Genomic DNA, 57,671 nt, shown 5'->3' with positions numbered 1-57,671 from the left:
ATATTGCTAGCGGTTCTCGCCTTCCGAGAAACCGCCGCTGGTGTGTACAATCCGCGCCCTCATATCGTATTTCGGCGCCACTCGTGCGCCTGTCGAATAATCGCCTGGCGCTTCACAGGAGATCCGCCTTGCCACGCATCGCCGCTGTTGCCGTTGCGCTTTCGTTGGTGGCGCTTTCCGGCTGCGCGGATATCAGCCGGCCCGATTGGTTGACGCCCGGCACGGCTCGTCAGCAGCGCACACGTGCCCAGAGGTTCGATCCTTATCCGGATCCAAATGTCGTGCATGACGACGGAAGTGCTCGGCCGCGTGATTATCTACAGCCTCCGCCCGAGGCGGATCGCAACGCACGCTCGGCTCGCGGTGAAGCGTTGCCCGATCGTTGGCAAGCCAACGGACCGTAACGCATTCCTGTCCGATCACAAGATCGCACTGACGGCAAGATGCGAACGGCGCCGCTGCGTCACGTCGTGGCCTCGGCTCGCACGACGAATCAGAAATCGGCCGGGTTATTGCGCGGCGCCGTTTTTCGGTTGCCTGATTGCTTCGCAGGCCGCGCCGGTACGACTTCGTCGGTGTTGGCGCCCTCTCGCGCCGGGGCACTATTGCTAGGCGCTTCGAAGACAGGACCTTCCTCATCGGCGGGAATTCCCTGCGGCGGCGCGGTGCGCCGCGACGACATCAGGCGCTTCCTGATATTGGGATAGTCCACAGGCGCTTGCGAACGCAGCCACGGTTGCGCGCGAGGGAATGTTCCGGGGGCTCCCTGCCACACGCGTCCACGGGTCGCTTCGGGGGGCGGGTATTGAAAATCGCGTGGACGCGCACTGTCCGCCGGGCCCATGCCGATGTCAGGCACCGGATACGGATCCCAAATTTGCGCGTCCGCGATTTGTGCCCGCGGCGGCGGCGGATCGAAGAAACGCGGCAGTTGGATACCACCTGCCGCTTGGATTTGCCCCACCGACCCGCCGGCCACAATCATTACCGCCATGAGAATTGCCAGACGCATCAGCACTTTCCCTTCCGCCGTCAGAGGATACCTGATCGGCACCGTCGCGCCCTCGCTGCGCCGTTCGGCCCCCGCCACGTACGCTGCTCGAGCCGCCCCCCGAAAAAAACAACCTCACCAACGCTCAAGTATTTTCGTCTACCTTCAGCATCGACGCGCCGTGGATGCTAGCTTGAAGCCGCGGCGCGGCGAATTACCGGCATATCCCTTGAGTGCGGCAACTACGGCAAATAGGCGTCCAGAATAATCGCGCTCGCCCGGGGAATCATTGAGGTCGCAGGGCGCTGGGCGGGCACGAGCAACGTCTCGCCGAATTTCAAAGGCACCTCGGCCGCGTCGCCGGTCACGGTCACCGCGCCCTCGACGACCGTGAGAATGTGACAGCGATCGTCATCCGGCAAATCTTGCGACGTCGTTAGGCGCCAGCGATCGAGCACAAACTTATCGCACGACACCAACCGTTCGCGCTGTGGATTCTCTGTTGCGCTGGGTCGCGCCGGTGTTATCGGTCCCGCCTGATAATCGATCGCCTCGAGCGCCTCGGCCAGGTGCAGCGTGCGCGGCTGACCGTCCGGGCCCACGCGATTCCAGTCGAACAGCCGCCACGTCGTGTCGCTCGCTTGTTGAATCTCGGCCACCAGCAAGCCATTGCCAATCGCGTGAACGACGCCGGCCGGCAAAAACACGCAATCGCCTACTTGAGGCGCGAAACTGTGCAGACACAGCTCGCAAGTCCCGCGCGAGATCTCCCGTTCCAGCGCCGCGCGATCGAATCCACGCTTCAGGCCGGCATAGATCAAACTCCCCGGTTCGGCGTGCATCACGACCCACGCCTCGTTCTTGCCAAGATCCGGTGGCAAGAGTCGCGCCGCGCGTGCATCATCCGGATGAACCTGCACGGACAGCTTCTGCTGCGCATCGAGAAACTTCCATAGCAACGGAAAACGCGGCTGCGGCGCATGCCGGCCCAACAGCGCGCCGCCGTGCGTCGCAACTAGCTCGCCCAATGACTTCCCGGTGAGCGGCCCGACGGCAACCCGGCTCTGATCCGCGCCACGATCACAGATCTCCCAGCTTTCGGCGCACGTCGATTGCTCGTCGCACGATTTGCCCAACAGTGTGCGCAGCTTGTCGCCTCCCCATAGGTAATGCCGAAACAAGGGCTGAAATCGCAGCGGATAAAGCGAGGTCATGGCGAAGATTCAATTCCTGGGAAACAAGTTTCGAAGGGCAGGGCAGGGGGGCCAAAGTTGCCCCTCGCCCCCACGAGTGTTATGATCCGCTCAGGCCGTTCCTGCCGAATCATTCCCTCCCGCCGCGCCCCTGTGGATTCTTCCGCATTTCGTGGCGCAAGACGTACAATAGACCGCTCGCTTTGCGGGGCAACCTGATCGACCACGCCGTCTGAAACCGTCCACCGATGACGCCCAAACCCAACGAAGATCTGTTTCAAGATACCACGATGACCTTCGGGGAACACCTCGAAGAGTTGCGCTCCGCGCTCTTCAAGGCGCTCTTGGGTTTACTCGCGGGCTGCTTGATCGGGCTGTTCGTGGGCGACTACATGGTCGAGCTGATTCTCAAGCCGCTCGAAGGCGCGCTCGAGACCTATTACGCCGCCACGTCGGTTGTGAAATACAACGAATGGGCCGAGCTGCGCCGCGAGAAAAATCTACCGGTGCCCTACTCGCCGGAACAAATCAAGCAGTTGGTCAATCGCGACCACATGCTGTTCGACATCGTCTATGTCGATCCGCGCCAAGCCTGGCAGGAAGCCACGCGCATCAATCCGCAATGGATCGGCAAGCTCCCCGCGGCCGCTGAACCGGACCTAGCCGCCGTAGCGGCGCCGCCCGAGAAACAGGACACGCCACAGGAAGCCCCCGAGATCATCGCCGGGCTGGCCCCCGTCCTGATGTTTCACCCCGGCGCCGAGGACGACCGCGTTCACGCGAAGAGCTTCAGCTTTCCCGAGATGTTCACCATCTGGTTGAAGGCCTGTTTGGTCGTCGGCACGATTATCTCGAGTCCGTGGGTCTTTTATCAGATATGGAACTTCGTCGCGTCCGGGCTCTACCCGCACGAGAAGAAATACGTCCACATGTTCTTGCCGTTCAGCCTGGGCCTGTTCCTGCTCGGCGCGGCCACGGCCTATATCTTCGTCTTCAAGCCGGTGCTGGGCTTTCTGTTGACCTTCAACAGCAGCCTGGGCGTCGATCCCGATCCGCGCATCAGCGAATGGCTGGGCTTTGTGCTGCTATTGCCGCTAGGCTTCGGCATCAGCTTTCAATTGCCGCTGGTGATGCTGTTCCTCGACCGGATCGGCATCTTCAACGTCCGCTCGTACATGGAAAAGTGGCGCATCGCGGTCCTGGTGATCTTCATCATCTCGGCCATCCTCACGCCAGCCGACCCGTACAGCATCCTGTTCATGGCGGTGCCGCTGACGTTCCTCTACTTCGGCGGCGTGCTACTGTGCCACTTTCTGCCGAAGCACACGAGCGCGACCTAAACGCCCGCGGAACGGAAATTCCCAGTGCCCGACGCGCCGGTCTTTAAGCGTCGAGCCGTCGAACGCCCTTCGAGTAAAGGCAATTCGTCATTGGATGACAGCTCTGTAGGCAAACTGTAAGCCTTTCGGCAGAATGGTTTTGTGGCTAAAAGGCTCTGACAAAACCTTGGTTTTATAAAACACAATCGTGATGAGCGATTCGGAAACAGATGACAGAGGCAGCCAGAGTGTTCCAGGCGGCCTGGATGATTTCCAATCGATCATACCGCACTCGCATTCGACGCAATCCTTTCAGCCAACTGATCGTTCGCTCGACGACCCAACGAATCTTGCCGAGGCCGCTGCCGTGAGCTGTTTTGCGTCGAGCGATGAACGGTTCGATGCCCAGCCAGCGCAGCAGGTGGCGGGTGTCGTCGCTGTCGTACCCTCGGTCGGCGAAGACTTCGTCCGGAAGTTGCTTCGGTCGGCCCGGTTTGCCGCCCACGGCCGGAAAGTCCAGCACGATCGGCAGGATCTGAGTCTGGTCACTGGTGTTGGGCGAAGCGGTACGAATCGCCATCGGTATGCCATGTCGGTCGACGAGCAACGTGTGTTTTGTGCCCAGTTTTCGTCGGTCGACCGGACTCGGACCTGTGTCATCACCGCCCCCCATCGCACGCACGATCACACTATCGACGATTGTTACGTGCGGATCGAGCTGGCCATGCTTGCGCAACAACTTGAGCAAGTGCATATGCAGCCGATCCCAGATTCCCAGCGCTTCCCACTGCCGCAAGCGACGATGAGCAGTGCGGCCCGAGCAGTCCATCTCGGCCGGCACGTCCTCCCAGCGGCAGCCGCTACACAGCACAAACCAGATGACCCGCATCACCACGGCGTGTGCGATCGGTGGGCGACCACCACGAGGGCCGACCGATTGTTCCGGCGGCAGATGAGCTTCCAGTTCCTCCATAAATTCGTCCGGCATCTGAGCGCTGGCCATGATCGTCTCCTCCTGAGGTGAAAAACACTCAGGCAAGCCATGCGCAAATGTCGTGCCAATAGGTTTTGTCAGAGCTTCTAAGAGCAGAACTCTCTATCTGTCGAGATCATTGCCATGTCTGTGGCGCATCAATGGCCGTGTCGGACTCGGTTTGTGACCGCGCTGACCATCGTCGCGAACATTCTTGCGGCGACGGTCAGGCTCGCCGCAGACGAACAGCCCACCCCCGTGAGCCAGCTCATCTCGCCTGATCGCCAGCATGTCGCCTATGGGCAGACGGCCGTCGGGCCGATGGGTGATCAGAAGGTGCGTATCATCGTGGGCCATGCCGACGGTTCGCAGCGGCGAGCCTTGCCGATCGACGCGAACTTCGTGGACAAAGTGCAGTGGTACGGCAACGACCGCATCGCTTATGTCACAGCACACGGTGAAGATGGATATCAACTAATCGACCTGCAGGGCCAACCGGCAGGCAAGTTGCAATTGCCGCCAGGCTGCGATTCATTCTTCCATCAATGCCTGTCCCCCGATGGTAAAACGATCGCCTTTTGCGGCAACTATTGCGCCGAGATCAACGAACGGTTCCCGAACGATAAGGAGCGCCGGCGGTATCTCAAGGCGCATCCAGAGATCAAGCAAGCGCACGGATTATTCTTGTTGGACCTGGCGACGCAGTCTGTGAGCCAAGTTCTTGAAGAGACCGTGGCGAACCTGCCGTGCTGGTCGCCGGATTCCAACTATCTGGCCTTCGGTATCGGCCATTATGTGAAGGACTATCCCCTAACAATTGTCGAACGAAAAACCGGCAAATTGCATCGGCTCACCGCCAAGGGGACCGCTTCCGGCTGGTCACCAGACTCGAAGCGCCTGGCAATCGTTACCGAGATCGTGCAAGGGGGCGGTTGGCTCGGTGGTATTCCGTTGGACGGAGCCATCGGCGTCCTCAACGTGGCAAAGGCGTTGGAAACCGGCGCGACGCAGGTCGATCGAATTTCCGACGCGCCGGCGAATGTTTCAATCAAAGAACCGTATTCACGGTCGATGAGCGGATTCTACGGCGCCGCCTGGTCGCCGGATGGAAAGAGACTCGCCTATCGTCATCGTGAGTCGTTGCGAAACGCGGCGAAAGCGACGACGATCCGCGACGAAGTGTGGGTTGCGCAGCCTGATCGCCGAGAAGCCCAAAAGGTCCTCAATCACGGGGCAGCCGAATTGGCTTGGGCGGACGAACACACCCTGCTGTGGGTGAACGACGGTCAGTTCGGTACCGTTGACATCGAACTGGACGGCCAAGCCGCGCTGGGGCCAACGCCTGAAACCACGGAAAACCAATTCGCCGTCATCGGCCGCATCACCGATGACAAAGGCCGTCCGATGGAAGGCGTTGAAGTCCGCGCGGCAACCGGCAGTGGTACGTTGCGGATGAACGCACCGGTCAAGACAGACACTGCGGGAAGCTACGAAATTCATTTCGGTCCAGGAGTAGCGAACGTCGACGACGGGTCGAATCTTCAAGCTGTGACGATTACCGCACGTAAAACTGGGTTCTATGAAAAAGATGCATGTCAGCAAGGCTACCTAGGCATGGCGAATTACCGGACCAAGGAAATTCGCAACGCAGGGGCGCGCTTCCATACAATCGTTTATCGCGGCCAGCCGCGCAAATTGAACTTCGTGATGTTGCCGGCCGCGAAGGCCGTTGTCGAGCTAGTCGATCTCAACGGCAAGCCACTGCCTGATTACTTGCTGGAACTTCGCGGCGAAGAGATTCCGCTGGCAATCGGCCTACTGCAGTCGACAAAGACCAATGGCGAAGGAAAAGCCGAATTCGCCGACGTGCCGTTGACACTGTTGTGGTTTTCCCTTGGCGGGCGAGATAAGGTTCGGACCGAACCTATCGACTTTCGCAAGCCCGGCGAAGTGCGCTATCGACTAACGTACGACGATATTGCAGGCACACTGGCCGTGGAAAGTCCCTAGAGCCGGATGCAAGCCTGCGATGGCAGACGCTGGCCGCAGCACGAGTAGGGACTGCCGAAGCTCGAGATGACAAGATCCCCGGTGAGACCAAAACAAAAAGCCCCGGGGACGTCGCCAAACGTCACCGGGGCGATCTCGTTTGCTTGTTCGGTCGTATCGCTAACAGCAGTCGGGCCGCTGTCGAAACATCACTGTCGAAACATCAATTGCGTAAGAGCACTCTTAGCTGCGGCGACGGCGCCACTGGTGCAGTGCCATGCCGACCATGGCCGTGCCGAGCATGATCACGGTCGATGGCTCGGGAATGTTGTTTCCCTGATGGAACGTCTGCGTGATGAACGTCAGTCCCGGAGTGCCGCTGCCATTGGGATCGGCATTGAACGAGAGAACGTCCTTCTGCACGAACACCAGGCTATGCCCGGTGGCGAAGGAACCACTGTCGCTCGACTGCGTCGGTCCGGCAACGCCGTTTTGGGCGCTAGCAAAAATCGTGAGGGTCAGGCTGGGATCAGTCGGCAGAAAGGTTTCGGTGACGCTGACCACGCCATTGGCCGTTGCGCCGAGCGGGGTGACGGAAGGGTCGCCCGCCAACGTGGCCCCCGTGACCAAATGTGTGTTGTCGTTTTCCGCGACTTGAAAATCGATCAAGGCATCCGATCCACCGCTGGTGGGCGAGTCGAAGAACGAGCCTTCGAACTTCAAGCCAACATCCATCGTGACCGGATCGGTGTAGGCGCTGACGGTGACGTTCGCCGAGTTTGGCATATCACCCGTGCCGAGATAGGAAAAGCCGCTGAAGGTCAGCGTACCGACCGAGATCGACCCGCTGCTATTGATCAGGTCGAACAGCGTCGTGGCTGATGCGGTGCTCGGGTTCATGCCGCCGAGGACCAAGGCCACGCACGCGCAGCCGCCGAAAAGAGTTCTCATGCTCATTTGCGCCTCAAAAGGTTTTTCCGGGTGTCGAGTCGTTAGCTTTCCAAGTCAAAAATGCGAAATCATCGTCGTACGCACGTCAGTACCTACACGTCAGATCCAAAAGGAGCTTTCGAGGGCGCTGCGGCGAGGTCTCAACGATCAGGCGTTCGTAGACGTGATGCGCCGAAGCGCAAAAACCCACAAAGGGCTGATCACAGGGACGTCACCGGAGGAGAACCCACGAGGAACCAGAAGGCTCGACTCGCTAAAGGAAAAAATTGTGGGGGTTCTCAGTTCAGATCATTAGCGTTGCCAGAATACCCGCGACTATGGGGATTAGCTTGATCCTGCTTAGGTTAGATACCGACCGCGTTTCCGGGCGCCTGTGTCCGACGACACGCGCACGAATAACCGCGACTCTGCGATAATCCCCAGCATCGTTAATCTCTCCTTTTATGCAACTACTTTTCACGGATTTTTCGGAAATTTGTGAAGAAAAGCCGAAAAACTCGGGTTTTCGCCGCATTTTGTTTCCGCTCCTTATGAATCCAGGCCCCCCACCTGGCTTTCTCAACAGGCTAAAAAATTGGCACAATCTTATTGCTTTTGCCAAATGCAAGTGGCTAAATTATTAGCCTGATGGCGCAGATTCTCGACGCGCCACAACCGCCCAGGGGAAGGGACCTCCGAATGGTCAAACGCGGCGAACCACCTCTCAGCCGGCGCGAGCGGCAGATCATGGACGTGATCTACGCCAAGGGGCAGGCGACGGCGCTCGAAGTCACGGACTCGTTGGTCGACGGCCCCGGCAAGACGGCCATTCGCACCCTGCTCCGCATTCTGGAAGAGAAGGGGCACCTCACGCACGAACAGGTCGGCCAGACTTACGTCTATCGCCCCACGCATGCGCGCGAGGTCGCCGGCCCCTCGGCGCTCAAGCGCATTCTCGAAATTTTCTTCGGCGGCTCGTTAGAACAAGCCGTCGCGGCCCACCTCAGCGAGACGGAAAACGACCTCGACGATCAAGAACTGAAGCGACTCATCGACCTGGTACAAAGCGCAAGAAAATCGCGCAAGGGTGACAAAACATGATGCGACTGTTGCCGGATCTGGGCGGCTTTTTCGAATCCGGTTTTCACGTGACGTGTCGCGCAACGGTCGTGCTGCTGCTGGCAGCGCTCGTCACGCGCGCGTTGCGCCGCTCTTCGGCCGCCCTGCGGCATCTGATTTGGTCCGCCGCCATCGTGGGCATACTCGTCATGCCGTGCCTGGTCGGAATCGCGCCGCTCCGTTTTCATCTTCCCGAGGCGCTTGCGCCAGCGACTGTCGAACGATCAGCGATGAGCATTTCCGATGAAACTGCTTCCTTGCCAATCACGGCCGTCGATGCGCGCGAGTCCGCACTTCGCTCTAACGCTCCTGTTAAAAACGCCCCGGACGACGCACATCCTCGGGCCATCACATCCGAATCCGCGCCGACGCATCCCGACATAAGAATGAATTGGGGCGCCGTGACTGTCATGACCTGGTTCGTAGGAGCCTTGGTCGGCCTGTTTCCTCTGCTATTGGGAACAATCAGCCTGCGTCGTCTGCGCCGCAATTCGCAGCCGCTATCGGGCGTCGCGGCGGACGAACTCGCACAACTCGCGAAGTCTTTGGTCGGAAATCGGTTCGTCGCGGGGCTCCTGTCGCCCGAGCGGCGGATGCCGATGACCTGGGGCACGCTGCAACCCGTGATCGTTTTTCCCGCCGACTTCAATGACTGGTCCCCCGAGCGGCGCCGACTGGTGATGCTTCACGAGCTGGCCCACGTGCGTCGCTGCGATTGCCTGTTTCAGATTCTGGCGCAGGTCATGCGAGCCTGGCATTGGTTCAATCCGCTTGCGTGGTGGGCGTTGCGGCAGCTCCGTCTCGAGCAAGAACAGGCATGCGATGATTTCGTGCTGAACCACGGCGCGAACGCCGCGGATTATGCCACCGATCTATTGTCGATCACGGCCAGCCTAGACGATTACCCGTGGGATTCGGCGGTGGCGCTGGCGATGAATCGAACCACCAGGCTCGAACGCCGGTTGCAATCGATCCTCGATCAAACTCGCAATCGCCGGCCGCTGACCAAGGCGATCGTCGTGCTCTCAACCATCGTGGTCGTCGGCGTCTTCCTGGGCGTTGCCGGAACTCGGCGTGCGGTGGTTCAGGCGGCCCCGCTCGACCCTCCGTCAGCGCTAGCCCCCGCGCAGAACGAAGCCACGTCTGGGCCGCCGCTTAAATTCACTACCACAACGCCGCAATCGAAGACGGTCACGATTACGCAGCCCTACGTTGGTCATATCAATTCGCAGCGGCACATCAACGTGCGAGCGTTGGAGAAAGGCTATCTCGAAGCGATCTCCGTCAAGGAAGGGCAGTTCGTCAAGAAAGGGGATTTGCTGTTCAAGGTCATCCCAGGCCTCCATCAGAAAAAAGTCGATGTCGAACTGGCGGAACTGAAGCGCGCCCGCATCGAGTACGACTACAACCAAAAGCTGCACAACGACAAAGTCGTGTCGCAAAACGAGGTCGATGTACACAAGCTCAAACTCGATAAGGCGCAGGCCCAAGTCGATCTGGTGACCGCCCGATTGGACTTTGCCTCGGTGAAAGCCCCCTTCGACGGCCTCATCGACCGACTACTGTTTCAGGAGGGGAGCCTGGTACTCGAAGGCGAGGTCCTCACGACCATGTCCGACAACAGCGGAGTGCGGGTGTACTTCAATGTCCCCGAGGCTCGCTACCTCGACTACATGCAAGATCCGCACAAGGAAGTTTGGAAGATCGAACTCCGGCTGGCTAATGGCACAAGATTTCCGCACGCTGGCGAGCTGGGCGCGATCGAAGCCGACTTTAACAATGCCAGCGGCAACATCCCCTTCCGCGCGGACTTCCCCAACCCAAAACGGCTGCTGCGCCACGGCCAAGCCGGCACGATCTTGATGAGCCGTGAATTGAAAGACGCACTCATCATCCCGGCGCGCGCCACGTTCGAAGTTCTCGGCAAGCGGTACGTTTACGTCATCGACGAAAACAACATCGCCCACCAGCGCGAGATCACGATCCGAAGCGAAACCGAGGACGGCTTCGTGATCGACAAGGGACTCGCCACGCACGACCGCATCCTGCTGGAAGGAATCCGCAACGTGCATGATGGTGAGAAGGTGTCCCTCTAGGCGTGCGCCGAGCGTTTCCTTGCGCTCGGTGATGGTCGTGACGGCCCACGAAAATCTACTTATGTGGCGCAAGAATCTTCTTGACTATTGCAATAGTCTCGGATAGCCTGACTATCAAGATAGTCCAAGGAGAAGTCTATGTCCCCCAAAGAAGCTCTTGGTCCGCTAGAACTCGACGTTCTGCAATACGTCGGCGACCATCACCCCATTTCCGTTCGGGAAGTCGCCGACTACTTCGCGGAGACAACCGGCCGCGCCAGGACGACCCTCCTGACGACAATGGTACGTCTGCGAGCAAAAGGTTTTCTTATTCGCAAGAAGGTGAACGGTTTGCAGATGTACAGTCCTACGTTGGGTAAGGCCGAGTTTCTGCGCGGCCTGATTGCCGACTTCGTGGACGAGTCATTGGGCGGAGCGGTCTCGCCGTTCATGGCATACCTTTCTAAATCTTCGCTGCTTACCCCTGCAGAGGCTCGCAAAATCGAGCAACTTCTGAAACGCATTGAAGCGAGGGAAAAGGAGCGAACATGATCTCGGCCTGGAACGATTTTGCAAACGTGTGGGCGACGGCTCTATGGCGAGCCTCGTCGCAGGGTGCCATCGCGGTGGCGATTGCTTGGGCAATTACTCGCTGGTTCAAATTGTCGCCTCGGGTCGTTTGCTGGATGTGGCGGTTAGTCTGTCTAAAGTTGCTCGTCACATTTGTCTGGGGTCAGCCAATCGAGCTAGAACTTCTGCCGGCGCGGGTGCAACAGACCTCAATCCGCGCCCCGATGCCGCAAACAAAAGTCGACTGGAGCCTTGAGCCGAGCTTTGAAAAACGTGATTTTGCTCCTCCACCGCTACGACACGAACCAGTCAGAATAGCGATAACATTCTGGGCGTTTCTTCTACCGATCTGGTTGCTCGGCAAGGCTTTTTGCATCTACCGAAGCATTCGACAGTGGAGCACCGCAGGTCGATTGCTAAATGCGGGAAAGGTCAAGACAACATCGTGCCTCCTACAGCTATGCGTCGAGGAAGGAGGGAGGCTGGGCGTTCATCGGGTGCCGGCCGTGCATCAATCGCCCGACGTGCGAAGTCCCGTCCTCGTCGGGATTTGGCGGCCAGCGATTATCGTCCCCGAAAATACTGAGCAGACGTTTGACGAACCTGAACAACGCATGATGTTGGCTCACGAGTTGGCGCACCTCAAACGACACGATTTAGCGTGGAACTGGCTCCCCACGGTGGTGACTTGGTTATTTTATTTTAATCCTCTCGTTTGGCTCATGGTTCGACGGTGGTCCGAAGCGCAAGAGGCGGCGTGCGACGAGATGCTGATACAGAATGGAGTTGCCCAGCCGGCAGACTACGGTCGCTTGCTCGCAAAGGTATCCGCCCTCTCTTGCTTGGGTTCTCGCCCCGGCCTTGCGGTTGCTGGAGTCGTGGGTGCCTATCGCAATCTTGAACGACGAATTTTGACGATGGCTCGCCTGAAACCGTTTTCCGCGCGACGCATGGCGGTGGCTGCGTTGTTGCTTTCAACGACTGGAATAACGACCGTCGTTCCCTGGAGACTTGTTGCTCAAGAGACGAAAACAACACAAGAACTTGTCAGCGTGGCGAAGAAAAAGGGGGGCATAAACTTCGCTCCCGCTGAAGACATTTCGAAAGTGCGGCGAGTTTCTGGTGAACACGCGATTACGCTTACGGGCCATGCAACGGATGCTCACAACAACCCGGTAGCCGGCGCACGGGTATACCTCATGCCACTGGGCGTAGATCGGGAGAAAAGTATCGCGAACACAACCACAGATAGCGAGGGAGCATTCGAATTTCGCGATGCGAAGTTGCCCTTGGATTCTCGCGAGCACCCCCGAGGGGCTTTCCAGATATATGGGACCGCGCCCAAACTAGGGCTTGCTTGGCAGGGAGATCGCTATTTTTATCCTGTAAATCGCGCTCAAGGCAATCCGGATGAGCGGCGCGCCGTCTACGCGGATGACAACCTCGTCGCCGACCTCAAATTCGACAATGAGGCGGTTTTGAACGGGAGAGTCCTGGACGAGGCGGGCAACGCGATTCCGAGCGCGGAAATCGTTCTTCAGCAATGCCATAAACTGGGAAGCGAAGTCAAACCAGCACGAGACGACCGCTACTTGATCGCACTCGATGATGCGCCAATCACGATTTCGGACGCCGAAGGCCATTTTGTCTTGCCCGGTCTGACGAAGGAAACAGCGGCGTTCATCAGGGTCACGCATCCAGACTTTGGTGATTACGGTTTTGAAGTGGGGCTTACCGACGATCCGGGGCTAGAGCGGGAAGACAACGGCCGAAAATTGATCGTTGGCGAAGCGAACCTACGATTGACCCATGCCCGCAATGTTCAATTGAAAGTGGAGTATGGGGACACGGGCGTGCCCGTGACTGGCGTAAGTATTTGGGGTGTACATCGTGATCGAGAAAATATCTTTATTACGGGAAGGACTGACGAAGCCGGTGTTCTGAATCGTGCCGTCTTGCCGGGCGAATACACGCTTGATATTCGCCCGGGCAGCGCGACGTTACGAGCAGGGTACATTGCGATGCGACTCCCGCTGGTGGTTAACGATAAACCACAAGAGCAGACAATCGTTATTCAGCTTCCAGCGGCTTGCACTTTAGATATCGAAGTTGTTGACGCGGACAGTGGCCGAGGAATCCCGAACGTCATAGTTGCAGACGCTGCGGAATTCGAAGGAGGCGCTAAATGGACTGGGCATGTTATTTATGGCGAGACAAATACCGCTGGGAAGCTTCGCAAGCTTGTACCGGCTGGCAAGCATATGTATGGCCCGTTACCGCCACGCGGCTACGAAGTCGTCGATTCGTCGAATGTCCCCACCGATCTACCCAGTGGCGGGATTGTTCCGTTACGTTTCAAACTCCGCAAGCAGGCGGATGACGCTGAGGCTGAGGCGGAGCCTATTCCGAATCAGCCCCATACGGATCAATCTAAGGGCGACACACCGGATAAGGAGTTGGTCAGTGGGGCTGGAACAGAGAAGGAGGTACCGGCAACAGTTACGGGTACGTTTACCGCCGACCCCGCTCATGAAGAGGCACAGACAGCAAAGTCCGATCCAGCCGCCCAGCGTTCTCTCAAGCGGCTAAAAGAACTTGGAGCCACACCCGCCACCTTGAAACAGATCGGCATTCAAGGCGGCTGGAAGGGAACAGACGCTGACCTGCGTCTAGTGAATGACTTGCCTGATCTCGAATGGCTTTACCTTGATCTGGAAGAGCATGTTGGAATCGAGTCTCTCGGGAAATTGGAACTAAAGCGTCCCTTGAACAATCTGGCCTTGTCACACTTGTCGGACGGAGTGCTGGAACGAGCGCCAGAATTATCCGAATGCGACCGTTTGACCCTTCTTGATTATGAGATCAGTGACGAGGGATGGCGACGGTTTGCCCAACTTGTCGATGGCGTCAAGATTCTCGAATTGAACGGCGCAGCCGGCCCCGTTGGCATCAGCGACAAGGGGCTCAAGGAAATCAGCCTGATTCGCAGTCTCACCGGTCTTCAAATCTTCAATGGCGACATTACAGACGACGGACTCCGGCATCTTACCGGCCTTGATAAACTCGCGAATCTGAATCTGAGTAATTGCGCCAAAGTTCGTGGCTCAGGGTATGCACATTTGGCAGCGGTTAAATCATTGCGGCATCTTTCAGCGTTTCCCATCCGAATCGACAACGATAATCTGCAGGTACTCGCCAAGCTCACGCAACTAGAATCGATATCTCTTCAGGTCGAATTTCCCGCGACTGAACTAGGCCCCAAGGACATTGGCCCTCTCAAAGATTTGTCAAATTTGAGATCCATGACGATCACCAACGTGGGCCCGAGGGTGAAGGAAGACCTTGGCAACGCGGTATTGGCTGCGGTCGGGCAGATGCAATCCCTCAGCAGTTTGCGGATATACGGCCTTGGGATGAGCGTTGACGGCGTTGACGCGCTCGTCAAGGCACCGAGCCTACAAGAATTGTATCTGGACTCAGTAGAACTTCATGAGCAGACTCTAACAGCGCTTAAACGACTGAAAGACTTGCGAAAACTTGGACTCGGTAGCGTAGGTGTCGTCGGAGACGCCGCATTACAAAAACTAGTGGCGTTTGAGCAGCTTACGCAGGTGTCGCTTACCGGCAGCGGATTAAGCGACGATGGCTTGGCGAAGTTTGCAAATCTCCACGCCCTTGAAATCCTGAACTTGCCCGACAGCAAAATCACTGGCACAGGCTTGGCGGGACTTGCGAATCTCAAGCAGTTGAGAACGCTAACGCTATCCGATTCACCATTCAATGACGAAGGATTTCAACTGCTACGCCGCCTGCCGACGCTCGAATGGCTCTACTTGGGCAAGACGATGATCACCGATCAGGGCCTCAATGCCATTGGAATGCTGCCTAATTTGCGAATGCTTAATTTGGACGACGCCAACATCACGGTTGACGGACTGATTAAGTTAAGCGACCTCAAGCGGTTGAGCTACATTTCTGCCGTTGGTATGAAGGTGTCCGACGCAGAAATGGCTCGTTTACGTGCTGCACTGCCCAAGACGCAGATTTCAGTTGCCGCCCCCCCCGCAGGCATCAATGGATTCGTTTATGTCGCTGACTGGGCCATAACCGAAGAAGACGGCAGCGAACCGGCCGGCGAGTTAAAGGCAGATTCGTCTAAAGAAGCCTCTCCGCAGGATCATGGAAATCGCACGGATAACAACAAAGCGTATCGCGCCCGGCCAGAACTGCTGACACCTCATAGTGATCGCACCGAAGATGAGACGAACAAGTTCTCCTCTTCCCTCAAGCCTGCAACAGCCACCATTCAAATAAAGGCGAATGATAGTAACGTCACTCGTCAGCCTTTTGCCAGCACGAGCGATCTGTCCGATGGCCACACCGTCCAATACACCGAAACACGGACGATTCGAATTCCGAGCGGCCCAAAAGTGCAGGGTCTGATTCGCCGTGTCAAGGTGATGGGCCGGTATCGCATGCGAGAGGAAATGACGCATACACCGGGCGATGAACCGGAATCTGGCGACTCCAGTTCCTACGTGCAAATCACGGATGCCAAAAAGGGCATTCACTTGAGCCTATCGCCGGATGCCAAAAGCTACGAGTACGTCCGGCAAATCTTTGGCATCAATGACAAGGGTGAGGTTGTCGAATCGAAACCGGAGCCACAGCCGCAAGTTGATTACTACGGTCGCATGCGGAACGTGCCCATCGAGACGGCAACAAAACTCAATGACCGATTCATTGACGGCAAGGTCGCAAATGGCTTTGAGGTCATTAAAAAGGTTGAGCGTGCCAAAGGCACGGATACTTGGACTCGCAAGTATTGGCTGGACCCGAAGACGAAACTGCCCGTGCAGGTCGAAATCTCATTACGCACCACCGATCCACACAGAGCCGAATCCGATTGGGTGCAAAGTGCCATCGTTTTCGACGAGCCACTGAATCCAGAGATATTTAGCACAGAGCCCCCAGATGGCTTCAAGAGGGAGCGAGAGCATTAACGCCCTATTACTTTGTCATTGCGATTGAAATCCCCCCTCATCCACCCTGCACAGCTCCCTACTCTCGACATCCATCGCCGTCAACCAACCGCGCCGGGGCACCAGACGCTAGCACGCGTGTTACCAAGTCGTCAGCAGTTTGAGGTTGCCGTAGGGCCGCCGGGCGCCGAAAATCCGCCGCGCTTAAACGATCGGTGGACGGGATCAAGCCTTCCCTTCGGAAGCTGAAACTTCGTCCTCCGGCGACAATCCCGGGCTCTTCGCACTTCACAATGGCCCGTGACGTCGGTCGACGAACACCGATCCGGCCTGCCCGATAGGCCGCGCGAGCACTGCACATCTCAAGCGGGCGATTCACCAGGGAAGGTGGCGATGGCGGACTTCATTGGCAAGATCGTCGGGTGGCGACGCGGAACAGCCGCGACGAAGCGCAAGTCGACACGCCCCCAACGCGGACGCCGGCTGGGATTCGAGTCGCTTGAAGATCGGCGCGTTCTCTCCGGATCGCCCGTGTCGGGCTCGATCGCGTCGATCCAAACGAATCAAGGAACTCAGACCGACGTCTTCGCCATCGGCACCGACCACCAGGTCTATCTCGAGACCTCGAATGGCCTCGGCGGTTGGAACGCCTGGACCTTGACACAGGCGGGCACGGTGAAAGAAATCGCCGCAGCGCACGACGGCGCCGGAAATCTGCATCTCTTCGCCATTCGCGACGACAACCAGGTCTATCAAGAGGTCTTGCAAAACGGCGTGTGGTCCGCCTGGTCGTTAACGCAAGCCGGATACGCCTCGGATATTGCCGCGCAGGCAAATGTCGCGCCCGGCAGTTCGCTGCAACTGTTCATCATTGGCTCGGACAGCCAGGTGTATAGCGAGTCGACCACTTCCAGCGGAAGCTGGTCCCCGTTGGCGCTGACGCGGGCCGGCACCGCCAAGCAAATCAGCGTGATGATGGACAGCGTCGGCGAAACGCACGTATTCGCCATCGGCGCCGACAATCAGGTGTGGACCGAACATTCGATCACAGGCGGCACCTGGAGCGTTTGGACCCTGACGCAGACCGGCATCGTCCAGGAAATTTCAGCACCAACAGCCACTACCGCCCAAAGCCCCGTGAAGGTGGTCGCCGTGGGCGAGGATGGCCAGGTCTATGTCGAAACCAGTGCCAACAACTGGAAGGGCTGGACGCTGACCCAGCCCGGCACCAGCAAGGGAATCACGTCGTTCAATAACAGCGCCGGCACCACGATTGTCTTCTCGATCAACTCTGACCAGCAAGTTTACGAAGAGCTGTCCAACAATCCCTGGAGCCCCTGGAAGCTGACGGCTGCCGGAACCTTCCTCGGTGGCGACATCGTCAACTCGCCCGCATCGTCACTATCGATCAACACCGGCGCCGCGGTCTACGATCCGGGAGGACTGCCTATCCTGGTCGCGCCCGACGCCACGCTTTCGATCGGCGACGGTGAATTTGCCAATTCGGTGCTGACCGTCACGGACAAATCGCCGTATGTGAATGATCGCCTGTCGATCTGGTCCTCTGGCGCGCTCGTCGTGTCGGGCAACGCGCTGATTTTTAACGGTACGATGGTAGGCACCTTTACCGCGGGCCGGACCGTGACCGTGACGTTCAATGGCACCGCCACGCAGAACGCGATTCAGGCCGTGGCACAACATATCACCTTCACGAACATCGTTTCCGCGCCGATGCTCGGCAATCGCACGATCAGCGTCGCGCTAAAAGTCGGCAGCCTGGGCTATCCCGCCTCGACAACGCAAACCGTCGAGCTGATTTCCTCGACCAGCACCACCGTCGGCGGACCGGCCGTGACTTACAATCCCGGCGAGGCGCCGATCGCCATTGCTCCCGCGGCCACGCTCACGACCGGCAGCGCGATGGCCAACTCATCGCTGAAGGTCACCGACACGTCACCCTACCTGAACGATCGCCTGGGGATTCAATCCTCGGGTGCGCTGGTCGTGTCGGGCACGACGCTCATCTACAACGGCACCGCGGTTGGCACGTTCACGACCGGTCGAACCGTGACCGTCACGTTTAATACCAATGCCACGCAGGGCGCCGTCCTGGCGGTGATGCAGAACATTACTTTCATCAGCATCGTACCCAGTCCGATGATCGCCAACCGACCGATCAGCTTCGAGCTGAAGGCCGGCAGCTCGGGCTTTCCGGTGACAATGACGCAAACGGTTCAACTGGTTCCCGCGACGGTGCTGAACGTCGCCGGCCCGGCTGTCACGTACGGTTCCGGCGCCGCGCCGGTTGTGGTGGCGTCTGCGGCCACGCTCTCGACGGGCGGTCTCGCCACGGCCAATTCAACGCTGACCGTGGTGGATACGTCCGCCTATGTGAATGATCGCCTGACGATCCAATCCGCCGGTCCGTTGGTCGTGTCGGGCAGTACGCTCACGTACGACGGCATCACCATCGGCAGCTTTACTGCCGGTCGTACCGTGACCGTCACGTTCAACGGCAATGCCACACAAGCCGGGATCCTGGCGGTGATCCAGAACATCGAGTTCAACAACATCGTAGCGAAACCGATGCTCGGCAACCGCACAATCAGCTTCCGGCTGAAAACCGGCAGTTCGGGATACGTCGTCACATCGAACGCCACGATCTCTGTGGTGGCGTAAGCGCGCATCATTCGAACGTCAGTGCCATACCGTGCAGCCCATGCGCCCGTGTCACCCCGTGGTGCCATGCTTTTTCGCCAAAGGCGAATGAGCGTGCTCGAACAAAAAACAAACCAGCCCGCAGCGCCAGCAAGGGATATTGAAATCCCTCGCCGGCACCACGGGCTGATTTATTAATTCTCGATAGCGATGTGCCGCGGATAAAAACGACCGCAGCTCACCAGCAAATTTGCATTTCGCCAGGCTTACATATTGCCGAACTTGGCAACCAGGTCGACCGTGCGGCTGCTGTAGCCCCACTCGTTGTCGTACCAGCTGAGGACCTTCAGCATGTTGCCGCCGATCACTTGTGTGAAGTCGGCTGCGAAGATCGAGCTGTGCGGGTTGCCGATGATGTCCGACGACACGATCGGATCCTCGGTGTATTCCAGAATGCCCTTCAGCGAGCCTTCGGCCGCGTCCTTCATGGCCGCCTTCACCTCGGCCTCGGTCACCGGCTTCGACATGATCGCCGTCAGGTCGACGATGCTGCCCGTGACGACCGGAACACGCAACGAAATACCGGTCAGCTTCCCCTTCAATTCCGGAATCACCAAGCCCACCGCGCTCGCAGCGCCCGTCGAGGTGGGAATAATGTTCTGGGCCGCGGCCCGGGCACGATACGGATCAGCGTGTGGCAGGTCCTGCACGCTTTGATCGTTCGTATAGGCGTGGACCGTGGTCATCAGTCCCTTCTCGATGCCCCACTTGTCATTCAATACCTTCGCAATGGGGGCCAGGCAGTTGGTCGTGCAACTGGCGTTCGAGACGCACTTCATCGCCGAAGTGAGTTTCTCGTCGTTCACTCCCAGCACGCACGTCAAGTCGGCGCCGTCTTTGGCCGGAGCGCTGAGGATCACTTTCTTGGCGCCGGCTTCCAGGTGCGTGTCGTAGCCAGGCTTACCATTGGCAGCGCGGCCGGTGAAGATGCCGGTGCTTTCGATCACGACGTCGATTTTTTCGGCTCCCCAGGGAAGCTTCGAGGGATCACGTTCGGCCAGGGCGTGAATCCGCTTACCGTCGACCGTCAGCGACGTATCGTCGTACTGCACCTTGCCCGGGTAACGGCGGTGCGTGCTGTCGTACTTCAGCAGCGTGGCCAACATCTTGTTATTCGTCAGGTCATTGATCGCGACGACTTCGAATTCTTTCGGACGGGCCATCAAATTGCGAAACACAAGCCGACCGATACGACCAAAACCGTTGATTGCCACGCGGATTGCCACAGCAGAATCTCCTTATCAAGAAACAAACCCACCGGCCGACGGCGGAACCGTCGGTAGCGGAACGAATGCCATCACAGGCAAGGGCGGGCGTCGATGAAGACTGGAATTATAAAGGTCCAACCGCCAGCAGACAACCGCCCGACCCCATGCCCGCAAGCCACTTAGCAGCCGAGCTGACATCTAGGTGTGATGTATGCTTGCCGGCGGGTAAATGGCGAATGTGTTAGAAAAATCGGGGACGAAATCTTTATCGCGATTGTCGCGATCAACAAAGCCAGGGCTGCCGCGTCCGCCGACTAGTTGCAGGTGCGCTTCTCTGCGTCTCGAATTCGAAGACTTAAGAGGCATCGCATGTCCGCTCGACAACGCGTGGTCATCATCGGCGGCGGGTTCGGCGGACTGAACGCCGCCCGGGCGCTAGCGCGCGAGCCGGTCGATGTGACGCTCATCGATCGGCGCAACTTTCACCTGTTTCAGCCGCTGCTGTATCAGGTGGCCACGGGTGGATTATCGCCGGCCAATATCGCGGCCCCGTTACGCGCCATTTTCAAAGCGCACGACAACGTCCAAGTGCTGTTGGCCGAGGTCACGCATATTGATGTCTCAAAGCGCGAGGTGATCTTGCGCGAAGAGACGATTCCCTACGACGTGCTGGTCGTCGCCGCCGGCTCGGCGCACCATTACTTCGGTCATCCCGAGTGGGAGCAATGGGCCCCCAGCCTGAAATCGATCGAGGACGCCACCGAGATTCGCCGCCGCGTGCTATCGGCCTTTGAAGCAGCCGAGCGCGAACCGGACTTGGTGTGCCGCCAGGCATTGCTCACGTTCGTCATCGTCGGCGGCGGGCCCACCGGCGTGGAGCTGGCGGGCGCCGTCGCCGAGTTGGCCCGCTATACGCTGCGCAACAACTTCCGCCACTTCGATCCCGCGTCGGCGCGCATCATCCTGGTCGAAGGAGCCGATCGGGTGTTGCCCACGTATCAATCGTCGCTGTCAGCGAAGGCGGCACTTTCGCTGGAACACCTGGGCGTCACGGTTCGCACCGGCGGCAAGGTGACCGACATCGCGGCGCACGAAGTGACCGTGCGGTTCAATAGCGAAGAGCGAATCTTCGACGCGCGCACCGTGCTGTGGGCCGCCGGCGTCGCTGCTTCACCCCTGGGAAAGATCGTGGCCGAGGGGACGGGCGCCAAGCTCGACCGCGCCGGCCGGCTTGTTGTCGAACCCGACCTGTCGCTCGCCGGACATCCCGAGATCTTCGTCATCGGCGACCTGGCAAATTGCAGCGACCCGACGGGCGAACCTCTACCGGGCCTCGCACCCATCGCGATGCAGCAGGGAAAATACGTCGCCAAGCTACTACGCAGTCGCCGCGAGGGGAAACCGCTCAAGCCGTTCCATTATTTCGATCGAGGCACGATGGCCACGATCGGCCGAGGCCGCGCCGTGGCTGACGTGCGAGGGATTCGCTTTTCGGGGCTACTGGCTTGGTTGATGTGGCTGTTCATCCACTTGATGTTCATCATCCAGTTTCAGAGCCGCGTGTTGATCCTGATCCAATGGGCCTGGAACTACACCACGCGCAACGCCCCGGCCCGACTGATCACGGGGCGCAATCCCTTCCGCGTCGACGAGCGAGAGAATGCCGCTGCGCGGAAATAATCCCAGAGAAAGCCCCGGAGGTTTAAATACATCCCCAAGGAACCGAACTATGCCGAATAGCGATCGAGAGTCCCAATGCGAATCACCCCAGCCCCCTGAAGATCTACTTGCAACATTGCAACAACGATCTGCGGCATATCGTTCCGGCACGACAACAGCGAAGTCCGCTGCAGAGGTGATTGCGCAGCAGCGCAGGCGTCAAGCCGATGAGTCAGGGACCTAAGCTGCGAGCAGGCACCGAGGGTGCCTAACGCTATTGCCAATACCAGCCGTAAACCGAACTATTGGCTTGGCAGGCCCGCACAAGAATAACTAGGCGGGCTAATTATTCTTCGGAATCTGTTGCGGAATTTGCGCCCCGCCGCCGATCATTCCACCGCTAACTCCCTGGGTCATGGCCTTCTGCATCGTCGCCATCTCACTCGGATCGAGTTGGCCGTTTCCATTGGCGTCAAAGCGCTGCATTTGCTGGGCCATGATGAGGTTCGGACCACCGGCCTGCATTTGGGCCATGCCCAGCCTCATGGCTTGCAGTTCATTCGGGTCGAGCTGGCCGTTGCCATTGGCATCGTACTGACGCATCAACATGAACATGCCTTGGTTGTTCGTCAGCCCACCGCCGCGACGACCACGCATGTTTTGTTGCGCCTGCTGCATTTGCTGCATCTGTTGTTGCATCAACTGCTCTTCGGCTGCCTCGTCCGCACGTTCCTTGGCAAGCTTGGCTGCTTTCTCGCCTTTCTTCTTCTGCGCCGCTTCGGCCTTCTTGGCTTTGGCTGCCGCGCGCTTGTCGGCCGCGGCCTTGGCCTTGCCCGCCTTATCGGCGGCAGCGTCGTCATCGGCCATGGCGGAGAAATCGTCTTGCCGATCGGCCCCGGCTTGCTTGGGCGCTTGCTTCGTGGTCTTGCTCGCTTTGTCCGCCGCACGCGCGCTACTGCCGCACGTCACAATCAACACAGCCGCGCACAGAGCTGCTGCTTTCGAGAATCGAGCCTGCTTGATCATGGTGACCTCTCCTCGGTGGGGGCGCCTGACAAGCGTCAGGGCAGACGGCGCGTGCCGTTGGAAAAAAGTCGGCCGGGCGGAAAGCTGCTATTAGTTTAATCGCCCCAATCACTGCGGGAAACGGGCAGGCCGGCCAAAAACCTGTCTTGCCCCGAGGCTTTCTAACCATTTCGGGCCGTTTTCCGCCCGATTCCAAGGCGACAGTCGGTCAGCCCCTACCCCTCAAAAGCAGTTCCAAATAGCTGCGCCGCTCACTTGTGCCCAGCCTCAATTGCGCGGCCAAGCTCGACAGCGCCTGACGGGCTGCCGGCAAATCGGCCTCGTCGGCCGACAGCTCGATTTCACAGAATTGCCCCACCCCCTCGACCCGATCGAGCGCGATTTCGGCCGTTCGCCCCTCCGATTCCCAATCCGCCGTGCGCCGCTCTTTGCGCACCGTGGCTACCTCGCGGAAGCCGAGCGCCGTCAACATCTCGGCGAACTGGCCCGCCCCGTTGGGGCCTGGCGGAATTGCCAGTTCGATCTCGCGTCGTGTCTTCGTCGTCGCGTCGACCTTGGCTCCCTTGTAGGTCACGCAATTCGCTTCGCCGACCGAACGGATCCGCAGCGCCTCGTCCGTCTGCGCGAAATCGCGCTCGGGATGATTGAAGTAACGATCGATTTGCGTCACGGCCTCGCCGACCTTTATGCCCAGCTCGGCAAGCCGCGCCTCGAACGCAGGCACATCCGCCAGCGGAAATTTCTGTTCGACTTCGTAGGTCATACAACACGCGGTCGATTCACAGCCGGTTTAGTTAGCTTCGTTCAGTCGCTCGACGAATTTCCTAGCGGCCGCCGCAGGATCCGTCGCGGCCAGGATGCCTCCGCTCACGGCGACTCGCGAAAAACCCGCCTCGATCACCGCGTCGAGGTTCTGCAGATTCACGCCGCCAATCGCGAAGGCCGGCAAGCGAATCTCGGCCGCCACTTCGCGTAGCAATTCGACACCGGTAAAAGCATCGAAGGTCTTAGTCGTCGAAGGAAATGTCGGGCCAACGCCGATGTAATTCGCTCCCTTGAAGACTGCCTGCCTTGCCTGTTCCAGCGAATGAGAAGAGCAGCCGACCAAGGCCTGCGAACCGACAATCGACCGGGCCGCGCGGATCGGCAAGTCATCCTGTCCCACGTGAACGCCGTCGGCGCCGCCCAGGCTGGCGATATCGGCGCGGTCATTGATGATCACCACCACATCGCTGCGTAGGGCGCGCTCGCACAGCCGTCTAGCCCGCTCCAGCAAGTCGGCGTCGGCAAGTTTTTTGTCACGCAATTGGATCATCCCCACGCCGGCGTGTACCAATTCGTCAACCAGGTGAACAAATTCGGCTTCGCTGGCCCGACCGTCCAGCAGCACGCACAACCGGGCCGCGGCCAGCCGTGCCACGCTATTGCGCACGGTCACAACGGCCCGTTCCAGCGTATAGGACCTGTAGCGCAATCGTTCAAGGGTCGCTGCCACGGCGGGCTTGATGACCTTGGTGTACTCTTCCAGGCTGCGCAGCGCCTCTTGCAGGCGTTTCCAATTGGCCGCCGCCACCGTGCCCAGATTCGCGCGTGTAAACTCCGCCTCGGTCGAGATCGTGGTACCGACATCCCCCAGCGTGTCGCGCGCCGCTAGCAGATCGGCCTTAGAAAAGGACGATAGCGCGGCCGAGAGCTCATGCCGCAGACTTTTCAGCTCGCTGGTCAAGTAACGATCGTCGAGGACCATCCGCACGTAATCCTCGACGACGCGCAACCCTTCGCGAGCCCGATTCGCCGCCGCATCGATCAAGCGCAATAGCGCCACATCAACATTTGCCGCTACCAGAGACGGCGCCTCCGCAACCGCTTTCGCTCCGAAGGAGGGCGTCTCTACAACCCCTCTCCCTCCGGAAGAGGGCAGGGCGAGGGGCGCCACCTCAGATGCGGCAAAGCCAGTTACATTAGGCGCCGCGGCATAGCCAGTCCCCGGTACCGCCGAGTCAACTCGCGGCGAGGATTCGACCGCCGCCCCGTGAACGGCGTCAAAGACCTCGGCCGGCGCCTCGAGCGTGATCGGCCCCGGCACATGTCCGTACAGGGCGTGAATCTGCACTTCGAGATCGTCAGCGCTGACGCCTTGCTCGGCCAGCCATGTCGAGACATCACCGGTCGCGGCGGCGAGCCCCAGCAGTAAATGCTCGGTCGCCAGGTGCAGCGGACGCGGATAAGCCCACAGCCGATCCACCGCGGCATCGATGGCCGATGTAACAGCCGGCGAGAAATCGCGCCGTGCCCCGTTCTCGCTGCGGTGTAGGCCCGGCCAGTGTAAGTAGACGCGTGCCTCGTCGATGCCGTGTGCCAGCAACATCTGCGCGGCCCGGCATTCTTCCTCGGCCAGCAGCCCCAGCAGCAGCTCGGGCGTCTCCAATTCGTCACGATCTGCGCGACTGCTCCAGCCGGCAGCTTCGGCAAGCGCGCGTTCCGCGGCGGCGGTAAAAGACCAGCTCATAGGCTGCCAGCTTGGCAAATCAGGGTTGGAATCGCAAATCACTTCTCCCACGGGAATTATCGCTCCTAGCGGGCGCGCGGGGAGCCGAAGAATTTCGGATTCGATCGTTCCTGCGCCACGACCCGCGCGAACCGCCTTAAAGTCAAGCGGGTCTTTTAGTTGCCTTGCTCGAATCCAGACTGCGAGATACAATTCCGCGGCGAATGCACTCGGGTAGAAAGGAGTCTTTCCCAATGCGCAGCCTGCGATGGGCTATCTATTTGTGGCCCGGGTTAGCGGACCTGTGGTGGCACGGCGCGTGGTCGGGATTGGCATTGGCTAGTTCCTATGCCGTGCTCACCGGATTGGTGTTGGCGGCGACCTTGGTGTGGGACGAGTTGTTAGGCCCGGATCTGGACCGGACGATCTGGGGTGCCTACGCCGTTGGATGGTTGGCGTTACTGTTTGTTTCGATGCGGACGTCACCGCGAGCCAAGGAAGCGCAGCTCGCCGGCGCAAGTGACTTGTTTCCCGAAGCCTTGGCGGAATACTTAAGGGGGAATTGGCTCGAAGCGGAACTGCTGGCCCGCAAACAAGTGGCAGGCTTTCCTTCCGATGTCGAGTCCACGGTCCTCCTGGCGGCAACCCTCCGGCATACGAACCGTTTCAACGAAGCTCGCGAAACGCTCGACGCCGCGGCTTTATGGGAACGGGCCACGCTCTGGAAACTCGAGATCGATACGCAATATCAGCGACTGACCGAAAAAGAGAATCGACTGGCCCTGCTGGCTCATCCAGCCCGGCAACCACCTCCGGCTCCTCCGGCTGAGGAAATGGAACACAAAGTGCTAGATAGTGAGGATGAGGGAAAAACGCTGCCAGAATGGCGTCAGGCAGCCTGAGCGATCCTGATGGACTGAGCGAGACAACTACCGGCCCCGGCTAGGCCCCACAAACGTGACGGCCGCGTGGGGGACGAAACTCGGAGAGAGCGCATGTACGAACGATTTACCGACCGCGCGCGAAAAGTGATGCAACTGGCCAACCAGGAAGCGCAGCGGTTCAATCACGAATACATTGGCACCGAACACGTGCTGCTGGGCCTCATCAAAGAGGGAAGCGGCGTCGCTGCCAACGTGCTGAAGAATCTGGACGTCGATCTCCGCAAGATCCGCCTCGAAGTCGAGAAGCTCGTCCAGAGCGGTCCGGACATGGTCACGATGGGCAAGTTGCCCCAGACCCCGCGGGCCAAGAAGGTCATCGAATACTCGATGGAAGAGGCGCGCAACCTCAACCACAACTACGTCGGCACCGAGCATATCCTGCTGGGCCTGTTGCGCGAGCAAGAGGGTGTGGCCGCGCAAGTGCTCATGAATCTCGGCCTCAAGCTCGAAGAAGTCCGCGAGGAGGTTCTGAACCTGCTCGGCCACGGCATCGAAGGGAGCGAAGGGGGCGAGCGTAATCCGGCTGGCGGCGCCAGTTCGTCCGAATCGAGCAAGAGCCCGAAGTCGAAGACTCCGGCGCTCGACAGCTTTGGCCGCGACCTCACCGAGCTGGCTCGGCAAGGCAAGCTCGATCCGGTGATCGGCCGCGAGAAGGAAATCGAACGCGCGATCCAGATTCTCAGCCGCCGCACGAAGAACAACCCCGTGCTGTTGGGTGAAGCCGGCGTCGGCAAGACCGCCATCGTCGAGGGCTTTGCTCAACGCGTCGTGGACGGCAACGTCCCCGAGCTGCTCTGCGATCGCCGCATCGTGGTGCTGGACCTGGCCATGATGGTGGCCGGCACCAAGTACCGCGGCCAGTTCGAAGAGCGCATCAAAGCGGTCATGAACGAAGTCCGCCGCGTCAAGAACACGATTCTGTTCATCGACGAGTTGCACACGCTGGTCGGAGCGGGCGGAGCCGAAGGGGCGATCGACGCCTCGAACGTGCTCAAGCCGGCCCTGGCTCGCGGCGAGATTCAATGCATCGGCGCCACGACCCTGGACGAGTACCGCAAGTACATCGAAAAAGATCAGGCGCTGGATCGCCGCTTCCAGGTCATCATGGTCGAACCTTCGACCAAATCCGAGACGGTCGAGATCCTCAAAGGTCTCCGCGATCGTTACGAGTCGCACCATCGCGTGCAGATTACTGACGACGCGCTCGGGGCCGCGGTCGAACTGTCGAGCCGTTATATCACGGCCCGCTGCTTGCCTGACAAGGCGATCGACGTCATCGACGAGGCGGGCGCCCGCGTCCGACTGAAGGCGATGACTCGTCCGCCCGACTTGAAGGAAATCGACGAAGAGGTCGAGCGTCTGAACAAGGAAAAAGAAGAGGCGGTCGCCAACCAGGACTTCGAGAAGGCCGCCGCCCTGCGCGACCAGGCCGACAAGCTGAAGAAGAAAAAGCAGTCCATCACCCGCGACTGGCGCGAGAAATCGCGCGAGACCGACGGCGTGGTCGACGAGGAAGTCATTGCCGAAGTCGTGTCGAAAATGACCGGCATCCCGCTAACACGGATGACGACCGAAGACAGCCTGCGCCTGATGGAGATGGAAAAGGACCTGCACAAGCGGGTTATCAGCCAGGACGAGGCGATCAAGTCGATCTCGAAGGCCGTGCGGCGCAGCCGTAGCGGTTTGAAGGATCCGAAGCGCCCCACCGGCTGCTTCATCTTCGCCGGCCCCACGGGCGTCGGTAAGACGTTGCTCGCCAAGGCGCTGGCCGAGTTCATGTTCGGCGACGACGAGGCGCTGATCCAGATTGACATGAGCGAGTACATGGAGAAGCACAACGTCAGCCGTTTGATCGGCGCCCCGCCGGGCTACGTCGGCTTCGAAGAAGGCGGTCAATTGACCGAGAAGATTCGCCGCCGCCCGTACGCCGTGGTCCTGCTCGACGAAATCGAGAAGGCCCACCCCGACGTGTTCAACATGCTGTTGCAAGTGATGGAAGAAGGCCGTCTGACTGACAGCTTCGGCCGCAACGTCGACTTCCGCAATACGATCCTCATCATGACGACCAATGCGGGTGCCGAGGCCATCAAGAACGAGTCATCTTTCGGCTTCCAATCGCCGGACGACGACTCGACCTACGAGAGCATGAAGAGCCGCGTCAACGAGCGGATCGAGAAGGTCTTCCGACCTGAGTTCTTGAACCGCGTCGACGACGTGATTATCTTCCGCCACCTGGATCTCAACGACCTAAAGGAGGTTGTCGAGCTCGAGGTGAGCAAGGTTCGCGAGCGGCTTGCCGAACGCGGTCTGAAGCTGATCCTCACCGACGAGTCGAAGCAGTTCTTGATCAAGAAGGGTTCGAACACCGATTTCGGTGCCCGACCGCTACGCCGCGCGATCGAGAATTACGTCGAAGATCCGTTGTCCGAAGAACTACTCAAGGGCGAGTTCCAGGGCAAGGATACGATCACCGTCGACGTGAAGAAGGTGGGCGACGTCAAGCAACTGGTCTTCGACAGCTCGGCCTCAGAGCCCGAAGCCGTCGGCGCCGGCGGCAGCCCGCCGAAGGCGTAACCACTACGACAACGTCGACAACGCGTTAAACATTTGAACCGCCGCCTCTGCAATCCAGAGGCGGCGGTTTTTTTGCGCGCTGGAAGTGCCAAAGCAGGTTGTCGGAGGAAGATTTCCAAAGAAGCATTGCTGCCCATCTGCGCAACGTTCGGTCAGAGCCCTAATGGTAAGCGTCCACGAACGGGATCATCGCTATTCATCCCTTTTTCTGGCCACCCAGACTCTTTAGCGACGAAGCTATCGATACGGATGCGCGCGAGCTTCGCGGCGTCCTTCGCCCTGGTGGCAACGCTCCCGTGGTTTTACATCGAAGCGGGTTACATTTACATCAGCGGCTTTGAAGCGTCCATTCCCTTTCCCAGTAAAATGCGCGATCTGTTGGAGACGATGTATAGAGGCGTCGTCGAAGGGCCCTTGTTTTGCTACGCTCCGAAGTATGATCAGGATCTCGACCTTCATTTTGCGTTGTTCTATCCCGGCGAAGGCGTACTCACGGCGCGACCGCTCGCCGTTTCCATTTTTTGGCTCGTACCTGCGATTGCCTGCGTCGCTTCAATCGCCATGACAGCAGCACACTCTCAAAGAACGGCACGGCAGTCGCTCAAGGTTGCCGGAGCCGCAGTAATCGACAAATCGAATTCGTAGAACCTCGGATGCCGTGCGCTCCGCCAAATTCAGACCGTCGTCGTTGAATTAGACCGGAGCCTCTCGCGCGCTCCCGTCATGACGACTATCTCGCGCGATTGCTTCGCATATCTAATTAAGCGACTTTCTGCAACTGCTTTTCGGCAGTCTCATGGCGTACTGCTTCCGTCAAGTGCGTCTCGGGCACAACAGATGGCTTGAGCGCTGCTTGAATTTCTTTACACACGACTAGAAGCGTTATATGTTTACAAACCGTAATACACTTTTCATTTGACATACGTGAATCCAGCGATACGATCTAGCCGCTGGTATTCATCAGCGGAGTCTGGAACACTCCCCTATCTCTATTTCTTTAAGGAGGCGCGCTAATGATTAGGACGCAATCTGCAGGAGCACTATGTCTATTCTCGCTTTGCTTGTCGGCAGCTCTGCCGGGGCCGGCATCGGCTATCAACTACACGACGATTGATAACCCGCTCGGAACAGATGGCACTGTCCTCAGTGGAGTTGATGGCGGCAATATCGTCGGCACCTACTACACTTCCTCCAGCGTGAGCCACGGCTTTCTCTACAACGGATCAACGTTTACGACAATCGATGACCCGCTAGCAGTGGGCACCTCCAATGCCAATGGGATTTCAGGCGGCAACATCGTCGGGGCGTACGACGATTCTTCGGGCCAATCTCACGGCTTCCTTTACGACGGCTCGTCTTACACCACGCTCGACGATCCGTTGGGAGTTGGTGGAACCTTGGCTTACGGCATCTCGGGCAGCAATATCGTGGGCTTCTACCGCGATGCCTCGAACGTCCCGCACGGCTTTGTCTACGACGGGTCTACCTACACGACCCTCGACGATCCTCTGGGAGTGAAGGGCACCATCGCTTACGGCATCTCCGGCAGCAATATCGTGGGGACGTATATCGACGCAACCGGCTTCCCTCACGGCTTTCTCTACAATGGCTCGACCTACACGACGATCGACAACGGAGTGCAAGGGACGTACGCCTATGGGGTTTCTGGTAGCAACGTCGTCGGACTATTCGGAGACAATTCCGGTCTGCACGGCTATTTCTATGACGGGACCTCGTTCACGACTCTCAATGACCCGAGTGCAGCTTTCAGTACCGAGGCGCACGGCATCTCGGGCAACACGATCGTGGGCGCTTACTTGGATTCCTCGTTCACTTACCACGGATTCGTCACCACGGTGCCCGAGCCGGCGTCGGTCGCCCTTCTGGCGATTGGCGCCTTAGGGCTCGCGGCGATGCTCTGTCGTAAAGCACGGAAGTAGCCGGCTCAAGCGTAGAAACGCCAGACGCCCTGCTCACGAAGCTGCGTGAGCAGGGCGCTGTGCGCCGGTTTAAATCGAAGTGTCGCCCGCATTCCTCGCACTCGCGCGTTTGTTTATCGGCACGTCGGCCGGGCCGGATTTCCCTTCCGCTGCGCCGCACTGCCGCAACAACGATCGCATTTCGCTTCTTCGCATCAAGCATCGGTCATTGACTTCCCAGCCCCCAAGACGTTGCATTTTTCACTAATTGACAACATTCATTAGCCTGCTTACTATCGTCGTTCGACGGCAATCGTCGCTGTCGCGTGACCACTTTTGAGTTCCATCTTCGGGGTCTTCCCAGGGGGCAACGCTAACGCACCATCGCCAATCGGGCATTGCGTCCGTGTGCCATAGCGTTGTCATCACCACAGATTTCCAGCTTCCCCCTCGGTCCGTCGACTGGGAGCAGGAAATCGCCTTCACCTGGTTTGGAGACTCTCACATGCGCCATCGCTCCACTATCGCCGCCGCTTCGTATCTACTCCTTGCGATCTGCGGTTCGGCCACTGCTAATTCCATCGGCCTGAATTTCACGGCCACGCGCTTCGGTGGTGGCCCTTATCCGATTCTGCCGAACGAATCGGCCGGCCTGGTGCCGCAGACGAATTGGAACAATACGAATCCGCTCGGCAATGGCAGCACAGCCGACGTTGCATCGCCAGTCGCTGGCACGCTTGTCGATAACACCGGGGCCGCGACGGGCGTGACGGTGCAATGGTTCAACGGCAATGCCGAAGTCAATTCCTCCGGCGGAAACACCACGCCCGACGAACGCTTGTTCCGGGGTGCGGTCGAAGGGCAGTTCTTTGGGTCGCCATCGCCACAGTTGGAGGTCACGGTGTCGAATGTTCCCTACGCACACTACGAGGTGATTGCGTACGTCGTCGGCTTCGGCTTCGCCGCCGACAGCAGCGTTCGCCTAGGGGACCAGGAATTTTTCTATACGCAATCGAGCAACTTCACGACCGACGGGTTTATCAAAGCCACGGCCACCGACTACGCCGACCGCACCTTGGCCACTTATGCCGAGTTCGACAACCTGACCGGCTCGACGTTTACGCTCGAGTTGATCCACCAGGGAGGCAACCGGCCGGCGATCGACGGCTTTCAGATCGTGGCTACGCCCGAGCCTTCGTCATGGGTGTTGATCGTGCTGGGATGCGGGCTGCTAGGGCTGCACATTCGCCAACGACGGAAATAAGGAGGCTTCTGGGTGCTACGGCCACGTCGCAACAGCGGTAAGATGGTTACCAAGGAAGGAGATTGAACGGATTCGATTCAACCTCGTTAGTAGATTGACTACGCACTGCATCTAGAAAAGAACGGATCGCCTTCTGGTCTTCGAGTGGCAGTCTTTCAATCGGGTCTCGGACGTCTGCTTCCGGAAACAATTCGCGAATCGCAGTTACATACGATGCGTTGTCGTCGTAGCTTACGTCGATCTGACGGACAGCCCACGTCCCGCGATGATCGGGCGCAATCCACGAATATGCTTGTACCGCTACTGGCAAACGGTTGCGAATAGCAACGGGGCCACGGAGAAGTTCGTAAAGGCATGGCCGGCTTTCACCTAGTCTGCTCACTCCGGAAAGGAATGCGCGCCGCTCATCAGCCCAACGCCGTCCCGACACGAGTAGTCCGAAGGCCACGGCCAGCATCGAAACGCCGATCACCAGCGTTCGCAACCTGAATCGCACGTAGCAGCCTCCCAATCGGACCAATCCTGACGTCATAACGTTGATTATAGCCCCCTCTGCACCCCACTCCGGCGACTAGAACGAAAGCCCTCCGCCGGGTAAAACAGGCTGTTCGGGGCCAGGTGTCCCGGGCCTGATCTGTGCGCGCTGCAATTGGCGGATACCCGCGGCAAAAATGCCGCTGCCGGTGCGCCCGGGCCGAACGTCCCGCCCCCCCTGGCTTTCCAGCCGGGAAGAATCGATCGTGTGCCAGAAAGATTGAGCCATGAAGCCCATCCGCAAACTGCTGGTCGCTAACCGTGGCGAAATCGCCATCCGCGTATTTCGGGCTGCCCATGAGCTTGGCATCCGCACCGTCGCGATCTACTCCCACGAGGATCGCTTCGCCCTGCATCGGCTGAAAGCGGACGAAGCTTACCCGATCGGCAAACCCGGTGAACCGCTCCGGTCGTACCTCGACATCGACGGTATCGTCGACATTGCCGTCCGGCACGAGGTCGACGCCATCCACCCCGGTTACGGCTTTTTGGCCGAGAACCCCGGGCTGCCGCGCGCCGCGAACAAAGCCGGCATCATCGTCTGCGGTCCGCCTCCCGAGGTGCTGGAGCAACTGGGCGATAAGGTCACGGCCCGGGGCATCGCCGCCTCGGTTGGTGTGCCGGTGCTGGCCGGCAGCAATCATCCACTCGCCAGTACCGACGAAGCGCTGAAGCTGGCCGAGAAGCTCGGCTACCCGGTCATGCTCAAGGCAGCCAAAGGGGGCGGCGGCCGCGGGATGCGCGTCGTGAACACGGGCGACGAGCTTCCTAACTCGCTGGCCCAAGCCCAGCGCGAGGCGCTCTCTGCCTTCGGCAGCGACGAAGTCTTTCTGGAAAAATACATCCCCCGCCCACGCCACATCGAGGTGCAACTGCTGGGCGATCAGCACGGCAACCTGGTCCACCTTTACGAGCGCGATTGTTCGCTGCAGCGGCGGCATCAAAAAGTCGTCGAGCTCGCTCCAGCGCTCAAGCTCGATCCACAAGTTCGCGACGAAATTTGCGAGGCGGCAATTAAGATCGGCCGCAAAGTGAATTATCAGAACGCCGGCACCGTCGAGTTCCTGCTCGATACCGACACCGACAAGTTCTATTTCATCGAGGTCAATCCGCGTATCCAGGTCGAGCATACCGTCACGGAAGCCGTGACCGGCGTCGACATCGTGCAATGTCAGATACTGGTCGCGCAGGGTAAACGGCTCGACAGCCCTGAGATCGATCTCGGCTCGCAAGCCGCGATCACGACGCGCGGCTACGCCATCCAATGCCGCGTCACGACCGAAGATCCCGAGAATCGCTTTCTGCCTGACTATGGCCGCATCACCGGCTATCGCTCGGCGGGGGGCACCGGCGTCCGTCTCGACGGAGGCACCGCTTTCTCGGGCGCTATGGTGACGCCGTTTTACGATTCGTTGTTGGTCAAAGTCACGGCCTGGGCCCGCCAGTTTCCGGACGCGGCCCGCCGCATGGAGCGCTGCCTGCAAGAGTTTCGCATCCGCGGCGTGAAAACCAACCTGCCGTTTCTCATCAACCTGGTCACGCATCCCGATTTCCTGGCCGGCGGCTACACGACCCGCTTTCTGGACGACACACCTGAGCTCTTCCAGTTCACCGCTTCGCGCGATCGGGCCACGAGGATTTTCCACTACCTGGGCGAAGTGATCGTCAATGGTCACTCGGCCGTAAAGAAGCGCCCCGAGAATGCGCGCCGCACGCCGGCGCCGGTTCCCGCGATCGACCTCGATAAGCCCGGACCCAAGGGGGCACGCGACAAACTGCTCGAGCTGGGTCCCAAGAAATTCAGCCAGTGGATTCTCGATCAAAAGCAATTGCTGCTGACGGACACCACATTCCGCGACGCGCACCAGTCGCTGCTGGCTACCCGCTTGCGCACGCACGACATGGTGCAGATCGCGCAGGCTTATTCACGCCTGGTGCCGCAACTGTTCTCGATCGAAATGTGGGGAGGCGCCACGTTCGACACCGCCATGCGGTTCCTCGGCGAATGCCCCTGGCAGCGCCTGGCCGACCTGCGCGAGGGGATTCCCAATATCCTCTTCCAGATGTTGTTCCGCGCCTCGAACGCCTTGGGCTACGCGAACTATCCCGACAACGTCGTGAAGGCGTTCGTCAAGGAAACCGCCGCGGCCGGCATGGACATCTTCCGCATTTTCGACTCGTTGAATTGGGTCGAGAACATGCGCGTCGCGATGGAAGCCGTGATCGAGTCGGGCGCCATTTGCGAAGCGGCCATCTGCTATACGGGCGACATCCTCGACCCGAAGCGAACGAAGTACAACCTGAAGTACTACGTCGACATGGCCAAGCAATTGGAAAAGCTCGGCGCGCACACCCTGTGCATCAAGGATATGGCCGGCCTGTGCAAACCGTACGCGGCCGAGTTGCTAGTCCGCACACTGAAACAAGAAATCGGCATCCCCATACACTTCCATACGCACGACACTTCCGGCGTGCAGGCCGGCGCGGTACTGAAAGCCGCCGAAGTGGGGCTCGACATCGCCGACGCGGCCGTGGCCCCGTTCTCAGGCCTCACGTCGCAGCCGAATCTGAATTCGCTGGTCGAGGCGCTGCGCTTCACCGAGCGCGACACAGACCTGGGCTTCGAGCCGCTGCAGCAGATTGCCGACTATTGGGCCGCCGTGCGCGAGTTTTACATTCCCTTCGAGACCGGCATGCTCGCCAGCACGGCCGACGTCTATATCGACGAAATGCCCGGCGGGCAATACACGAACTTGTATCAACAGGCCAAGGCGATCGGCCTGGCCCACCGCTGGCGCGACGTCTGCCGCGTTTACGCCGAGGTGAACCAACTCTTCGGCGACATCGTTAAGGTAACGCCCAGCTCGAAGGCGGTCGGCGACATGGCGCTGTTCATGGTCACCGGCGATCTGACGGTAAAAGACGTTCTCGATCCGCAACGCGAACTGGCCTTCCCCGAATCGGTCGTCGACCTGATCTCGGGCCGCATGGGTCAACCGCCGGGCGGATTCCCGCCGGCCGTGCAGAAGCGCATCTTGCGAAACCGCACAGCAGTGAAAGAGCGCCCGGGCGCCACGCTGCCGCCGGCCGATTTCGCCGCTGCCGAGGCCGCGGTCGAAAAGATACTGGGCCAGAAGCCGACCAACCGCGACGTCATGTCGTACTTCATGTATCCGAAAGTATTTGCCGAGTTCGCCGCCCGCCAGGAGCAATACGGCGATACCAGCGTCCTTCCTACCTCGGTCTTCTTCTACGGTCCCGAGCCAGGCGAGGAATTCACGTTCGATATCGAACGGGGGAAGACGCTGATCGTGAAGTACCTGACCCTGGGCGATCCGCACCCCGATGGCCGCCGGACCGTCTTCTTCGAGCTTAACGGCCAGTCACGCAACGTCACCGTGCAAGATCGGGCCCTGGATTCGTCGGTCGTACATCATCCCAAGGCCGACGCCAGCGACCAGAACCAGGTCGGCGCGCCGATGCCCGGCTCGGTCGTCACCGTGGCTGTGAACGCCGGCGACGCCGTGGCCAAGGGGCAAAAGCTGCTGTCGATGGAAGCCATGAAGATGGAAACCACGGTCTACGCCGAGCGCGATGGCAAAGTGGCCGAGGTCCTGGTCCGCCCTGGCACCCAGATCGAAACCGGCGACCTGCTGGTACGGTTCGAGTAGCAGTTCCGTCGAAATCTCAGCGCCGCCCGTGTTACAGCGCCAAATCTTAAGTTTCCGACCACCCTGGTACCCGGGCGTTGCGCGCCCCGAGATACCCTCACGGCACAATTTTTACCCTTTCATGGCAACCCGGACCGCGATCCGGTGTTGAATGTACTGGTAACGGTTCGCCGATCCCCAGGGCCCAACGGGTGGGCTCAAGGCAGGGTTTCGCCACAGAGAATTGGCTCCCCACGAAGAAAAGAGGCCTCGCATGCGACTGTTGATCATCGCCGCCTTGGCAGTGCTGTTGCTCGACACATCAAGCGCCTTCGCCCGCTATCCCCGTCACCGCGGTAACAGCGCAGCGCGCGCCGCGGCCGCCCAACGTCAGGCCGCCTTCCTTCAACAGTTCGACGCCGACGGCAACGGTCAGCTCGATCCCACCGAGAAGCAAGCCGCTCAGGCCGCGATCAAGCAAATGAAGGGGAAGGGAACTGGTCAGGCAGGGAACCTTGGCGGCAACACGGGCGGAAAACTGGCCAGCGACAAGAAAAAGCTCGCTGAAAAGCTCACCCCCGAGCAAAAGAAAGAGCTCGTCAAGCGCTTCGACAAGGACGGCGACGGCAAGCTGAGTGCCGAAGAGCGCGAAGCCGCCAAGCAGGCACTCAAGAAGGACGGCGAGCTCAAGTAAGCCGGGCAATCGAGATCCCGGTCAACCCGACCGCACAGCCATCGCCTCGCCGTTGTTCTTGGCCGTGATGCCCAGGATCAGCGGCACCGCGCGCTTGGCCCATTGTTCGGGGCTGGGATAGCTCTTCGCATCGGCGCCCCAGGCCGTTTGCAGCATGTCGGTATTGATCACGCCGGGGTTCAGCGGAACCGCCGCCATCCCCTCGGGCAGCTCTTGCGCCAGCGAACGCGTCAAGCCTTCGATAGCCCACTTGGTCGTGCAATAGGGAGCCACTTCCGGTGACGTCGAGCGCCCCCAGCCAGAGCTGAAGTTCACGATCACCCCCGACTGTCGCTTGACCATCGCCGGCAGAAAATGCCGCAGCACGAAGTACACCCCCGTGACATTCACGTCCATCAGGCTGGCGAATTCCGCAGGCGGAATCTCCCACAGCGGCGCCGGCCGATTCATGAGCGCCGCGTTGTTGATCAAGATGTCCGGCGTGCCGATGGCGGCCAGCACGTCATCGGCCCAACCTTTTACCTGATCCTCGTGAGCTACGTCGACACTCGCAAACCGGTGCGGCGCGGGAAAACGCCGCGCCAATTCGGCCACGGCGTCTTTATTCCGGGCCGCGCCACAGACGGTATGCCCGGCGGCGATAAACCCCTCGGCCATCGCCAGCCCCAACCCACGGCTGACACCCGACAGGGCGATAATCTTCTTTGATTGAGACATTGTTTTCGTCACGTCTGAGGGTCGGCGTTGTGAAAAACTACGGCTTGCGGGCCACGGACGGAAGCCGGGCGAATTCGTCTGGCCCACCACGCGAAGAGTAAGGCGAGAACGAGTGACTCTATTCCTAAATGGATGGAATACATGATCGCCAATACGACGGCATAAAGACCGTACCAGACGCTCAGCACTCCGAGCGTTACCTTCGCGACGGTTCGCGGACGCAAAGCCATCGGTCGATCACCTTGGCACTACGCGGGCGGCATCACACCGGCTCCGGGCGTGACTTGCTTGATGTTCGGCGTGATATCGGCCTCGGCATCGCCGCAGGTCCAGGCGATCGCTCCCAGGATGACATCCCGGAACTGTGCGCTGCTCCACACATCCTCGCGATGTCCCATCGAGGTGTAGAACACGCGTCCCTTGCCGTGCTTGCGCGCCCAAGTGGCAGGGTAGGGGGGGCGCTCGTAATCCTTCCCCTTCATCCCTTGCGTGTCCTGGATCAGGATCACGTGCAAGTCGTCGGCATAGTTCTTCAGTGAATACCACTCGTCGTTAATCTTGAACGAGTCGGCCGAATCCTTGTCGTGTACGCTGGCCAGGCCGGGGAACTTGGCGTCGGCGATCGCCATCCGCGCTACCTGCTGCGGACCGTGGCTGATGAACTCACCGCCGACCATCGCGATGTAGGGATCGACCTCGGTTTGGTTCTGCCGCTGTCCGCCCGCATCGTGGCCTGGCGAGTGGCACGTGTCGGCACCACAGTGCGAGCCAATGAACCCCTTGCCCGCCTTCACCGCCTCGAGCAGCCGCTTCTTTCCCTCGGGTGATACGGCCGGCTGGTGGTCGTTGCCGACGGTGCAGATGTCCCCTTGCGTCTGAAAGAAGAAGGCGTCGAACTCCCCGAGGTCCTTGTCGAAGATCGTCCCGTCCTTCGTACACACGACTTCGAAATTGTGCTCCTTCCCCAGATCGGTCAGCACCTTGTCGGCGTGCGACGGTTGATCGCCGTTGCGCTTGATCGAGCTGTGCTCGAACCCGCCGCTTTTGGTGAAGAACAGGATCTTGCGCTTCGGCTTGTCGGCGGCGATCGCCCACGACAGTGGCAACTGCGACAGGCCCAACGCGGCGGCAGTGGAAATCAACAGGTCGCGGCGCTTCATGGGCGAGGGTCTCCAAAAGGGCAGGGGGTGTGCGGTGAGAAAAGGCCAGCCGCAACGGATGCTGCGAGCCGGTTCATAATCCATCGGAAACAATCTCAAAGTCACGACTAGCTTACCCTCGCCCCAGGCGGAATAACAGTTGCCCAATGGCCTGGGGGGCGGCCGTCTCGGCCGCCTTGGGTTAAGACCAAGTGCCCTATTCACTGGAAAACGTCGATTAAAAATCCGCTCTGAACGTTTCTCGCTCACCAGTTCCACAGCCGGCTATTTCCCATCATTGACGCACCGCCTGCCGCGCCGCTAATTTACGGAACTCGCATCGCGCACGTCCCTATGCAAGGTCGGGCAGAAACACCCCGCCAAGCACCACGATACGAGGGAGATGCCAAACGTGCTCTTGTTCAAGAAAAAATTTCTGCCCGCCATTCGCGCCGGCGAGAAGACCCAAACCGTTCGTCTATGGAAGCACCGCCGCATGCGGCCGGGGCAGCGCAGCTACATTCCCGGGGCCGGCTATATCCAGGTCGATACCGTCGATGAAGTGCAGCTCGACGACTTGACCGACGACGATGCCCGGCGCGACGGATTCGCCAGCGTCGAGCTGTTGCGCAGCGAGATCACCGAGCTTTACGAAGATCAACTAACGGCCGGCTACCGCGCCTACCGCGTCATCTTCCACACGGTGGAAAAAGAAGCGATCAGCACGGAGTAATAGACGCCGCATGCGCAACCCCTCTCCCCCTGGGAGTGGGCAGGGTGAGGGGAATTGCCAACCCGCTTTTCAGGCGCTGCCCGCTTCAAGCAAAGGCGAAGGCGGCCGGGACGGCCGCCCCCCACTCATCACACATCTCATCACGCTGGCTACGCTTCTTCCTCTTCGTGAAGTACCGCCTTTTCGATGATCTCCTTCTGCGCCTGCGGCGGCACCACGTCGTACCGGCTGAATTCCATTGTGTAGCTTCCCTGCCCGCCGGTCATGCTCGACAGGCTGCGGGCGTACGTCGTGACCTCGGCCAACGGCACCTCGACCGTCACGGTTTGCAGATCGCCGCCGGCCGAATCCATGCCCAGCGGCCGGCCGCGCCGGCTCGACATGTCACTATTCACGTCTCCCAGCTTATCGTTGGGCACCGTGACATGCAGCTTGACGATCGGTTCCAATAGCGCCGGCCGCGCTTCGCGAAAGACATTGCGAAAGGCCATCGAACCGGCCGTCTTGAACGCCGCCTCCGAGCTGTCGACCGGGTGATGCTTGCCGAAGTAAACTTCGACCGCCACGTTCTGTACCTTGAAGCCTGCGATCACGCCGCGATCGAGCCGTTCTTTGAATCCCTTTTCGACCGCCGGCAGAAAGTTGTTCGGGATCGTGCCGCCGACGATCGAATCGACCCACAGAAAGTTATGGGCCTGGTCGTAATGGAATTCACGCATTGAGGGAAACCGCGATTTCGTAGCGTAATCCTCGATCTTCGCCCCCTCAGGCAACGGATAAACGCGAATGTGTACTTCGCCGAACTGTCCTCGCCCGCCCGATTGCTTCTTGTGGCGATAACTCCCCTCGGCGATGGCCTGGATCGTCTCGCGATAGGGAATCTTCGGCTCTTTGATGTCGACCTCAACCTTGTCGCGTCGCTTCAACCGTTCGCGCAAGATCTGCAAATGCAGCTCGCTCATGCCGGTCATGACCAATTCCTTGGTCTGCGCGTCACGATCCAGCCGTAGCGTCGAATCTTCTTCGACGATCTTATGGAGCGCGCCGGAAAGTTTTCCTTCATCGCCGCGCGTCTTGGGCGTGACGGCCAATCCCACCATCGGCGTCGGGAACGCCAAAGGTGGCAACGTGAAATCCCCCAAGCAAGTGCCGGTGTGCAGGTCCTCGGTCTTGGCCACGGCGATGATGTCCCCCGGGCCGGCCACGTCCACCGGTTCGGTCGCTCCGCCTTGCACGCGCAGCAGTTGGTGCAGCTTAACCGGCTTGCGCACTAACGAGGCATGAACCGTTTCGTCCTTCTTCAGCGTGCCGGAAAAAATCCGCATGTAGCTCAACCGCTGCACGAACGGATCGATGCGCGTCTTGAAAACTTGCGCCACCAGCGGCCCGGCCGGATCGGCCTTTACGTCAACTTCGGCCCCCTCGGCATTCTTTGCTTTGTGCGGAATCTTGTCCGGCGGCAACGCGCACAGCGCGAACGCGTCGAGCAGTTCCGAAATTCCCCCGCCAGTCTTGGCCGATACGCAGATGATCGGGATCAAGCTCCCGGCGGCCACGGCCTCGACGATCAGCCGGCCGATTTCCTCTTGTGTAGGCGGCGTCCCCTCGAAGTAGCGCTCCGTGACCGATTCATCGACTTCGATGATCGATTCGATCAGCTTGCCATTGATGGCCGCGGGATCGGTGAGCGCGCCCTTCGTGTCGGCAGGCACCGTTAGCGTGCTGACGACACCTTTGAAATCATGCCCGCTGCCGATCGGTACATTCAGCGGCACACAAGCCGTGCCAAACAGCGCGCGGATTTCCTTGAGCAGCTCCTCGAACTCGATATTCTCGAGATCCATCTTGCTGATCACGATCATCCGCCCCAGGCCGGCCTTGCCCGCCTCTTGAAACACCCGGCGCGTATTCACGCCGATGCCAGAATGGGCGTTGATAAAGATCACAGCCGTATCCGCGCCTCGCATGGCCGCGATGGTCTGCCCGATGAAGTCGGGGTAGCCCGGCGTGTCGATGACGTTGAAGAAACGTCCGCCGTGGTTGAAGTGAATCAGGCTCGATTCGACGGTGTGCTTGTGATGCTTCTCTTCTTCGTCGAAATCGCAGATGCTGGTGCCGGCGTCCAGACTGACAGGATGATTGATGGCCCCGGTTTTGGCGAGCAAGGTGTCGGCCAGCATGGTCTTGCCGGCCGAGCCGTGCCCGCAGAAAACGATGTTGCGGATGTCCTCGACTTTGTATTGAGCCATGACACCATCCTTTGGGCTTGATGCGTGATTACCTGGACGTGTGCGGACGAGAGCCGGAAGGCACTGGCCGCTCGAATAACAGCGTCGCCGGAATTACACCAATGGATTTGCTTGTCGGCTTCCTCCTTCGGCAGCGGCGGCCAGCGCCTCGCGCAGCGTGAATTTGTGTTCGTAAAGCGCCCGGCCGATGATGCAGCCGGCCAGTCCCAGCGCGGCCAACTGCCGCATGTCATCGGCGGCGTGAATTCCTCCCGAGGCGATCACGGGCAGCCGTGTCGCGGCCTGCATCTCGCGCATCGCGGCCAGGTTCGGCCCGCACAACATGCCGTCGGTCGCGATATCGGTATAGATGATCGCCGCCAGCGGCTCGTCCGAGAAATCTCGCGCGAGCTCCGTGGCCGCGACACCGCTGGTGCGCAGCCAACCGTCGGTCGCGACCTGCCCGTCACGCGCGTCGATGCCCAGCACCAAACGGTCCGGCACCTCGCGACACAACCGGCGGAACCACTCCGGCTCGGCCAGCGCGCGCGTGCCGATTACCAGCCGCGCGAGCCCCGCGTCGAGCAATTGCCGCACGGTCTGCTCATCACGAATGCCGCCCCCCAGTTCGCAAGGCACATCGACGGCGGCGAGAATTTTTTCAATCGCCGGCAAGTTCGTGGGTCGGCCGTCCCGCGCGCCATCCAGATCGACCAGGTGCAGGCACTCCGCCCCCTCGTCCACCCAATGCCGCGCCATAGCGGCCGGGTCGTCGCCGAAGATGGTCTCGCGGCCGTAGTCCCCTTGCTCGAGACGGACGCATTTGCCACCGCGCAAGTCAATAGCCGGCCAGATCTGCATATCCGCTCGCGTCCCGCGCGCCCAGAAAAGGGAAAAGACAATTCAAATATCGCACAGAAAATTTCGACAAGCAAGAGTCGGGCGAAGCCGCGCCGCAAGAAGAATCACATCGCTGTAGTCGGGCTCCGCGAGCCCGGGATTGCTCGCACAACCGTTGCGATGGGAAGGAGGTCGGGCGCAGAAAGCGTCCTGAAGATCGATCGTGGCTCAAGGCCGTGCCACTTTCGAACCCGCCCCTAGTTCTGGCTTAGCCCATCGCCGCCGCGCTCTTCCTTGTTCAGCAAGTGGCGCAGGTAGCGAGCGCGCTCGATGTTGCGGTCGGCCGTATCCAGCTCGCCGCCGGTGATCTTTTGCAGGTGGGCCGGCTGTGTATAGATAAACAGCTTGTTGACCGTGGGAATCTCGAGGTCGTGAATCAACCCCAGATTAACCCCCATGCGCACACTGGAGAGCAAGTGCATGGTTTCTTCCGAGCTGATCGTTTGCGCCGTGCGCAGGATGCCGTAAGCACGGCTCACCCGGTCGTGCAAGTTTTCGTGGCTTTCCTTCACCAGGAAATCACGCGCCTTGCGCTCGTAGTCAATGATCGTTGGGATAACGTCGCCGACCTGCTTGACCAGGTCCGCCTCACTGCGTCCCAGCGTGATCTGGTTGCTGATCTGGTAGAAGTCTCCCATCGCCTGCGAGCCTTCGCCGTACAAGCCGCGCACGGCCAGACTGATTTTCTGCAGCGAGCGAAACAGCTTGTCGATCTGCCGCGTGATCACGAGTGCCGGCAAATGCAACATCACGCTCACCCGCATGCCGGTGCCGACATTCGTAGGGCAGGCCGTGAGGTAGCCAAGGTTTTCGTTGAAGGCGTACGTCACCTGCTTCTCGACCATGTCGTCGATGCGATTGATCGTCTCCCAGGCGCTCTGCAGGTTCAATCCGCTTTGAATGACCTGGATCCGCAGATGATCCTCCTCGTTGATCATCAGGCTGATCTGTTCGTTTTCGGCAATCACCACGCCGCGCGGTCCCTCGGCGTCGGAATGCTCGCGGCTGATCAATTGCCGCTCGACGAGCAATTGCCGATCGAGCGCCGGCAGCTTGTTGACGTCGACAAACGTCATGTTGCCCAGATCTTCGATCCCCATGATGCGGCCGCGCAGCACGCGCTCGATCTCGGTCCGATCGGCCGGATTCGCGCGACTGATGAAGGGGTAGTCCGCCAGGTTGCGCGCCAGGCGGATGCGGCTGCTCATGACGATGTCGGCCTCGGGTCCCGCCCCGCGAAGCCATTCGCCACTTGTACGTGCCAGGTTCGTGAAATCCACGTTCGCTTTATCCAAAACTGTCTTGCCTTGCTCGTACTTCCCGCGCGTCTTGACGAAATGCGCTCGCCATCCGGTCGCAGGCTTAAACCCGCCAGTCGCCACCTACTGCAAGTAATCTCGCCGGACCCAATTCTGCCGCATCAATCTTGCCGCAACAGGTCCAGCTGCGAAGAACACGACCAAATACCAAAATCAATCGGCGGTAATCAAACTAGCTCGCCTGTTCGATCTGTCGAATTTCATCCCGCAACTGCGACGCCCGCTCGTAATCTTCGCTCTGGATCGCGTCCTTCATCTCGCGCCGCAACCGGATCAAATCGGTCTGCCGGTCGGTATTCCCTGGCGTCCGCTGCGGCCGCTTGCCGACGTGCCGCGTCTCGCCGTGAATGTTCAGGATCAACGGCTCCAGTTCCTTCTGAAAGCAGATGTAGTCGTGGGGGCAGCCCAGTCGACCTTCCTTGCGAAACTCGAAAAACGTGATCCCGCAAATCGGGCAGGCCTGCTGATCCAGTCGGGCCAGTTCCTCGGCCGTTTGCCCCACCGCCAGATGCTGCGCGAGCGCACCGGCCAAACTCTGCCCGCTTCCTCCCCCTTGTTCCGGTTCAGACTCGGTCAGGTACGACCGTGCATGGTGCTCGCAGAGGTGCAATTCCTGCGGCTTGCCACCGGTTAACTCGGTGATGTGAAACGTCGCCGGCTTGTCGCAGCGTTGACACTTCATGGCAGTCGTTTCTGCTCTGGGTCGGCCGGGGCCTGACAACGCCCAATCGCTTGCCGCACAGCAGGTTAGATTATGGTCGAAGAATGCCCAAGGGATTCTAACAGTACCCCCCAGAGTGTCAATGCCGACCGGGACTTGCGCTCAGTGACACGCGATCGAATCAGGGGCCGACCGGCGCGCGAACCTTCACTCAGCGCACAACGCAGCAGCTTCGGTTGTCGCTATTTTCGCTCGCTGCTAAGCTGCAACCCACGACCGCCGCCAGACGCGTAACGCACGGCTCGATGCTGCGCCGCTTACGAACGCGAACCTGGCCCACACGGCGACGTCCTGTTAGCTGATGGGTCGCGCGGCGTGTCAGAACGCTCCTCGGAGAACAACAGACTCGGATGGGACACTTTCCCGATTTCGACACTTTTTGTCGCCTCGCCACGGGGGTGCATCTCGTCCCGGTTTATCGTCGCCTGCTTAGCGACATGCTGACCCCGGTCACGGCCTGCCGCCGTGTCGACGCCGGCCGTGGCGCGTGCCTGTTCGAAAGCGTCGTCGGAGGCGAACGGGTCGGACGCTATAGCTTCGTCGCCGCCGGGCCGTTTCTGGAATTCGAAGCCCGCGGCCACGATGTCACGATCACGAACCTCACCGGAACGGTGCCACGAAGCGAAACTTTTCACTCGGACGATCCGCTCGAGGATCTCAAGTCGCACGTCAATCGCTGGCGGTCGGCCACGCTCCCCGATTTACCGCCGTTCTGCAGCGGCGCCGTCGGATACGCCGGCTACGACGCCGTACGCTACGTCGAGAATTTGCCTAACGCCCCGACCGACGATCGTGGGCTGCCCGACCTGGCGTTTGCTTTTTACGACCACATGCTGGTCTTCGACAACATTACGAAGACCATGACCGCCGTGGCCATGGCCCGACTGGACGACGAGCAGCGTTCGGCCGCGGATCTACGCCTTGCGTACGACGAAGCCTGCCGCCGCGTCGATGTGCTAGTCGAGCAAATGGCCACGCCCGGCGCCGATCCCCGGCCTGTTGATATCGCCACGCGGGGCGAGCCACGTATAACGTTCGAATCGAACTTCACGGCCGCCACGTTCGAGACCGCCGTCGAACGCTGCCTGGAATACATTCGCGCCGGCGATATTTTTCAGGTCGTTCTCAGCCAGCGTTTGAAAACCAAGATCACCGCCCCCGCGTTCGAAATCTATCGCACGCTGCGCGTCGTGAATCCCAGCCCATTCATGTTCTACCTGCGTACGCCGCAGGTGACATTGGTCGGCAGCTCGCCCGAAATCCTGGTCCGCTGCATGCATGGCGAAGTAACCGTCCGCCCACTGGCCGGCACCCGCCCGCGCGGCGCCAACGAAGAAGAAGACCGCCGTCTGGCCGAAGAGCTACTCGCCGACCCCAAAGAGCGGGCTGAGCACGTCATGCTCGTCGATCTGGGGCGCAACGACGTGGGCCGTGTCGCCCGCTACGGCAGTGTCGAGCTGTCGGACGTCATGACGGTCGAACGCTACAGCCATGTCATGCACATCACGTCGAATGTCACAGGCCAGCTCTCGCCCGGCTGTGACGCCTTCGACGCGCTGCGCGCCTGTCTGCCGGCCGGAACGGTCTCAGGCGCACCCAAGGTCCGAGCGATGCAGATTATCGACGAGCTCGAGCCACATCGTCGTGGGCCGTATGCCGGAGCCGTCGGTTACTTCGACTTCAACGGCAACATGGACACGTGCATCGCCTTGCGCACGATCGTGATCCAGGACGGCATTGCTTACGTGCAAGCCGGCGCAGGGCTGGTCGCCGATAGCATTCCGGCGGCCGAATATCAAGAAACGCTCAACAAAGCCCGCGGCCTGCTCAAGGCGATCGAAATCACCGAAGACCGCATGCGCGGCGATTGATAGCGAGTGGGCCGCTCGGCGCATCAGCAATTTCGTCCGCGACTCAACGACAGCCAGCGAGCGCCGCTTTATTGTTGTGGCATGGAATTGTGCGGCCAATGAACGATTTTGTCTTCGCGCCATATCACAGCTTCAGGGAACAGTCGCGCGATTCGTTCCGCATTTTCCGCGGCAGTGCTTTTCGGCACGATTACCGCCGTGGCTTCCCCGTAGTCGCCGAGCGCGCGGTCGAGTTTTAGTAGCCAATTCGGCCGTGGGTGTGCGCTTTCACCGCTGCCAAGCACTCGTCCCCCAAGAGTCTCGATTTGCGCGATCGCTAGGCAACGCTTCTTCGCTCTTTCGACCTGCGACCGAAACCAAGCTCCGCCCAAGCCCAACATCACAACGCCAATTACTATCGTGCCGATACTGAGCTGCAACAATCGTCGGCGAATGGGCGGAGTAAAGTTCACGGGGCAATGGTTCCTGTCGCCTTAGAACGCGCCGGCTCGTGCTGCGTCCGCTTCATTGCCGGAATCAGCAGGGCAAGGAGAATTGCTACGATCAGCGCAACGGCCACCAACTCGTACCGATGCGGCCGATACCAAGGACGTTTTTGATGATCATTCATGCCCTGATTCTACTGCGCGCTCGCGATGCGATCACCGTCGACGACGAATCGCCAACAGCGCCAGACCGCCGAGTGCGGCGAGCATGAGCGTCGACGGCTCGGGGACATCGTGAAGCACTACTATGCCGGACGCCACGGCGACCGGATACGCCTTGTTTTCGACCTGGCTGACGAGCGTTCTATTGCCAGTTGTGGGGTCAATCGACAAGAGCGCTCCCGTATAATTTATTGCCAGGATAGCGCCGTTGTCGGCTGTAGTAATGGCAAGCGACTGCAACACCGGCCCGGATCCGATGACGGGGGTGCCCGTCGGTTGCGTTGGCGTCGGATCAAAAGTCTCGGAAACAGCAACGCGATCGCCGGTTGCGGGATCGATCCGGTAAATGCCGAAGTAACTCGAGTTGTCGCCCTGGCTCGTCGACGATAAACCCAGGGCGTATAGGTTTCCCGCTGAGTCGAACGATAAATCGGCAGGCGAAATCGTAGGGCCGGTGCCAACGGTTGAACTGGAGAGAATGCTCGCCGCGCCCGTCACGGCACTAATTTTGTAAAGCGCAGGAAAGTTCGAGCCCACGTAAAGATCGGTTCCCAGACTCGCGAAACCGTACAATGGCTCTACCGTATCGATGCCGGTAATCGCAAAGGGGGTGACGACCCCGGTCGTCGGATCGATGGTTTCGAGTCCTCCCTTGGTCGTGGCAAAAATGGTGTTCCCCACCTGCCTGGCCGCATTAATCACGCCGCTGTCGGTCGAGCTTGTGATATCGGCGATGAGCGATCGATTGCCTGTGTTGGGATCGACCCGATAAAGGCGCGACTCGTATTGAGAAAGCGCATTAACTGCTGACTGATTATCGACCACTAACAAGCTGCCGTCGTTTTGCTGGCTGATATATCGAATGTTCGAACCGCCGCTACTGGCGTCGAAGGTAAGCGACGGCCCCGTTCCAATCGCGTCGCCGGAAAGTACAGATGTTGATCCCGTCGTCGGATCTACCGCGATCAAACGCGTGTCCGGATTGGCGACTTGCTGTGGGTTATCTGATACGCCCACGACAATCGTTCCGGGGGCCAGCGTCGTCGCCCAGGCCTGGTGCGCGGAGGAAAGCCCATCGCACGAAAGCATAGAAAAACAAATCGCAATGAGCGCATAGGCGCGCACTTTTCTACCAAACATGTCCCGCTCCTCTTCTCGAAGGAATGAACAATGGATGAAAACAATGCTCTTTGATGAACGACACAAGTGGAGAAGCCATTGCCGAAGACGCTGCTACGAGGGCCCGATGAACAAATAGACCCAACGACCTTCGAGGCGTGCGCGCAACGAATAAGAAAGAAGATCAAATAAAGGCGCGAGCCAAGAGAGATTAGCAGCGGCTGCTAACAAAGGATTATTAGAGAGGTCGCGCTCACGAGCGTTGCTCCAGATGGAAACCACCTTGAAAATAACCCCATACCGGGGTGAAATGCAAGTGAAAGCGCGGCTACCACGCCGATACGCGCCGTCGCATCGCCAGCAATGCCAAGACGCCGAGTCCGGCGAGCACCAGTGCAGAAGGCTCGGGCAGCACTTGAAGCTCGCCGCGGATCTCGCCGCCCGGAAAGAGCGAATCGGTGATGTTGATGTATGTGATCCCGGCACTCATGTCCAAGACCTGCTGCGCGGTCAACGGCACGGTCCCCTGGAATGTGCCCGAAGTCGTGCCTGGCGAATCGAGCGTGAAGGTACCGATTACCGGTCCCGTCGTACCTGGCGCGCCATCGTTGAGAGTCACAGTCAGAGCCCCGGCCAGCAGGTTACTATAAATGCCGTCTCCCGCCTGGATCGAGAAGGTGCTCAACGTCGTGTTAAGAAAACCATGGACTTCACCAAGGGCCGGCGAGGCGTTGGGCGGCACCTGATGCAGGCCATCGGGGAATGCGTCCATGTTCATGCCCGATGCATTCACGTTGCATACGAGCACCACGAAAACGAGCGTAAATCCGATAGTGAATGAAACATAGGAGCGATTCATTTGTTGGTATCTCTGTAAAGGACTAAGAAGTGTAACCCGTAGTAAATCTAGTTGCACGATTCACAGATGTCGCGACGCAATCACCGTCGACGGCGCAACGTACCCCGCCAGCGCGGCGAGCGTAAACGTTTAGCGATCGGAAAGCCAACGGAAACGTGCGAATTACCGCGACAGGTGCAAAGGATATTCCCGGTACACGATGCCGGCCGAGTCGCAGAAGGCGAGATTGAGTGGCCGGCTTTACCAGGGGTTAAGAGCTGCTAGGGCAGAGCTTAGGCGGCTATTTACAAAATTGCAATGAGTGAGCACCTGCGCCCATGAACTTACAACCACTTTTGTCGTGCGCGCATAAAAAGACCGCCGGACGGTGTTCGGGTACCATCCGACGGCCAGCCCTGACGCTCGCAGCGCCTCGGCGTATGGGTTAAACACCACAGGTATTGATAGGTGTCGAATCACCGCGCAAACGTGGCGCATGAAAAAGGGCCACCCGGCAGCGTGACCAAACCGAGCGGCCCCGGCTGAGCACTCGCCACAGCCGTGAGCCATTACCCGGAAAAATGCTGACTGGTTTCGGGAATGCCAACCATCCCAGCGCCATCGGGCCCTAGGTCACGGCATTATCGTCTTTCCCAAAATAGCTTTGCGTCGTCAAAGGAGGCAGCTATCCGCAGGCGTGGCACGCGTTACTCCTTGCCGTAAGCCCGAAGTGAGTCGCCTCGATGAAACCTAATGAAATCGCGGATTTCTTCACGAATTCTTATTGAAATCCATTCCCACAGAACGCTAGAATCCGGGTGGAACAAGACAAGAGCACCTCTTTGCCGGTTTCGGCAGCGGCTGCTTATGCGCGAGGGCGGGCATAGTAGGCGAGCTTTTTTATCTCGGCGCTTCCCCTGCGCGCTCGCATGGCCGTGGCTCGCCAATCAGGAAATCGCACACTTTCGGCCGGCACACACCCTGCGAGTTTCAGCGCCGCAAGATCCTTCGCCACAAGAATCACCACGGCGTGATCTGTCGAACGAAGATTCCGGGCTTATTCATCCTGTCCGTTCATTCAGCCCGCCCGGCAACCCCCTCGTGACACAGCAAGCCGTACGATCGCGTCCGTTCTGGCATTCGCATCGCTACCGCATGACTTCTCGGGGAGGAACGCTCGTGAGCCTCTGAACGATTCGTGGTGCCAAGCGCCAGCGGGGTCGATCAGCGTAGGTTTCATTCGTTCCCATTTCTCGCCCCAACGGTTCTCTCGCGCCACGACCATCCATTGGTCGTTGTTGGCTGCGCGCGAAGCGCCAGGTTCAGGGACTCTGCGTCCCTCAATCCCTGCTGCGCCTGACGTCGCCGCCGCACCCCGTGCGTGGCAATTCGCTGCGCTGCATGCGCTCGCGATTACTTCATTCGCGTTATGTCGAGCGATGCGGCGCGACTGTTTCATCAACAATCTTTCCCGGAAGAGAAGCCTAACATGACCAAGCACACTGCTTGCCAACGCAGACCGGTCCTGGCGACCCTCTGCCTCATGGCTTTCGTTTTATTAGTTCTTGCTTTCGACACCTTGCCCGCCGTGGCCGCCGATTACTCGTGGGCCAATCCGGTCTCCGGCGATTTCGATGGTCCCACGAATTGGACTCCCGCCGGCGGGCCGCCAGGGGCGAACGACACCGCGATCTTCAATCTCGGTTCGACAGGTTACACCGTATCCAGCACGCTGGCAGACACGCTGCAACAATTGCGCGTCGACAACGACACCGTGACCTTTCAAAGCATTTCCGGACGCTCGCTGTCGGCAACCGGGACCACTTTGCCCGCCATTTCGTTCGGCAACAACGCGGGTGACATAGCCAACGTGACGCTCAAGCGTTCGCTGACGGGCGTCAATGACGCGGTCGGTTACGCTGCTGGATCGCAGGCCACGGCGACGCTTCTTGGCACTTCTTGGACCGACACGAATCTCTATATCGGATACGCCGGCCAGGGCACCGTCAACCTCCCGAACTCTTCGTCGCTCTCTAGCACGAACTCAATGGTGCTGGGTTATCAAGCCGGCTCGCAGGGAACCGTGACCCAAAGTGGCGCCGGCATCGGGTTGCAAGGCGGCTCGCTCATCGTAGGCGGCAGCGGCGCCGGCACGCTGAGCGCTGTACGCGCAAGCTTCAACCAGATCATTCTTGGCCAGAACACCGGCTCAACGGGGACGGCTACTGTTGGTTCCGTTGAAACCGAATCGGGCGGGAATCTTGTCGTCGGCCAGAATGGCAACGGAAGCATGTCTCTCATTAGTGGCGGCAGCGTGAGTGGGGCACTGGTCATTGGCCAGAATGTCGGCTCGCAGGGGACGACGTCCTTGACGAACTCCCACTCGTTTCTGACCGTCTATGGCATCAGAGGTGAACCAAGCGTAATTGTCGGGGGATCGGGACAGGGTTCGCTATCACTGTCTAATGCGGCAACGCTGAACTCCGGCCCAATGGTCGTTGGACAGTCGGTCGGATCTGTCGGCGAGGTTGACATTACCGGAGCAAAATCCCGATTGGACGCATCAGATTTGGAAATCGGAAACGCAGGCAAGGGCACACTTACCGTCTCTGCAGGTGGCAACGCAGAGGCTCAAAATCTTTCCATCGCTACAACGGCCGGCGCTAGCGGTGCGATATCTGTCGATGGAGCGGGATCGAGCGTGATTGGTAATGGGGAACTGACCATTGCCAGCAGCGGTATCGGATCACTCGCAATTACCAATGGCGGCAGCGTGGACGCTAAAGGCAGCACTACGGTAGGCGCGAATACTTCCTCTCAAGGTGGCATTACTGTGGACGGCGCCGGATCGATCCTCCGCACCGGCGATCTCACGACAGCAGGCGCCGGCCATGGCAACATCGCGGTCACCGCGGGGGGAGAGTTGGATGGCGGCACCAACGTGATCGGTCGCGATCACGACTCGCATGGATCAATCTCGATCGACGGGGCGCAATCCACGTTCCTGCTGGCCGGTGCAGCGATCGGTCAGGCGGGGCAGGGGAGTCTTACGCTCAGTGGCGGAAGCCTCACCACTGCCAAGGGTGATATGATTGTGGGCCAGGCGGCAACCGGTGTCGGCACCCTGACCGTCGACGGCGCCATGGCAACTGTGCAGAACCTGGTTGTCGCGCAGGACGGCATCGGCGCGGCCACATTCAGCAACGGCGCAAACGTGACCGCTCAGAATGTGACCATCGGCGCCGACAAAGGTGCAAACGGAAGCATCTCGGTCACAGGTTCGGGGACAGCCTTGACCGCATGGGCGCTATCGATCGCACCGGCGGGAAGCGGGCAACTGAGCGCCTCGGACGGTGCGGCTGTCTCAGCGACTAGCGTCACGATCGGCGGCGCAGGATCGTTAAGCCTCGTCAGCGGGGCGACCCTCATCAGCACCGACCTCACAATTTCTCCGCTCGGGCAGCTCTCGCTAGCTGGCGCCGGCACGAAATATTCCGTGCCACCCTCTAACGGTCCGCTACAGATCGCGGGCGTAGCAACGATCTCGAACGGCGCCTCTTGGATAACGCCCACTGCGGTCGAAGTGGGAAACCTTGCGGCCAATCCCGCGTCGGTGACAGTCTCGGGCGCAGGTTCGCAATGGAATGCATCGAGCACGTATGGAAGCTTGACGCTAGCTGCGGCCTCTCAATTGGCCGTGAATAATAGCGGCGCCGTCACCGCGTCAACGATCGTCGACGAGGGAGCCATCCTCGTAAACACTGGCGCGACATTGTCCGCAACAAACTCGCTCGGGGTCTTGGGAATTCTGCAGGTAGGAACGGGCGCAAGCGTGATCACGCCTTCTTTGTCGTTATTCCAGGGCCGCACAGTCGATCTGAGTGGCGGAGGAACGGTCATCGTTGGCGCAACGGCGCCTACCGCAACTGTTCTTGATTCATTCACGACGAATGCCGCGCCATCTGGGAGTCTAATTCAAATCGAGACTGGCGGACATTTCACCACGAGAACGGACGTCGCTGCCCCGTTTAACGGTATATATTCTGTCACCGGCTCGATCCTCAACCAAGGCGGTACGGTGAATCTGCAAGGAGAGAGCCTACCCTCGCAACTCGATGTATCAGGCGACTTCACGCAGCAGTCCGGAACGCTCGCTCTGCTAATGATAGGATCAACCAGCAACGCCAGCAATGAACTGCACGTGGCGGGCAACGTCTCGCTGTCCGGTGAACTGGAACTGGACATCGCTTCCAGCCAAGAGTCGCCCGTACACGCCGGCGCAACCTTCGACCTGATCTTCGCCGCTGGCAACTTCGACACCTCGGGCCTTACTGTCGTGGCCAAGGGCGCGTTCGGAGTTCCGTTGCCCGCGGGTTTTGCCTATACGACGCAACTCTCGGACGGCGTCTTTTCCATGACCGTTACCTCGGTCCCCGAACCCTCGACGCTAGTGCTGACTGGTCTGTGTGCCCTGGGTGTTGTACTGCGGCGGCGACGGGCATCAATCGTCAAAAAAGTGATTAGTTGAAGTCCCTTTTCTGGCTTGTGAAGTTGCATTGTATATGCTCGCGATTACTTCATTCGCGTTATGTCGAGCGATGCGGCGCGACTGTTTCATCAACAATCTTTCCCGGAAGAGAAGCCTAACATGACCAAGCACACTGCTTGCCAATGCAGACCGGTCCTGGCGACCCTCTGCCTCATGGCTTTCGTTTTTGTCGTTCTTGCATTTGAGATTTCGCTCGCCGTGGCCGCCGATTACTCGTGGGCCAATCCGGTCTCCGGCGATTTCGATGGTCCCACGAATTGGACTCCCGCCGGCGGGCCGCCAGGGGCGAACGATACCGCGATCTTCAATCTCGGTTCGACAGGTTACACCGTATCCAGCACGCTGGCAGACACGCTGCAACAATTGCGCGTCGACAACGACACCGTGACCTTTCAAAGCATTTCCGGACGCTCGCTGTCGGCCACCGGGACCACTTTGCCCGCCATTTCGTTCGGCAATAACTCGGGTGACGTCGCCAATGTGACGCTCAATCGTCCGCTAAAGGGCGTGAACGACGCGGTCGGGTACGCTGCCGGATCGCAGGCCACGGTGACGCTCGGATCGGGCAATGTTTCTTGGACGGACACGAATCTCTATATCGGATACGCCGGCCAGGGCACCGTCAACCTTCCGATCTCTTCGACCCTCTCGAGCACGAACTCGATGGTGCTTGGTGATCAAACGGGGTCGCAGGGAACCGTGACCGTTGGTAATTCCGGGGCCGCCGTCAACACGAGCTCTCTCATCGTAGGCGGCAGCGGTACCGGCAAGCTATCGGTTACTGCGGGAAGCATCGGATTCAAAAACCAAATGATCGTCGGCCAGAACGCCGGTTCGACGGGCACCGCGACTCTCGATGGCAAGAATTCGACGTTCGTCGTCAACTCCGGGGCCAACCTCATCGTTGCCCAAGACGGTCAGGCATCGATGTCACTTACCAATGGCGCCGCCGGAATCTTGAATGGAACTCTGGTTATCGGACAAGATGCTGGATCGCAAGGAAGTTTCACCATCGCGGATGTCAACTCCAAATTGCAGATCGGCAGTGGCATCCCAACGACTCCAGACGTGACGGTTGGCGCCGCGGGCCAAGGATCGCTTTCGCTGTCTGGCGGAGGAAACCTTCTTTCGCTCGGCCCGGTCGTCGCAGGACAGTCGGCAGGCTCCGTCGGCACGATTAGCGTCGCCGGAACCAATTCCGGTATAGGGGTATCTTCTGGAGGACTTACGATTGGTGTCGCCGGGCAAGGCGATCTCTCCGTCACGGGGGGCGGCTCGATTCTTGCCACGGGATTGGCCGTCGGCTCTTCGGCCGGTTCGCATGGCGCCGTAACGGTCGATGGAACAGGATCGAAAATTGCCGGGGTCAGCGTCACGACGATCGGGGTCTCGGGCTCCGGCTCGCTCGACATTACCAATGGAGGCAACTTAGGCGCTAACTCGTCCCTCATCGTAGGCGCCAATGCTTCGTCACAAGGAACGGTCACCCTGGACGGTACCGGATCGATCCTCAGCGCCGGCAATCTCACGACAGGAGGCGCCGGCCATGGCAGCATCGCCGTCACCGGCGGTAGCGAACTATTGACATCCAGCAGCACGATCATCGGCCGTGATCAGGCATCCCAAGGAACAATCTCAGTCGATGGAGCACAATCAAAATTTGTGCTGGCCGGCTCGACGATCGGCCAGTCAGGTCAGGGAAATCTTAAGCTCAGCGGCGAAAGCGTTACGACGGCCAGCGGCAAAATGGTCGTTGGTCAGGCGGTGGGCGGCGCCGGCAACGTGACCATTAGCGGAGCCACCGCCAATTTGCAGAATCTCGTCGTCGCTCAGGACGGCACCGGGCAATTCAACCTCCAGGGCGGTGGAACCGTCGCCGCTCAAGACGTGACGATCGGCGCCGACATCGGCGCCAATGGAAGCATCTCGGCTTCCGACTCCGGCACAACCTTAACTGCGAGAAACCTGTCGATTGGCACCGGCGGAGTGGGACAGCTCAGCGCTTCGAACGGCGCTGCTCTTTCGGCAACCAGTAATGTCATCATTGGCGGCACCGGCTCGTTAAGCCTCGCCAGCGGGGCCACGCTCAGCAGCCAGTCACTCACCATCGCACCGACGACGGCCACGGCTACCGGCCAAGGCCAGCTCTCACTGGACGGCGCAGGCACGAAGTACACCCTGGCAAGCTTCGGAAGCCCGATGCCAATGGGGGGCGCAGTAACGATCTCAAACGGCGCCACTTGGACCACGGCACCGCCAATTAATGTAGGCGCCTTCATCGGCAATAAAGCCTTGGTGACGGTCTCGGGCGCTGGTTCGCAATGGAATTCATCCGGTTCGCCCCAAGTCTTTGATATCAACATCAACAGCACCTCTCAATTGGTCGTTAATAATAAAGGCGCCGTCACGGCGCCCACCATTGCCGACTATGGAACCATCAGCATGAACACCGGCGCGACATTGTCCACCTCGAATACGCTCGACGTCGCCGGCAGCTTGGAGGTAGGGACGGGCGCCAACATAACTTCGCCCTCGTTGGTATTGGTCGGGGGCAGCAACGTCGATCTCAACGGAGGAGGAACGGTCACGCTAGGCAGCGCAACTCCTGCCGCCACAGTTCTCGATGCATTCACGTCGAATGCCGTGCCCAGCGGGGGCATGATCCAGATCGACGTTGGCGGAATCCTCAGCGCCGAGCCGCTCAACACGGGACCGATTGGAGGAGTCAGCTCGGTCACCGGCACGATCCTCAACCAGGGTGGCACCGTCTCCTTGCAAGGAGAAAGCGTGCCGTCGCATCTCAATGTCTCGGGCGACTTCACGCAGCAGTCCGGAACGCTCGCTCTACTGATGGCAGGTACGCCCTACAACGCCAGCAATGAACTGCATGTGGCGGGAAATGTTTCTCTATCCGGTGTTTTGGAACTCGACATTTCATCTTTTCAGGATTTTCCCGTGCATGTCGGCGAAACCTTCGACCTGATCTTCGCCAGCGGCAACTTCAATACGCCTGGCCTTACGGTCGAGGCCAAGGGGGCCTTCGGAGTTCCGTTGCCCGCTGGATTCGCTTACACAACACAACTCTCGGACGGCGTCTTTTCGATGACCGTCACTTCGGTGCCCGAGCCCTCGACGCTCGTGCTGACTGGTCTGTGTGCCCTGGGTGTTGTACTGCTGCGGCGACGGTCGTAGCATGTTCGCGGCACAGGCGGCGGGGACATTCAGCCCGTCGCCTGCGACCGCTCGACTATCCCGTCATGGCCAAGGCACAAGATGAACCAACCATCCACAGTACGGGTAGTCGTGACGCATCGCTACGACGTCGCGCCGGCGAAAGTTTTCGAAGCTTGGCTCAAACCCGAACTGCTGAGCCAGTGGATGTTCGGCTCGCACCTGCGTGACGAAACCATCGTGAGGTTGCACACGGACGCCTGCGTCGGCGGGTCGTTTTCCTTTGTCGTCGAGCGGCAAGGACAGGAAATCGACCATGTGGGCGAGTACTTGGAAGTCGATCCCCCGCGCCGCCTGGCCTTCACCTGGGGCATCCGCGCAAACCTCCCCGAAACCAGCCGTGTCGTCATCGAGATCAAGCCAGTCGCCACCGGCTGCGAATTAGCGCTGACGCACGAACTCGACCCAAAATGGTCCGACTTCGCCCCACGCATCGAAGCAAGCTGGGCTACGATGCTCGCGGCGCTCGCCAAAATCTACGAGCAGCCGAAATAACGGGCGTTCACCCACGGAGCGACGCAAGTCGGCCGAGGGCAGCAGGCAGAAGAATAAGTGATGAGTGCTGAATGATGAATGATGAATGGGGTAAACAAACCATCACCACAAAGCCGATCGCAACAAACACCAGCCCGCAGCGCCAGCGAGGGTTCTTTCTTCGCCACTCATAGTGTTCGCACTTCGAAGCGGCATTCGCATTTTGTAGGGTGCGTCCGCGACGCACCACATTGTTCTCTCGGCGTCCCAACTGCCATCGAAGACATTTCGATCCGCAGATGACGCAGATTCTCGCAGATGCATAACGACAAATGAAAGACGGTGCGTCACGGGCGCACCCTACCT

Annotated in this window: 37 protein-coding genes; 21 read left to right on the top strand and 16 right to left on the bottom strand. The window is 59.6% G+C overall.

The window, feature by feature from the left end:
• Window positions 1–128: 128 nt before the first annotated feature.
• Window positions 129–404: a hypothetical protein gene (locus tag VGN12_26875; protein HEY4313106.1), complete on the top strand. Its 276-nt coding sequence runs from the start codon at window positions 129–131 to the stop codon at window positions 402–404.
• A gap of 89 nt (window positions 405–493) precedes the next feature.
• Here VGN12_26875 and VGN12_26870 read toward each other — a convergent pair whose 3' ends face one another.
• Complete coding sequence (locus VGN12_26870) at window positions 494–1,012, bottom strand: hypothetical protein (protein HEY4313105.1); 519 nt, start codon at window positions 1,010–1,012, stop codon at window positions 494–496.
• Between the two features lie 221 nt (window positions 1,013–1,233).
• A complete protein-coding gene (locus tag VGN12_26865) occupies window positions 1,234–2,205 on the bottom strand; it encodes a type I phosphomannose isomerase catalytic subunit (GenBank protein HEY4313104.1) in 972 nt (323 codons plus the stop codon).
• Window positions 2,206–2,432: 227 nt separating this feature from the next.
• Here VGN12_26865 and tatC point away from each other — a divergent pair, with 227 nt between their 5' ends.
• The gene (gene tatC / locus VGN12_26860) at window positions 2,433–3,524 is read left to right on the top strand and encodes a twin-arginine translocase subunit TatC (GenBank protein HEY4313103.1); all 1,092 of its coding nucleotides are present in this window, start codon (window positions 2,433–2,435) and stop codon (window positions 3,522–3,524) included.
• 172 nt (window positions 3,525–3,696) lie between these two features.
• Here the strand turns inward: tatC and VGN12_26855 are convergent, their stop codons facing one another.
• Window positions 3,697–4,506 (bottom strand): IS5 family transposase, encoded by an 810-nt coding sequence (locus VGN12_26855; GenBank protein HEY4313102.1) that lies wholly within the window; start codon window positions 4,504–4,506, stop codon window positions 3,697–3,699.
• 153 nt (window positions 4,507–4,659) lie between these two features.
• On the opposite strand from VGN12_26855, the gene VGN12_26850 reads away from it, so the two are divergent.
• On the top strand, window positions 4,660–6,486 hold the full coding sequence (locus VGN12_26850) for a hypothetical protein (protein ID HEY4313101.1): 1,827 nt from the start codon (window positions 4,660–4,662) through the stop codon (window positions 6,484–6,486).
• A gap of 222 nt (window positions 6,487–6,708) precedes the next feature.
• On the opposite strand, the gene VGN12_26845 is transcribed toward VGN12_26850, so the two are convergent.
• A complete protein-coding gene (locus tag VGN12_26845) occupies window positions 6,709–7,416 on the bottom strand; it encodes a PEP-CTERM sorting domain-containing protein (GenBank protein ID HEY4313100.1) in 708 nt (235 codons plus the stop codon).
• Between the two features lie 678 nt (window positions 7,417–8,094).
• Between VGN12_26845 and VGN12_26840 the strand changes: the two genes are divergently transcribed.
• From VGN12_26840 to VGN12_26820, 5 genes are all read left to right on the top strand, one after another.
• Window positions 8,095–8,496, top strand: coding sequence for a BlaI/MecI/CopY family transcriptional regulator (locus VGN12_26840; GenBank protein HEY4313099.1), 402 nt, complete (start codon window positions 8,095–8,097; stop codon window positions 8,494–8,496).
• On the top strand, window positions 8,493–10,610 hold the full coding sequence (locus VGN12_26835) for an efflux RND transporter periplasmic adaptor subunit (GenBank protein ID HEY4313098.1): 2,118 nt from the start codon (window positions 8,493–8,495) through the stop codon (window positions 10,608–10,610). Before VGN12_26840 ends, VGN12_26835 begins: the two co-directional genes overlap by 4 nt.
• A 138-nt stretch (window positions 10,611–10,748) precedes the next feature.
• Window positions 10,749–11,141, top strand: a complete 393-nt coding sequence (locus VGN12_26830) for a BlaI/MecI/CopY family transcriptional regulator (GenBank protein HEY4313097.1) — start codon at window positions 10,749–10,751, stop codon at window positions 11,139–11,141.
• On the top strand, window positions 11,138–16,162 hold the full coding sequence (locus tag VGN12_26825) for a M56 family metallopeptidase (GenBank protein HEY4313096.1): 5,025 nt from the start codon (window positions 11,138–11,140) through the stop codon (window positions 16,160–16,162). Before VGN12_26830 ends, VGN12_26825 begins: the two co-directional genes overlap by 4 nt.
• A gap of 372 nt (window positions 16,163–16,534) precedes the next feature.
• On the top strand, window positions 16,535–18,820 hold the full coding sequence (locus tag VGN12_26820) for a hypothetical protein (GenBank protein HEY4313095.1): 2,286 nt from the start codon (window positions 16,535–16,537) through the stop codon (window positions 18,818–18,820).
• 245 nt (window positions 18,821–19,065) lie between these two features.
• Here VGN12_26820 and gap read toward each other — a convergent pair whose 3' ends face one another.
• Window positions 19,066–20,085 carry a type I glyceraldehyde-3-phosphate dehydrogenase gene (gene gap, locus VGN12_26815; protein ID HEY4313094.1) on the bottom strand — a complete coding sequence of 340 codons (1,020 nt, stop codon included), beginning with the start codon at window positions 20,083–20,085 and terminating at the stop codon, window positions 19,066–19,068.
• Window positions 20,086–20,436: 351 nt separating this feature from the next.
• Between gap and VGN12_26810 the strand changes: the two genes are divergently transcribed.
• Window positions 20,437–21,747, top strand: a complete 1,311-nt coding sequence (locus tag VGN12_26810) for an NAD(P)/FAD-dependent oxidoreductase (GenBank protein HEY4313093.1) — start codon at window positions 20,437–20,439, stop codon at window positions 21,745–21,747.
• 321 nt (window positions 21,748–22,068) lie between these two features.
• Here the strand turns inward: VGN12_26810 and VGN12_26805 are convergent, their stop codons facing one another.
• The 3 genes from VGN12_26805 to VGN12_26795 form a co-directional block, all read right to left on the bottom strand.
• Window positions 22,069–22,752, bottom strand: a complete 684-nt coding sequence (locus VGN12_26805; GenBank protein ID HEY4313092.1) for an EF-hand domain-containing protein — start codon at window positions 22,750–22,752, stop codon at window positions 22,069–22,071.
• Between the two features lie 208 nt (window positions 22,753–22,960).
• The gene (gene cyaB, locus VGN12_26800) at window positions 22,961–23,515 is read right to left on the bottom strand and encodes a class IV adenylate cyclase (protein ID HEY4313091.1); all 555 of its coding nucleotides are present in this window, start codon (window positions 23,513–23,515) and stop codon (window positions 22,961–22,963) included.
• A 27-nt stretch (window positions 23,516–23,542) separates the two neighbouring features.
• Window positions 23,543–25,261, bottom strand: a complete 1,719-nt coding sequence (locus tag VGN12_26795; GenBank protein HEY4313090.1) for a thiamine phosphate synthase — start codon at window positions 25,259–25,261, stop codon at window positions 23,543–23,545.
• Between the two features lie 233 nt (window positions 25,262–25,494).
• On the opposite strand from VGN12_26795, the gene VGN12_26790 reads away from it, so the two are divergent.
• From VGN12_26790 to VGN12_26760, 7 genes are all read left to right on the top strand, one after another.
• A complete protein-coding gene (locus tag VGN12_26790) occupies window positions 25,495–26,142 on the top strand; it encodes a hypothetical protein (GenBank protein HEY4313089.1) in 648 nt (215 codons plus the stop codon).
• A 93-nt stretch (window positions 26,143–26,235) separates the two neighbouring features.
• Window positions 26,236–28,758 (top strand): ATP-dependent Clp protease ATP-binding subunit, encoded by a 2,523-nt coding sequence (locus tag VGN12_26785; GenBank protein HEY4313088.1) that lies wholly within the window; start codon window positions 26,236–26,238, stop codon window positions 28,756–28,758.
• A gap of 33 nt (window positions 28,759–28,791) precedes the next feature.
• Window positions 28,792–29,403, top strand: a complete 612-nt coding sequence (locus VGN12_26780) for a hypothetical protein (protein HEY4313087.1) — start codon at window positions 28,792–28,794, stop codon at window positions 29,401–29,403.
• Window positions 29,404–29,771: 368 nt separating this feature from the next.
• A complete protein-coding gene (locus VGN12_26775; GenBank protein HEY4313086.1) occupies window positions 29,772–30,698 on the top strand; it encodes a PEP-CTERM sorting domain-containing protein in 927 nt (308 codons plus the stop codon).
• Window positions 30,699–31,182: 484 nt separating this feature from the next.
• The gene (locus tag VGN12_26770) at window positions 31,183–31,941 is read left to right on the top strand and encodes a PEP-CTERM sorting domain-containing protein (GenBank protein ID HEY4313085.1); all 759 of its coding nucleotides are present in this window, start codon (window positions 31,183–31,185) and stop codon (window positions 31,939–31,941) included.
• 761 nt (window positions 31,942–32,702) lie between these two features.
• Window positions 32,703–36,146: a pyruvate carboxylase gene (locus VGN12_26765; protein HEY4313084.1), complete on the top strand. Its 3,444-nt coding sequence runs from the start codon at window positions 32,703–32,705 to the stop codon at window positions 36,144–36,146.
• A 253-nt stretch (window positions 36,147–36,399) separates the two neighbouring features.
• On the top strand, window positions 36,400–36,819 hold the full coding sequence (locus tag VGN12_26760) for an EF-hand domain-containing protein (GenBank protein HEY4313083.1): 420 nt from the start codon (window positions 36,400–36,402) through the stop codon (window positions 36,817–36,819).
• Between the two features lie 21 nt (window positions 36,820–36,840).
• On the opposite strand, the gene VGN12_26755 is transcribed toward VGN12_26760, so the two are convergent.
• Complete coding sequence (locus VGN12_26755; GenBank protein ID HEY4313082.1) at window positions 36,841–37,536, bottom strand: SDR family oxidoreductase; 696 nt, start codon at window positions 37,534–37,536, stop codon at window positions 36,841–36,843.
• A 248-nt stretch (window positions 37,537–37,784) separates the two neighbouring features.
• Entirely contained in the window at window positions 37,785–38,696 is a 912-nt protein-coding gene (locus VGN12_26750; GenBank protein HEY4313081.1) for a ThuA domain-containing protein, read from the bottom strand.
• A gap of 382 nt (window positions 38,697–39,078) precedes the next feature.
• On the opposite strand from VGN12_26750, the gene VGN12_26745 reads away from it, so the two are divergent.
• Window positions 39,079–39,408, top strand: coding sequence for an ASCH domain-containing protein (locus VGN12_26745; GenBank protein HEY4313080.1), 330 nt, complete (start codon window positions 39,079–39,081; stop codon window positions 39,406–39,408).
• A 149-nt stretch (window positions 39,409–39,557) separates the two neighbouring features.
• On the opposite strand, the gene VGN12_26740 is transcribed toward VGN12_26745, so the two are convergent.
• The 4 genes from VGN12_26740 to VGN12_26725 all read right to left on the bottom strand — a co-directional run bounded on the left by VGN12_26740 (window position 39,558) and on the right by VGN12_26725 (window position 44,537).
• On the bottom strand, window positions 39,558–41,657 hold the full coding sequence (locus VGN12_26740) for an elongation factor G (GenBank protein ID HEY4313079.1): 2,100 nt from the start codon (window positions 41,655–41,657) through the stop codon (window positions 39,558–39,560).
• 93 nt (window positions 41,658–41,750) lie between these two features.
• The gene (gene hisA / locus VGN12_26735) at window positions 41,751–42,497 is read right to left on the bottom strand and encodes a 1-(5-phosphoribosyl)-5-[(5-phosphoribosylamino)methylideneamino]imidazole-4-carboxamide isomerase (protein ID HEY4313078.1); all 747 of its coding nucleotides are present in this window, start codon (window positions 42,495–42,497) and stop codon (window positions 41,751–41,753) included.
• A 236-nt stretch (window positions 42,498–42,733) separates the two neighbouring features.
• Window positions 42,734–43,831: a protein arginine kinase gene (locus tag VGN12_26730; GenBank protein HEY4313077.1), complete on the bottom strand. Its 1,098-nt coding sequence runs from the start codon at window positions 43,829–43,831 to the stop codon at window positions 42,734–42,736.
• 196 nt (window positions 43,832–44,027) lie between these two features.
• Entirely contained in the window at window positions 44,028–44,537 is a 510-nt protein-coding gene (locus VGN12_26725; GenBank protein ID HEY4313076.1) for a UvrB/UvrC motif-containing protein, read from the bottom strand.
• Window positions 44,538–44,926: 389 nt separating this feature from the next.
• Here VGN12_26725 and trpE point away from each other — a divergent pair, with 389 nt between their 5' ends.
• Window positions 44,927–46,447, top strand: coding sequence for an anthranilate synthase component I (gene trpE / locus VGN12_26720; GenBank protein HEY4313075.1), 1,521 nt, complete (start codon window positions 44,927–44,929; stop codon window positions 46,445–46,447).
• 641 nt (window positions 46,448–47,088) lie between these two features.
• Here trpE and VGN12_26715 read toward each other — a convergent pair.
• Window positions 47,089–48,234, bottom strand: coding sequence for a PEP-CTERM sorting domain-containing protein (locus VGN12_26715; protein ID HEY4313074.1), 1,146 nt, complete (start codon window positions 48,232–48,234; stop codon window positions 47,089–47,091).
• A gap of 307 nt (window positions 48,235–48,541) precedes the next feature.
• The gene (locus VGN12_26710) at window positions 48,542–49,072 is read right to left on the bottom strand and encodes a CHRD domain-containing protein (protein ID HEY4313073.1); all 531 of its coding nucleotides are present in this window, start codon (window positions 49,070–49,072) and stop codon (window positions 48,542–48,544) included.
• Window positions 49,073–50,540: 1,468 nt separating this feature from the next.
• Here VGN12_26710 and VGN12_26705 point away from each other — a divergent pair.
• The 3 genes from VGN12_26705 to VGN12_26695 all read left to right on the top strand — a co-directional run bounded on the left by VGN12_26705 (window position 50,541) and on the right by VGN12_26695 (window position 57,326).
• Window positions 50,541–53,579, top strand: a complete 3,039-nt coding sequence (locus VGN12_26705) for a PEP-CTERM sorting domain-containing protein (GenBank protein HEY4313072.1) — start codon at window positions 50,541–50,543, stop codon at window positions 53,577–53,579.
• Between the two features lie 120 nt (window positions 53,580–53,699).
• A complete protein-coding gene (locus VGN12_26700) occupies window positions 53,700–56,792 on the top strand; it encodes a PEP-CTERM sorting domain-containing protein (GenBank protein ID HEY4313071.1) in 3,093 nt (1,030 codons plus the stop codon).
• Window positions 56,793–56,873: 81 nt separating this feature from the next.
• Window positions 56,874–57,326 (top strand): SRPBCC domain-containing protein, encoded by a 453-nt coding sequence (locus tag VGN12_26695; GenBank protein ID HEY4313070.1) that lies wholly within the window; start codon window positions 56,874–56,876, stop codon window positions 57,324–57,326.
• Window positions 57,327–57,671 lie beyond the last annotated feature (345 nt).

This window comes from Pirellulales bacterium, from assembly GCA_036499395.1.
Lineage (GTDB): Bacteria > Planctomycetota > Planctomycetia > Pirellulales > JACPPG01 > JACPPG01.
The sequence above is the reverse complement of the archived record's forward strand: the minus strand, read 5'-3'. Positions and strand labels throughout refer to the sequence as shown.

What these genes read in the sequence shown, in the direction of transcription:
- VGN12_26710 (HEY4313073.1), bottom strand. Translation starts at nt 49,072, where the DNA reads ATGAATCGCTCCTATGTTTCATTCACTATCGGATTTACGCTCGTTTTC.
- VGN12_26765 (HEY4313084.1), top strand. Translation starts at nt 32,703, where the DNA reads ATGAAGCCCATCCGCAAACTGCTGGTCGCTAACCGTGGCGAAATCGCC.
- VGN12_26810 (HEY4313093.1), top strand. Translation starts at nt 20,437, where the DNA reads ATGTCCGCTCGACAACGCGTGGTCATCATCGGCGGCGGGTTCGGCGGA.
- VGN12_26835 (HEY4313098.1), top strand. Translation starts at nt 8,493, where the DNA reads ATGATGCGACTGTTGCCGGATCTGGGCGGCTTTTTCGAATCCGGTTTT.
- VGN12_26830 (HEY4313097.1), top strand. Translation starts at nt 10,749, where the DNA reads ATGTCCCCCAAAGAAGCTCTTGGTCCGCTAGAACTCGACGTTCTGCAA.
- VGN12_26865 (HEY4313104.1), bottom strand. Translation starts at nt 2,205, where the DNA reads ATGACCTCGCTTTATCCGCTGCGATTTCAGCCCTTGTTTCGGCATTAC.
- VGN12_26700 (HEY4313071.1), top strand. Translation starts at nt 53,700, where the DNA reads ATGACCAAGCACACTGCTTGCCAATGCAGACCGGTCCTGGCGACCCTC.
- VGN12_26790 (HEY4313089.1), top strand. Translation starts at nt 25,495, where the DNA reads ATGCGCAGCCTGCGATGGGCTATCTATTTGTGGCCCGGGTTAGCGGAC.
- cyaB (HEY4313091.1), bottom strand. Translation starts at nt 23,515, where the DNA reads ATGACCTACGAAGTCGAACAGAAATTTCCGCTGGCGGATGTGCCTGCG.
- VGN12_26795 (HEY4313090.1), bottom strand. Translation starts at nt 25,261, where the DNA reads ATGAGCTGGTCTTTTACCGCCGCCGCGGAACGCGCGCTTGCCGAAGCT.
- VGN12_26855 (HEY4313102.1), bottom strand. Translation starts at nt 4,506, where the DNA reads ATGGCCAGCGCTCAGATGCCGGACGAATTTATGGAGGAACTGGAAGCT.
- VGN12_26775 (HEY4313086.1), top strand. Translation starts at nt 29,772, where the DNA reads ATGATTAGGACGCAATCTGCAGGAGCACTATGTCTATTCTCGCTTTGC.
- tatC (HEY4313103.1), top strand. Translation starts at nt 2,433, where the DNA reads ATGACGCCCAAACCCAACGAAGATCTGTTTCAAGATACCACGATGACC.
- VGN12_26695 (HEY4313070.1), top strand. Translation starts at nt 56,874, where the DNA reads ATGAACCAACCATCCACAGTACGGGTAGTCGTGACGCATCGCTACGAC.
- VGN12_26740 (HEY4313079.1), bottom strand. Translation starts at nt 41,657, where the DNA reads ATGGCTCAATACAAAGTCGAGGACATCCGCAACATCGTTTTCTGCGGG.
- VGN12_26725 (HEY4313076.1), bottom strand. Translation starts at nt 44,537, where the DNA reads ATGAAGTGTCAACGCTGCGACAAGCCGGCGACGTTTCACATCACCGAG.
- VGN12_26870 (HEY4313105.1), bottom strand. Translation starts at nt 1,012, where the DNA reads ATGCGTCTGGCAATTCTCATGGCGGTAATGATTGTGGCCGGCGGGTCG.
- VGN12_26845 (HEY4313100.1), bottom strand. Translation starts at nt 7,416, where the DNA reads ATGAGAACTCTTTTCGGCGGCTGCGCGTGCGTGGCCTTGGTCCTCGGC.
- VGN12_26755 (HEY4313082.1), bottom strand. Translation starts at nt 37,536, where the DNA reads ATGTCTCAATCAAAGAAGATTATCGCCCTGTCGGGTGTCAGCCGTGGG.
- hisA (HEY4313078.1), bottom strand. Translation starts at nt 42,497, where the DNA reads ATGCAGATCTGGCCGGCTATTGACTTGCGCGGTGGCAAATGCGTCCGT.
- VGN12_26705 (HEY4313072.1), top strand. Translation starts at nt 50,541, where the DNA reads ATGACCAAGCACACTGCTTGCCAACGCAGACCGGTCCTGGCGACCCTC.
- VGN12_26770 (HEY4313085.1), top strand. Translation starts at nt 31,183, where the DNA reads ATGCGCCATCGCTCCACTATCGCCGCCGCTTCGTATCTACTCCTTGCG.
- VGN12_26760 (HEY4313083.1), top strand. Translation starts at nt 36,400, where the DNA reads ATGCGACTGTTGATCATCGCCGCCTTGGCAGTGCTGTTGCTCGACACA.
- VGN12_26805 (HEY4313092.1), bottom strand. Translation starts at nt 22,752, where the DNA reads ATGATCAAGCAGGCTCGATTCTCGAAAGCAGCAGCTCTGTGCGCGGCT.
- VGN12_26825 (HEY4313096.1), top strand. Translation starts at nt 11,138, where the DNA reads ATGATCTCGGCCTGGAACGATTTTGCAAACGTGTGGGCGACGGCTCTA.
- VGN12_26715 (HEY4313074.1), bottom strand. Translation starts at nt 48,234, where the DNA reads ATGTTTGGTAGAAAAGTGCGCGCCTATGCGCTCATTGCGATTTGTTTT.
- VGN12_26745 (HEY4313080.1), top strand. Translation starts at nt 39,079, where the DNA reads ATGCCAAACGTGCTCTTGTTCAAGAAAAAATTTCTGCCCGCCATTCGC.
- trpE (HEY4313075.1), top strand. Translation starts at nt 44,927, where the DNA reads ATGGGACACTTTCCCGATTTCGACACTTTTTGTCGCCTCGCCACGGGG.
- VGN12_26840 (HEY4313099.1), top strand. Translation starts at nt 8,095, where the DNA reads ATGGTCAAACGCGGCGAACCACCTCTCAGCCGGCGCGAGCGGCAGATC.
- VGN12_26750 (HEY4313081.1), bottom strand. Translation starts at nt 38,696, where the DNA reads ATGAAGCGCCGCGACCTGTTGATTTCCACTGCCGCCGCGTTGGGCCTG.
- VGN12_26820 (HEY4313095.1), top strand. Translation starts at nt 16,535, where the DNA reads ATGGCGGACTTCATTGGCAAGATCGTCGGGTGGCGACGCGGAACAGCC.
- VGN12_26785 (HEY4313088.1), top strand. Translation starts at nt 26,236, where the DNA reads ATGTACGAACGATTTACCGACCGCGCGCGAAAAGTGATGCAACTGGCC.